Source organism: Candidatus Halocynthiibacter alkanivorans, from assembly GCF_003333265.1.
Classification (GTDB): Bacteria; Pseudomonadota; Alphaproteobacteria; order Rhodobacterales; family Rhodobacteraceae; genus Halocyntiibacter_A; species Halocyntiibacter_A alkanivorans.
On record NZ_QOLB01000060.1, the window covers coordinates 1 to 53,769 of the forward strand.

51 protein-coding genes are annotated in these 53,769 nt (G+C 60.1%); 34 read left to right on the top strand and 17 right to left on the bottom strand.

The genetic code is table 11. From position 1 onward, the window contains the following. Positions 1-165: 165 nt before the first annotated feature. From DWA01_RS05215 to DWA01_RS05255, 9 genes are read left to right on the top strand one after another with little or no spacing between them, the layout of a single operon-like run. The gene (locus tag DWA01_RS05215; protein WP_200832508.1) at positions 166-984 is read left to right on the top strand and encodes a carbohydrate ABC transporter permease; all 819 of its coding nucleotides are present in this window, start codon (positions 166-168) and stop codon (positions 982-984) included. A gap of 1 nt (position 985) precedes the next feature. After that, entirely contained in the window at positions 986-1,834 is an 849-nt protein-coding gene (locus DWA01_RS05220; RefSeq protein WP_114284747.1) for a carbohydrate ABC transporter permease, read from the top strand. Beyond that, on the top strand, positions 1,834-3,906 hold the full coding sequence (locus DWA01_RS05225) for an alpha-galactosidase (protein ID WP_419186984.1): 2,073 nt from the start codon (positions 1,834-1,836) through the stop codon (positions 3,904-3,906). The genes DWA01_RS05220 and DWA01_RS05225 overlap by 1 nt, the downstream gene beginning before the upstream one ends. After that, positions 3,903-5,612 carry an IlvD/Edd family dehydratase gene (locus DWA01_RS05230; RefSeq protein WP_114284751.1) on the top strand — a complete coding sequence of 570 codons (1,710 nt, stop codon included), beginning with the start codon at positions 3,903-3,905 and terminating at the stop codon, positions 5,610-5,612. The genes DWA01_RS05225 and DWA01_RS05230 overlap by 4 nt, the downstream gene beginning before the upstream one ends. Then, positions 5,612-6,379: an SDR family NAD(P)-dependent oxidoreductase gene (locus tag DWA01_RS05235; protein ID WP_114284753.1), complete on the top strand. Its 768-nt coding sequence runs from the start codon at positions 5,612-5,614 to the stop codon at positions 6,377-6,379. Before DWA01_RS05230 ends, DWA01_RS05235 begins: the two co-directional genes overlap by 1 nt. Further along, positions 6,376-7,296 (top strand): 2-dehydro-3-deoxygalactonokinase, encoded by a 921-nt coding sequence (locus DWA01_RS05240; RefSeq protein WP_114284755.1) that lies wholly within the window; start codon positions 6,376-6,378, stop codon positions 7,294-7,296. Before DWA01_RS05235 ends, DWA01_RS05240 begins: the two co-directional genes overlap by 4 nt. After that, the gene (locus DWA01_RS05245; protein WP_114284757.1) at positions 7,293-7,901 is read left to right on the top strand and encodes a 2-dehydro-3-deoxy-6-phosphogalactonate aldolase; all 609 of its coding nucleotides are present in this window, start codon (positions 7,293-7,295) and stop codon (positions 7,899-7,901) included. The genes DWA01_RS05240 and DWA01_RS05245 overlap by 4 nt, the downstream gene beginning before the upstream one ends. Before the next feature lie 14 nt (positions 7,902-7,915). After that, a complete protein-coding gene (locus tag DWA01_RS05250) occupies positions 7,916-9,829 on the top strand; it encodes a beta-galactosidase (protein ID WP_114284759.1) in 1,914 nt (637 codons plus the stop codon). Next, positions 9,829-10,683 (top strand): SMP-30/gluconolactonase/LRE family protein, encoded by an 855-nt coding sequence (locus tag DWA01_RS05255; protein ID WP_114284760.1) that lies wholly within the window; start codon positions 9,829-9,831, stop codon positions 10,681-10,683. The genes DWA01_RS05250 and DWA01_RS05255 overlap by 1 nt, the downstream gene beginning before the upstream one ends. 95 nt (positions 10,684-10,778) lie before the next feature. On the opposite strand, the gene DWA01_RS05260 is transcribed toward DWA01_RS05255, so the two are convergent. Next, positions 10,779-11,348: a TetR/AcrR family transcriptional regulator gene (locus DWA01_RS05260; RefSeq protein ID WP_114284761.1), complete on the bottom strand. Its 570-nt coding sequence runs from the start codon at positions 11,346-11,348 to the stop codon at positions 10,779-10,781. A gap of 223 nt (positions 11,349-11,571) precedes the next feature. On the opposite strand from DWA01_RS05260, the gene DWA01_RS05265 reads away from it, so the two are divergent. From DWA01_RS05265 to DWA01_RS05275, 3 genes are all read left to right on the top strand, one after another. Further along, positions 11,572-12,039 (top strand): nuclear transport factor 2 family protein, encoded by a 468-nt coding sequence (locus DWA01_RS05265; protein WP_114284762.1) that lies wholly within the window; start codon positions 11,572-11,574, stop codon positions 12,037-12,039. A 49-nt stretch (positions 12,040-12,088) separates the two neighbouring features. Continuing rightward, positions 12,089-12,727, top strand: a complete 639-nt coding sequence (locus DWA01_RS05270) for a pyridoxamine 5'-phosphate oxidase family protein (protein WP_114284763.1) — start codon at positions 12,089-12,091, stop codon at positions 12,725-12,727. Positions 12,728-12,808: 81 nt separating this feature from the next. Beyond that, positions 12,809-13,771, top strand: a complete 963-nt coding sequence (locus tag DWA01_RS05275; RefSeq protein WP_114284764.1) for an alpha/beta fold hydrolase — start codon at positions 12,809-12,811, stop codon at positions 13,769-13,771. A gap of 86 nt (positions 13,772-13,857) precedes the next feature. Here the strand turns inward: DWA01_RS05275 and hppD are convergent, their stop codons facing one another. Continuing rightward, on the bottom strand, positions 13,858-14,964 hold the full coding sequence (gene hppD / locus DWA01_RS05280) for a 4-hydroxyphenylpyruvate dioxygenase (RefSeq protein ID WP_114284765.1): 1,107 nt from the start codon (positions 14,962-14,964) through the stop codon (positions 13,858-13,860). A 138-nt stretch (positions 14,965-15,102) separates the two neighbouring features. On the opposite strand from hppD, the gene DWA01_RS05285 reads away from it, so the two are divergent. Further along, on the top strand, positions 15,103-15,561 hold the full coding sequence (locus DWA01_RS05285; RefSeq protein WP_114284766.1) for an Lrp/AsnC family transcriptional regulator: 459 nt from the start codon (positions 15,103-15,105) through the stop codon (positions 15,559-15,561). Positions 15,562-15,580: 19 nt separating this feature from the next. On the opposite strand, the gene DWA01_RS05290 is transcribed toward DWA01_RS05285, so the two are convergent. Further along, a complete protein-coding gene (locus DWA01_RS05290; protein ID WP_114284767.1) occupies positions 15,581-16,291 on the bottom strand; it encodes an ArsR/SmtB family transcription factor in 711 nt (236 codons plus the stop codon). 72 nt (positions 16,292-16,363) lie between these two features. Between DWA01_RS05290 and DWA01_RS05295 the strand changes: the two genes are divergently transcribed. Together DWA01_RS05295 and DWA01_RS05300 are read left to right on the top strand one after the other, a co-directional pair. After that, positions 16,364-16,681 carry an NIPSNAP family protein gene (locus DWA01_RS05295; RefSeq protein ID WP_114284769.1) on the top strand — a complete coding sequence of 106 codons (318 nt, stop codon included), beginning with the start codon at positions 16,364-16,366 and terminating at the stop codon, positions 16,679-16,681. Continuing rightward, positions 16,682-17,029 carry an antibiotic biosynthesis monooxygenase family protein gene (locus tag DWA01_RS05300; RefSeq protein WP_114284771.1) on the top strand — a complete coding sequence of 116 codons (348 nt, stop codon included), beginning with the start codon at positions 16,682-16,684 and terminating at the stop codon, positions 17,027-17,029. An 84-nt stretch (positions 17,030-17,113) separates the two neighbouring features. Here DWA01_RS05300 and DWA01_RS05305 read toward each other — a convergent pair whose 3' ends face one another. Continuing rightward, the gene (locus DWA01_RS05305) at positions 17,114-17,884 is read right to left on the bottom strand and encodes an IclR family transcriptional regulator (RefSeq protein WP_235008428.1); all 771 of its coding nucleotides are present in this window, start codon (positions 17,882-17,884) and stop codon (positions 17,114-17,116) included. A 169-nt stretch (positions 17,885-18,053) separates the two neighbouring features. Here DWA01_RS05305 and DWA01_RS05310 point away from each other — a divergent pair, with 169 nt between their 5' ends. The 7 genes from DWA01_RS05310 to DWA01_RS05340 all read left to right on the top strand — a co-directional run bounded on the left by DWA01_RS05310 (position 18,054) and on the right by DWA01_RS05340 (position 25,005). Then, a complete protein-coding gene (locus tag DWA01_RS05310) occupies positions 18,054-20,195 on the top strand; it encodes a malate synthase G (RefSeq protein WP_114284774.1) in 2,142 nt (713 codons plus the stop codon). Next, complete coding sequence (locus DWA01_RS05315; RefSeq protein ID WP_114284775.1) at positions 20,192-20,614, top strand: GlcG/HbpS family heme-binding protein; 423 nt, start codon at positions 20,192-20,194, stop codon at positions 20,612-20,614. The genes DWA01_RS05310 and DWA01_RS05315 overlap by 4 nt, the downstream gene beginning before the upstream one ends. 27 nt (positions 20,615-20,641) lie before the next feature. Next, the gene (locus tag DWA01_RS05320) at positions 20,642-21,172 is read left to right on the top strand and encodes a gamma carbonic anhydrase family protein (protein ID WP_114284776.1); all 531 of its coding nucleotides are present in this window, start codon (positions 20,642-20,644) and stop codon (positions 21,170-21,172) included. Positions 21,173-21,185: 13 nt separating this feature from the next. Next, positions 21,186-21,509, top strand: coding sequence for a DUF1330 domain-containing protein (locus DWA01_RS05325; RefSeq protein WP_114284777.1), 324 nt, complete (start codon positions 21,186-21,188; stop codon positions 21,507-21,509). A 344-nt stretch (positions 21,510-21,853) separates the two neighbouring features. Further along, a complete protein-coding gene (locus tag DWA01_RS05330) occupies positions 21,854-23,086 on the top strand; it encodes an aromatic ring-hydroxylating oxygenase subunit alpha (protein WP_114284813.1) in 1,233 nt (410 codons plus the stop codon). A gap of 5 nt (positions 23,087-23,091) precedes the next feature. Further along, positions 23,092-24,177, top strand: a complete 1,086-nt coding sequence (locus DWA01_RS05335) for an FAD-binding oxidoreductase (protein ID WP_114284778.1) — start codon at positions 23,092-23,094, stop codon at positions 24,175-24,177. 246 nt (positions 24,178-24,423) lie between these two features. Beyond that, positions 24,424-25,005, top strand: coding sequence for a HupE/UreJ family protein (locus tag DWA01_RS05340; protein ID WP_114284779.1), 582 nt, complete (start codon positions 24,424-24,426; stop codon positions 25,003-25,005). A 378-nt stretch (positions 25,006-25,383) separates the two neighbouring features. Here DWA01_RS05340 and trhO read toward each other — a convergent pair whose 3' ends face one another. Further along, positions 25,384-26,370, bottom strand: a complete 987-nt coding sequence (gene trhO / locus DWA01_RS05345) for an oxygen-dependent tRNA uridine(34) hydroxylase TrhO (RefSeq protein WP_114284780.1) — start codon at positions 26,368-26,370, stop codon at positions 25,384-25,386. A gap of 259 nt (positions 26,371-26,629) precedes the next feature. On the opposite strand from trhO, the gene pncA reads away from it, so the two are divergent. Together pncA and pncB are read left to right on the top strand one after the other, a co-directional pair. Continuing rightward, the gene (pncA, locus tag DWA01_RS05350) at positions 26,630-27,232 is read left to right on the top strand and encodes a bifunctional nicotinamidase/pyrazinamidase (RefSeq protein ID WP_114284781.1); all 603 of its coding nucleotides are present in this window, start codon (positions 26,630-26,632) and stop codon (positions 27,230-27,232) included. Positions 27,233-27,259: 27 nt separating this feature from the next. After that, entirely contained in the window at positions 27,260-28,552 is a 1,293-nt protein-coding gene (gene pncB / locus DWA01_RS05355) for a nicotinate phosphoribosyltransferase (protein WP_114284783.1), read from the top strand. A 278-nt stretch (positions 28,553-28,830) separates the two neighbouring features. Here the strand turns inward: pncB and DWA01_RS05360 are convergent, their stop codons facing one another. Continuing rightward, entirely contained in the window at positions 28,831-29,211 is a 381-nt protein-coding gene (locus DWA01_RS05360; protein ID WP_114284785.1) for a VOC family protein, read from the bottom strand. 303 nt (positions 29,212-29,514) lie between these two features. On the opposite strand from DWA01_RS05360, the gene DWA01_RS05365 reads away from it, so the two are divergent. The 3 genes from DWA01_RS05365 (at position 29,515) to DWA01_RS05375 (ending at position 32,795) form a co-directional block, all read left to right on the top strand. Continuing rightward, the gene (locus tag DWA01_RS05365; RefSeq protein ID WP_114284787.1) at positions 29,515-30,720 is read left to right on the top strand and encodes an ATP-binding protein; all 1,206 of its coding nucleotides are present in this window, start codon (positions 29,515-29,517) and stop codon (positions 30,718-30,720) included. Between the two features lie 323 nt (positions 30,721-31,043). Then, the gene (locus DWA01_RS05370; RefSeq protein WP_114284814.1) at positions 31,044-32,375 is read left to right on the top strand and encodes a DEAD/DEAH box helicase; all 1,332 of its coding nucleotides are present in this window, start codon (positions 31,044-31,046) and stop codon (positions 32,373-32,375) included. A 117-nt stretch (positions 32,376-32,492) separates the two neighbouring features. Then, entirely contained in the window at positions 32,493-32,795 is a 303-nt protein-coding gene (locus tag DWA01_RS05375; RefSeq protein ID WP_114284788.1) for a PAAR domain-containing protein, read from the top strand. Between the two features lie 171 nt (positions 32,796-32,966). Here DWA01_RS05375 and arfB read toward each other — a convergent pair whose 3' ends face one another. The 5 genes from arfB to DWA01_RS05400 all read right to left on the bottom strand — a co-directional run bounded on the left by arfB (position 32,967) and on the right by DWA01_RS05400 (position 37,553). Continuing rightward, a complete protein-coding gene (arfB, locus tag DWA01_RS05380) occupies positions 32,967-33,389 on the bottom strand; it encodes an alternative ribosome rescue aminoacyl-tRNA hydrolase ArfB (RefSeq protein ID WP_114284790.1) in 423 nt (140 codons plus the stop codon). A gap of 474 nt (positions 33,390-33,863) precedes the next feature. After that, on the bottom strand, positions 33,864-34,772 hold the full coding sequence (locus DWA01_RS05385; RefSeq protein ID WP_235008429.1) for an esterase-like activity of phytase family protein: 909 nt from the start codon (positions 34,770-34,772) through the stop codon (positions 33,864-33,866). Continuing rightward, positions 34,745-35,611, bottom strand: coding sequence for a penicillin-insensitive murein endopeptidase (mepA, locus tag DWA01_RS05390; RefSeq protein WP_114284791.1), 867 nt, complete (start codon positions 35,609-35,611; stop codon positions 34,745-34,747). The genes DWA01_RS05385 and mepA overlap by 28 nt, the downstream gene beginning before the upstream one ends. Then, on the bottom strand, positions 35,599-36,948 hold the full coding sequence (locus DWA01_RS05395) for an MFS transporter (protein ID WP_114284793.1): 1,350 nt from the start codon (positions 36,946-36,948) through the stop codon (positions 35,599-35,601). The genes mepA and DWA01_RS05395 overlap by 13 nt, the downstream gene beginning before the upstream one ends. A 68-nt stretch (positions 36,949-37,016) precedes the next feature. Beyond that, entirely contained in the window at positions 37,017-37,553 is a 537-nt protein-coding gene (locus tag DWA01_RS05400; protein WP_114284816.1) for an acyl-CoA thioesterase, read from the bottom strand. Between the two features lie 120 nt (positions 37,554-37,673). Here DWA01_RS05400 and DWA01_RS05405 point away from each other — a divergent pair, with 120 nt between their 5' ends. The 3 genes from DWA01_RS05405 (at position 37,674) to yaaA (ending at position 40,894) form a co-directional block, all read left to right on the top strand. Beyond that, on the top strand, positions 37,674-37,961 hold the full coding sequence (locus tag DWA01_RS05405; RefSeq protein WP_114284795.1) for a YggT family protein: 288 nt from the start codon (positions 37,674-37,676) through the stop codon (positions 37,959-37,961). Between the two features lie 82 nt (positions 37,962-38,043). Further along, entirely contained in the window at positions 38,044-40,092 is a 2,049-nt protein-coding gene (gene recQ / locus DWA01_RS05410; protein ID WP_114284797.1) for a DNA helicase RecQ, read from the top strand. A 31-nt stretch (positions 40,093-40,123) separates the two neighbouring features. Further along, the gene (gene yaaA, locus DWA01_RS05415; RefSeq protein ID WP_114284799.1) at positions 40,124-40,894 is read left to right on the top strand and encodes a peroxide stress protein YaaA; all 771 of its coding nucleotides are present in this window, start codon (positions 40,124-40,126) and stop codon (positions 40,892-40,894) included. On the opposite strand, the gene DWA01_RS05420 is transcribed toward yaaA, so the two are convergent. From DWA01_RS05420 to DWA01_RS23065, 3 genes are all read right to left on the bottom strand, one after another. Beyond that, positions 40,891-43,074 carry an ATP-binding protein gene (locus DWA01_RS05420; protein ID WP_114284800.1) on the bottom strand — a complete coding sequence of 728 codons (2,184 nt, stop codon included), beginning with the start codon at positions 43,072-43,074 and terminating at the stop codon, positions 40,891-40,893. The genes yaaA and DWA01_RS05420 overlap by 4 nt on opposite strands. Positions 43,075-43,365: 291 nt before the next feature. After that, positions 43,366-44,541, bottom strand: a complete 1,176-nt coding sequence (locus DWA01_RS05425; protein ID WP_114284802.1) for an acetyl-CoA C-acyltransferase family protein — start codon at positions 44,539-44,541, stop codon at positions 43,366-43,368. 93 nt (positions 44,542-44,634) lie between these two features. Further along, on the bottom strand, positions 44,635-44,787 hold the full coding sequence (locus DWA01_RS23065) for a hypothetical protein (RefSeq protein ID WP_160115964.1): 153 nt from the start codon (positions 44,785-44,787) through the stop codon (positions 44,635-44,637). Between the two features lie 147 nt (positions 44,788-44,934). Here DWA01_RS23065 and DWA01_RS05430 point away from each other — a divergent pair, with 147 nt between their 5' ends. Beyond that, entirely contained in the window at positions 44,935-46,497 is a 1,563-nt protein-coding gene (locus DWA01_RS05430) for a hypothetical protein (RefSeq protein ID WP_114284804.1), read from the top strand. Here DWA01_RS05430 and DWA01_RS05435 read toward each other — a convergent pair. The 3 genes from DWA01_RS05435 to DWA01_RS05445 form a co-directional block, all read right to left on the bottom strand. Further along, positions 46,481-47,284 carry a metallophosphoesterase family protein gene (locus tag DWA01_RS05435; protein WP_419186983.1) on the bottom strand — a complete coding sequence of 268 codons (804 nt, stop codon included), beginning with the start codon at positions 47,282-47,284 and terminating at the stop codon, positions 46,481-46,483. The two genes, DWA01_RS05430 and DWA01_RS05435, sit on opposite strands and share 17 nt — an antisense overlap. Positions 47,285-47,497: 213 nt before the next feature. Further along, positions 47,498-49,090 (bottom strand): phosphoglycerate dehydrogenase, encoded by a 1,593-nt coding sequence (gene serA / locus DWA01_RS05440; RefSeq protein WP_114284806.1) that lies wholly within the window; start codon positions 49,088-49,090, stop codon positions 47,498-47,500. Between the two features lie 126 nt (positions 49,091-49,216). Further along, positions 49,217-50,359 carry a phosphoserine transaminase gene (locus DWA01_RS05445; RefSeq protein ID WP_114284808.1) on the bottom strand — a complete coding sequence of 381 codons (1,143 nt, stop codon included), beginning with the start codon at positions 50,357-50,359 and terminating at the stop codon, positions 49,217-49,219. 199 nt (positions 50,360-50,558) lie between these two features. Between DWA01_RS05445 and serB the strand changes: the two genes are divergently transcribed. From serB to DWA01_RS05460, 3 genes are all read left to right on the top strand, one after another. Then, positions 50,559-51,419, top strand: coding sequence for a phosphoserine phosphatase SerB (gene serB, locus DWA01_RS05450; protein ID WP_419186985.1), 861 nt, complete (start codon positions 50,559-50,561; stop codon positions 51,417-51,419). Beyond that, positions 51,412-52,170: a TSUP family transporter gene (locus tag DWA01_RS05455; protein WP_114284811.1), complete on the top strand. Its 759-nt coding sequence runs from the start codon at positions 51,412-51,414 to the stop codon at positions 52,168-52,170. The genes serB and DWA01_RS05455 overlap by 8 nt, the downstream gene beginning before the upstream one ends. Positions 52,171-52,392: 222 nt before the next feature. Further along, positions 52,393-53,670, top strand: coding sequence for a glycerate kinase type-2 family protein (locus DWA01_RS05460; protein WP_114284812.1), 1,278 nt, complete (start codon positions 52,393-52,395; stop codon positions 53,668-53,670). Positions 53,671-53,769 lie beyond the last annotated feature (99 nt).

A 53,769-nucleotide genomic window follows, 5' to 3' on the forward strand; every position in this document is an offset into this window, starting at 1 on the left:
CGATGTGTATAATCGACAGCCCCCAAATCCGCCCCCCAAACCGCACCCAAACCTGCCCCAGGGTCTGCCATTCTGTCCGCCCGCACGCGCTCTCCCCTGGCGGCCTGGTGGAAAAAGAACCAGCAGCGCGTCGCTCCCTGGCTGTTTCTGACCCCGGCACTGTTTATGTTTGTGCTCTATGTCATCGCCCCGATTTTTCAGTCGGTCAGCATCAGTTTCTATCAATGGGACGGGCTGGGCGCAAAATCCTGGGTCGGCACCGAAAACTATGTCGAACTGATGGATGACGAGGCCTTTTATACCTCGTTGAAAAACAATCTGATCTGGCTGCTGCTCTATATGCTGGCGATACCGGCGGGTCTGTTTGCGGCGCTGTTTCTGAACCAGACTGTGCGTGGCATCCGCATCTACAAATCGCTGTTCTTCTTTCCCTTTGTGATTTCACAAGTGGTGGTCGGCCTGGTGTTTTCCTGGTTCTATGACCCCACCAACGGGCTGCTGAACATCGCGCTGGGGGCGTTTGGCCTCGATCCGGTGGCGGTGCTGGCGAACGAGGACTGGGTGACCTATGGCATCATCGTCGCCGGGCTCTGGCCGCAGACCGCCTATTGTATGATCCTCTATCTGACCGGGCTGAACGCGGTGGATCCGGAACAGATCGAAGCGGCACGGCTCGACAATGCCCGTGGCGTAAAAATGCTCTGGTACGTGATCCTGCCGCAGCTGAAACCGGCGACCTTCATTGCGATGGTGGTGACGGTGATCGGCGCGCTGCGCAGTTTCGATCTGATCTCGATCATGACCGACGGCGGCCCCTGGGGCTCCAGCCGGGTGCTGGCTTTCTACATGTATGAGCAGGCCTTTTCTGAGTACGGCTTCCGCATGGGTTATGGCGCCGCCATTGCCGTGGTGCTGTTTGCCATCATGATGGTCTACATCTCCGGCTTCCTTTACAAAATGTACCGCGACGAGAAAGGGCACTGAGATGTTTCCAACTCCGATAGAGCGCACCAGCGCACCGACCCAGGCCTTGTATAAAGTTGCATTGCCGGTCTTTCTTATTCTCTGGCTGTTGCCGCTGATCGCGGTGGCGGTGACCTCGGTGCGCTCGGCCGGCGACATCACCTCCGGTAATTACTGGGGCTGGCCGACCTCGTTCAACCTGGTGGAAAACTACACCGCCATCTTTGAAAACACCCCGATCGGCAAATACATTCTGAACTCTTTCCGGGTCACCATTCCCACGGTGATCGGCGCCGTGGCGCTGTCCTGCATGACCGGGTTTGCGCTGGCGGTGTATAAGTTCAAAGGCAATCTCTTGCTGTTCTTCATGTTTGTCGCCGGCAATTTTGTGCCCTTCCAGATCCTGATGGTGCCGGTGCGCGACCTGACGCTGCAACTCGGCATGTACAACACCATCTCCGGGCTGGCGCTGTTCCACATCGCCTTTCAGACCGGATTTTGCACCCTGTTCATGCGCAATTTCATCAAAGCCCTGCCGGTGGAGTTGATTGAAGCCGCCCGGGTCGAAGGGGTCAGCGAGGTCCGCATCTTCTGGTATGTAGTGCTGCCCTTGATGAAGCCGGCGATTGCAGCACTGTCGGTGCTGATCTTCACCTTCATCTGGAACGATTATTTCTGGGCCACCGTGCTGACCCAGGGCGCCGACACCCAGCCAATCACCGCCGGGCTGTATTCGCTGAACGGGCAATGGGTTGCGGCCTGGCACCTGGTCTCCGCCGGCTCCATCGTGGCGGCGATGCCACCGGTGCTGATGTTCTTTGCGATGCAGAAACATTTCATCGCCGGGTTGACGCTCGGAGCAGTGAAGTGATGCAGACCTGGCGGCTGGATACCGCGCGTCAGACCCTGTGCCTTGGCTCGGAAAATGGCGGCGTGCCGTCGGTGATCTACTGGGGTGCGCCGCTGCCTTTGACTGAGGATCTGAGCCAGGTGGCGCTGGCGCATATCCCTGATGTGGCCGCAGGTATGCTGGATGAAACCGCAGCGCTGTCGCTCTGCCCCGAGGCCGCCCGCGGTTTTCCCGGTCAGCCTGGTCTGCAGGCGCGCGATCTGAACGGGGCGCGGCTCCTCCCCCGTTTCACACTTGCGCGCTGCACGCAGAAGAACGGTGAGCTCAGCTTTCAGCTCACGGAAGCGGCGCTGGGACTCGCGCTGGAGCTCGAGCTTCTGGCGGATCCGGACACCCATGTGATCCGCGCCACCACCCGGCTGCACAGCGACACTGCCATTGTGGTGGACTGGCTGGCCGCACCAGTGTTTCCCGCCTCCCAAATGGCGGCTGAGATGGTTGAGTTTTCCGGCCGCTGGTGTGGCGAATTTCAGACCCGGCACCTCCCCTGGGCTCCGGGCGCCCGGCTGCGCGACAACGGCACCGGTCGCAGCGGGCACGAACATTTCCCCGGCCTGATCGTCGCTGACCCGGGCTGCAACAACAGCAGCGGAACCGCCTCCGCTTTTCATTACGGCTGGTCCGGCGGTCACCGCATGCTGGCCGAAGAACTGGCTGATGGCCGCCGTCAGATTCAGTTTGGCCACGCCTCTGGCAGCTACGCGCCGGGCACGGAGTTTGAAACCGCGCCGCTGTATCTGACCCGCTCAGACCAGGGCCTGAACGCGTGCGCCACCGCCTTTCAGCGCCACCTGCGCGACCGCATCTCCCCGCCGGTAAAAACCCCACGCCCGCTGCATTACAACTGTTGGGAATCGGTCTATTTCAACCATAATCTCAAAGAATTAAAAGACATCGCCAGCCGCGCCGCGGCGCTGGGGGCTGAACGTTTTGTGCTGGATGACGGCTGGTTCGGACGCCGCGATGACGACACCACCTCGCTGGGCGACTGGGTGGTGGATCCACGCAAATACCCCGAGGGGCTGACACCGCTGATTGACCATATCAAGGCGCTGGGCATGGGTTTTGGCCTCTGGTTTGAACCCGAAATGGTCAACGAGGATTCTGAGCTGTTCCGGGCCCACCCCGACTGGGTGCTCGGCCCGATGGATCAGCCGCGCGGTCGCCAGCAACTGGTGCTGGACATGTCCCGGTCTGATGTGGTCGATCACCTCTATGGGCAGATCGCAGCGCTGCTGCACGACTACGACATCGAATATATCAAATGGGATCACAACCGGGTGCTGCCCGGCCCCAGTGCGGCGCAGACCAAGGGCACCTATGCTTTGCTGGACCGGTTGCGCGCCGCGTTCCCGGCGGTGGATATCGAAAGCTGCGCCTCCGGTGGTGGCCGCGTAGATTTTGGCATCCTGCAGCGTTGCGGCCGGGTCTGGCTGTCTGACAGCAATGACGCCTTAGAGCGCATGCGCATCCAGCATGAAGCGGCACTGTTCCTGCCCGCCTCTGTCACCGGCAGCCACGTAGGGCCGCGCCGCTGTCACACCTCGGGCCGGGTGATTGATATGGCGACAAGGGCCTGGGTGGCGGCGCAACGCCATATGGGTTTTGAAATGGACCCGCGCGAATTGACCGGGGCCGAAGCCGAAACCCTGAGCCAGGTTGCCAGCTGGTGGAAAACAAACCGCGACTGGATGCAACAGGCCGATATCCTGCGGCTGGACCACGCGGACCCCGCCGTACTGGCAGAGATGCAACTGGCGCAGGACGGTCACCGCTTTGTCGCCTTTGCCGGCCAGCGAGAAACGTCAGACCAGATCCTGCCGCGCCCTTTGCGCCTGACCGGGCTGGAGCCGCTTGCACGGTATGAAATTGAACTGATAAACCGGGGGGACACGCCGGCCCTGTCGCGCGGCACCCCGGCGCTGAAATCCGTACCGCTGACACTCAGCGGCGCCTATCTTATGGATCACGGGCTGACCCTGCCCTGGAACCTTCCGCAAACGATCCGGGTCATCGAAGGACGCCGAACATGACAAAAAACCGCCGCAGCCAGGCCTGGTATGGCAAGGCCGACAAGGACGGGTTTATTCACCGCTCCTGGATGAAAAACCAGGGCTTTCCGGATCACGTGTTTGACGGCCGACCGATCATCGGCATCTGCAACACCTGGTCGGAACTGACGCCTTGTAATTCCGGTCTGCGTGAACTTGCCGAAGGGGTGAAACGCGGTGTTTGGGAGGCTGGCGGTTTCCCGGTGGAATTCCCGGTGATGAGCCTCGGCGAAACCCAGATGAAACCCACCGCGATGCTGTTTCGCAACCTGCTGGCGATGGATGTGGAAGAAAGCATCCGCGCCTACGGCATCGACGGCGTGGTGCTGCTCGGCGGTTGTGACAAAACCACGCCTGGTCAGCTGATGGGCGCGGCGTCGGTCGATCTGCCCGCCATCGTGGTCAGCTCCGGCCCGATGCTGAACGGCAAATGGCAGGGCAAAGACATCGGCTCCGGTACTGACGTGTGGAAATTTTCCGAGGCCGTGCGTGCCGGCGATATGACGCTGCAGGATTTCATGGCGGCGGAGTCCGGCATGAGTCGCTCCAAAGGCGTCTGCATGACCATGGGCACTGCCTCAACTATGGCCTCCATTGTCGAAGCCATGGGCATGAGTCTGCCGACCAACGCGGCGCTGCCGGCGGTGGACGCGCGGCGCATGGCGCTGGCGCATCTGACCGGCAAACGCATCGTTGAAATGGTGGACGAGGACCTGAAACCGTCTGACATCATGACCCGCGCTGCCTTTGAAAACGCCATCCTCGCCAATGCGGCGGTGGGCGGATCCACCAATGCGGTGGTGCATCTTTTGGCGCTGGCGGGCCGGGTTGGGGTCGATCTGACGCTGGAAGACTTCGAACTGGGCAGCGACATTCCGCTGCTGGTCAACTGCATGCCCTCCGGTAAATATCTGATGGAAGACTTCTGTTACGCTGGCGGCATGCCGGTGGTGATGTCGGAGCTGCGCGACCAGTTGCGCCCCGCCACCACGGTGCTGGGCGGCGATATCTCTGTCTACGCGGAGGGCGCAGAATGTTTCAACCGCGACGTGATCCGCGCGCTGAAGGATCCGTTGAAACCGGCGGCCGGGTTGCGGGTGCTCAAGGGCAATCTGGCACCTGACGGGGCCATCATCAAACCTTCAGCCGCCAGCGAACACCTGCTGGAGCACGAGGCCGAAGCCTTTGTCTTTGAAACCATTGAAGACATGAAAGCCCAGATCGACCGCGATGATCTGCCGGTCAGCAAAGACACTATTCTGGTGCTCAAAGGCTGCGGCCCCAAAGGCTATCCCGGCATGCCCGAGGTCGGCAATATGCCAATCCCGGCCAAACTGGTGCGCGAAGGCGTGCGCGATATGGTGCGGGTGTCGGACGCGCGCATGTCGGGCACCGCCTTTGGCACCGTGATCCTGCATGTCAGCCCCGAATCCAATGCTGGCGGTACGCTGGCGCTGGTGCAGACCGGCGACCGGATCAAGGTCTCCGCTAAAAACGGTGTGCTGGAACTGCTTGTTGCGCAAAACGAGTTGGACAAGCGCCGCGCCGCCTGGGTGCCGGAGCCGCCGCATTACACCCGCGGTTATGCCAAACTCTACATCGATCACGTATTGCAGGCCGACAAGGGCGCCGATCTGGATTTTCTGGTCGGCAAAGACACCCGCCTGGTCACAAGGGAGAGCCACTGATGCAAAGCGCAACTTTTCATGACCTGAAGGGCAAGTCCGTATTCATCACCGGCGGCGGCGCCGGCATCGGTGCCGCGCTGACCGAGGGCTTTTTGCAACAGGGCGCCCGGGTGGCGTTTGTGCAGCGCTCAGACGCCAGTGCGTTCTGTGATGAGATGGAGACGAAATACGCCTCCCGCCCGCTGTTTATCCCGTGTGACATCACCGATATCCCGGCGCTGAAAGCGGCGATGCAAACTGCGGCGCGCGATCATGGCCCGCTGCAGGTGCTGGTAAACAATGCCGCCAATGATGCGCGTCACAGCACCCATGAAGTGACCGAAGAATTCTGGGACACCTCGCAGGCCATCAACCTGAAATCCTATTTCTTTGCCTGTCAGCAGGCGCTCTCAGACATGCAGCAAAACCAGGGCGGTAGCATCATCAACTTCTCTTCAATCTCCTATATGATGGGCAATTCCGGATACCCGTCCTACACCACCGCCAATGCTGGCATCACCGGTATGACCCGCAGTCTTGCCCGTGAATTCGGTGCTGAGCGCATCCGGGTCAACGCCATCGCGCCGGGCTGGGTGCTGACCGACAAACAAAAAGATCTCTGGGTCACGCCCCAAGCGCTGGCCGCCCATCTGGAACGCCAGTGCCTGCAGGAACCGCTGTCCCCGGCGGATATCGTCGGCGCGGCGCTGTTTCTCGCCTCAGAGACCAGCCGCGCCATCACCGGCCAGGTGCTGGCGGTGGACGGCGGCGTGGTGGTGTCAGGATGAGCGATTTCAGCACAACCGAATGGATCGCGCTTGACTGGGGCACCAGCCACCTGCGGGCCTGGATTATGGGGGCGGGCGCTCAGGTGCTTGATCGCCGCGAATCTGATGCCGGTATGGGCAGCCTGGCTCCGGATCAGTTTGAAGGTGCATTGCTGGAACTGATCAGTGACTGCCTGCCCGCGGGCCAGGTCACCCCGGTGATCACCTGTGGTATGGCCGGTTCGCGCCAGGGTTGGGCCGAGGCCGCCTATCGCGCGGTGCCTTGTACCCCGCCGGGCGCGGAGCTGATGACACGGGTCAAAACCGCCGACAGCCGCATTCAAGTGCATATCCTGCCTGGGGTGAAGCAGCTTCAGCCGGCCGACGTGATGCGCGGCGAAGAAACCCAGATCGCCGGGTTTCTGGCCCGGGAGCCCAAATTTGACGGCGTGCTCTGCCTGCCTGGCACCCATAGCAAATGGGCGCGGATCAGCGCCGGCGAGATCGTCAGTTTCCAGAGCTACATGACCGGCGAAATGTTTGCCTTGCTCTCCAGGCAATCGGTGCTGCGCCACGGCATGGCCGGGGAGGGCTGGAACGAAGCTGCGTTTACAGCGGCGATCGGTGACGCCATGTCGCGCCCCCAGGCGCTGGCGGCACAGCTGTTTGCCCTGCGCGCCGGCAGCCTGATCGCAGATCTGGACGCGGCCACCGCGCGCGCACGGCTTTCGGGCCTGCTGATCGGTATCGAACTGGCCGCCGCACGGCCCTATTGGCTGGGCCAGGACATCGCGGTGCTGGGCGCAGATGACCTGGCCGAGGCCTATATGCGCGCACTCACCGCCCAGGGCTGCCTGCCACGCAGTGTTGCGGCAGATGAAATGACACTCGCCGGGCTGAGCGCCGCCTGGACCACACTGAACGGGGACACCACATGAGCCGACATATTATTGCTATCCTGCGGGGCGTGACCCCGGCGGACGCTCCGGCCATCACTGAAGCGCTGATTGAGGCTGGCATTACCCGCATAGAAGTGCCGCTGAACTCGCCCGAGCCGCTGGTCAGCATTAAAGCCATGGCGCAGGAGTTTGGCGCCCGGGCGATGATTGGTGCCGGCACCGTGCTGAGCGTCGCCGATGTGGTGCGGGTGAACGAGGCCGGCGGTCAGATGATCGTCTCGCCCGACTGTAACCCCGAGGTGATCAAGGCCAGCAAAGCCGCCGGGCTGATGTCCTATCCCGGGGTGATGACGCCCACGGAATGTTTTACCGCCCTGCGCGCTGGTGCGGACGGGCTGAAAATCTTTCCCGGATCCCTGGTCGGGCCTGCCGGGCTGCAAGCGATGAACGCGGTGCTGCCACCCGCCACAGACGTCTATGCGGTCGGCGGTGTCGGCCCGGATAATTTCGCCGCCTGGCGCGCCGCTGGCGCCCGTGGTTTTGGCATCGGCACTGGGCTCTATCGGCCGGGCTATAGCGTCGCCCAGGTGCGGGAAGCCGCCGCGATGATGGTCGCCGCCTATGATGCAACCCTGAACGGCTGAACGGAGCGCACAAGATGAAACGGACGCTTGGCACCTGTTATTACCCCGAACACTGGCCCCGCGAGATGTGGGAAGCCGACGCAAAAGCGATGGTCGATGCCGGCCTGACCTGGGTGCGTATCGGTGAATTCTCCTGGTCCCGCATTGAAGCCCAACCGGGCAAGTTTAGCTGGGATTGGCTCGATTCTGCGGTCAAAACCCTGGGAGACGCCGGGCTGAAAGTGGTGATGGGCACGCCCACCGCCACACCGCCGCGCTGGATGGTAGATCGCTATCCCGACATGGTGGCGCTGGACGTTGAGGGCAGGCCGCGCGGCTTTGGCTCCCGGCGGCATTATTGCTTCAGCTACGAGCCCTATGCGCTGGAATGCGACCGGATCGTCACCATGATGGCCGAACGCTACGGGGCCAATCCCACAGTGGCCGCCTGGCAGACCGACAACGAATATGGCTGCCACGATACCACCATTTCCTGGTCGCGTGCGGCGCGCGATGCCTTCTGTCTCTGGCTGGCAGAGCGTTACGGCGATATCGATACGCTGAACCAGGCCTGGGGCAATGTGTTCTGGTCGATGGACTACGCCCGATTTGACGATATTGAACTGCCTAACCTGACGGTAACAGAGCCTAACCCGGCCCATGTGCTGGCATTTCGTCGCTTCAGCTCGGATCAGGTGGTGCGATTTAACCGCCGCCAGGTCGATATCATCCGCGCCCATTCTGCAGCGCCGGTGTCGCACAATTACATGGGGCGCATCACCGATTTTGACCATTTTGACGTCGGTGCTGATCTCGATATTGCCACCTGGGACAGCTACCCGCTGGGGTTTCTCGAGGACCGCGTTGGCGCCTCCCCGGCACATCAGAAACGCTTCAGCCGCCAGGGCGATCCCGATTTTCAGGCCTTTCACCATGATCTCTACCGCGCTGTCGGGCGGGGTCGCTGGTGGGTGATGGAACAACAGCCCGGCCCGGTGAACTGGGCGCCTTATAACCCGGCACCGCTGCCCGGCATGGTGCGGCTCTGGAGCTGGGAAGCCTTTGCCCATGGGGCTGAAGCGGTGTGTTATTTCCGCTGGCGCCAGGCGCCGTTTGCCCAGGAACAGATGCATGCCGGGCTGCAGCGTCCCGACGGGGCAGACGCTCAGGGCATGGTCGAGGCACGCCAGGTCGCCGCTGAACTTACCGCCGCGCCCGAGGTCACGCCCGGCGTCGCACCGGTGGCACTGATTTTTGATTATGACGCCGATTTTGCCTGGACGACCCAGCCCCATGGCGCGGGTCTCAGCTATTTTGGCCTGGTGTTTGACCATTACCGCGCGTTGCGGGCGCTGGGCCTGTCGGTGGATATCGTTGCGCCCGACAGCGACGACTTTGCCAACTACCGGCTGATCCTCGCGCCTGGCCTGATGCACATGGATGAGACGTTGAAAAACAAGCTCGCCAACGCGGGCGCCCAGGTGGTGCTGGGACCGCGATCGGGTGCGCGCAACGCTGAAATGGAAATCCCCCGCCCGCTGCCGCCGGCAATGCCAGGGCTGGATGTCACCGTGTCTTATGTGGAAAGCCTGCGCCCCGACACGCCGGTGCCACTGGCGCTGGTTGGTGCATTTCAGGGTTATACAGAGACGATTGATGGCGGTGCTGAGGTGATTGAACGCACCGCCCAGGGCGCTGCGGCAGTGATGCGCCAGGGCAATCTGAGCTATGTCGCCGGTTGGGGCGATGACACCGCGCTTAAGCGCATCCTGGCCCGCGCCTGCGATGACGCCGGCATTCAGACCCGCGTGCTGCCCGATGGGCTGCGTTGCCGCGACACCGGATCCGAGCAGTTCTGGTTCAACTACAATGATGCCCCGGTGCAGTTTGGCGATATCAACCTGCCCGCCGCCGGTGTCCTGCGACTTGATCTGACGGAGGCCAACTGATGGACCTGTTTGATGCGCGCCGTTGCGCGCTGGGCGAAGGTCCGCTCTGGCATCCGGAACGGCAACAACTGTTCTGGTTCGATATCCTGGGCAAACGTCTGTTGTCGCGCGACCACACCGGTGCGCTGGAATGGCAGTTTGACGAATATGTCTCCGCTGCCGGCTGGGTAGATCACGACGCACTGCTGATGGCGTCTGAGACCGGGCTGTATCGCTTTGACATCAACAACGGCGAACGCAGCCTGATCGCGGCGCTGGAGGCCGACAATCCGGCGACCAGGTCCAACGACGGGCGCGTCGACCCCTGGGGCGGTTTCTGGATCGGCACCATGGGCAAACAGGCGGAACCGGGGCAGGGCGCGATCTACCGGTTTTATCAGGGTGAAGTGACCCAGCTCTATGGCGATATCACCATCAGCAATGCGATCTGTTTTGCACCGGACCGGAGTTGTGCCTATTTCACCGATACAGTGACCCGCCGGATTCTGCGCCAGCCACTGAGCCCGGAGCACGGCTGGCCGTCGGGCGTGCCGGAACTGTTTGTCGATCTCACAGGTGAAGGGTTGAACCCCGACGGGGCGGTGGTGGACAGCGCGGGCTGCCTGTGGAACGCGCAATGGGGCGCGTCACGCATCGCGCGTTATGGGCCGGACGGGCGGTTTCTCTCGGCGGTGGACTGCCCGGCCGAACAGGTTAGCTGCCCGGCGTTTGGCGATACCGACCTGCGGACCCTGTTTGCCACCAGCGCCGCCGAAGGGCTGGCGGGCAGCGGCGAAAACACCCATTTGCAGGGCCAGACCTGGCAGGCTGTGCAGCCGGTCGCGGGGCAGCGTGAGCACCAGGTGCGCCTGTGATTCTGCGCCGCGCGCTGCAAGCTGAACACCTTAACCTGAATACGTTGCCCGTCGCTGCGCTCTGAGCGCCCGGCGCCCTATGGCCGCCCCTGCGCTCAGGCCACCGCGCGCGCCGCAGCCAGCAGGATCGCTGCGGCCGCTTTGGCATCGCCGGCAGGATCCGCACTGTCGCCCATCACCGCGGCGGTGATCGCGCCCTCTTTCAACAGCAGCAACTGCCGTGCCAGTGTTTCGGGATCCGGATATCCGGCGGCACGCGCCAGACCGGTCACATAGTCCAGCAGCAAATGTTTATGCGCCGCCGCCTGCTGGTGGATCACATGGTCCGGATGCTGGAACTCGGCGCTGGCTTTGACAAACATGCAGCCGCAAAAACCGTCCTCGCGAAACCATTCGCCAAGCGCGTCAAACATCACCAGCAGCTGATCCTGCGGCGTAGTCGCCAGCGCCGCCACCCGGGCGGTATACCAGCCGCGAAACCGCAGATCCCGCAGCTGCAATGCGGCCAGGATTAGCTCTTCTTTGGTGCGGAAATGTTTGTACATCGAGGTCTTGGATACGCAGGTTTCGCGCACCAGAAGATCCATGCCGGTGGCGTGAAACCCGTTGCGATAAAACACCTCAAGCGCCTTTTCGACCAGCTCGTCTTTTTTGTTCGGGCGCATGACACCTCCTGTTTCTGTACAGATCAGTACATAATACGTCCCGCTGCAATCGGCAAGGGCGTGTCCTATGCGTTTGAAAACACACACAGATGCAAAAACGCACCAAATACCCTGCGGAAATGCACGCTGATATCCGTTGACTAACATTACCGATCGGTACAGTTATGCCCTCAAGATTTACCGATCAGTACAGTTACTGCCGGGACAGCAAAGGAACCACAACATGTCTTCACGTCCGCCCCTTCCGCCCTTTGACCATGACAGCGCCGTGCAAAAAGTCCGCATGGCAGAAAACGCCTGGAACTCGCGCAATCCGGATATCGTCACCCCGGCCTATAGCGCCACCAGCCGCTGGCGCAACCGCGCCTCCTTTGTCACCGGTCATGCGGAAATCCACGCGCTGCTGAGCGCAAAATGGCAGCGCGAGCATGACTATCGGCTGATCAAGGAACTCTGGGCGTTTGCCGGCAGGCGCATCGCGGTGCGCTTTGCCTATGAGTACCACGACGGGGCGCAAAACTGGTTTCGCGCCTATGGCAATGAAAACTGGGAATTTGACACCGACGGCCGCATGGCAGTGCGCCACGCATCGATCAACGACCTGGCGATCACAGAGGGCGAGCGTCTGTTCCACTGGCCCGCCGGCCCGCGGCCCGACGATCATGCCTCGCTCAGCGATTTAGGTCTCTGATCCGGCCCAAAACACCTGTTGCCCGACACGACTCCTGAAAGGAAACCCCATGGCGCTTGCTTTTGCCGATATCGCTTTTACCGACCATGTGCGCGCCCAGCAGGCGCAGATGGGCTCTGAAAAAACCTATGCCCGTTTTCTCTCTGACGACCGCCACGGCGGTGACAGTCTGGGACCGCAGGAGGCCGCGTTCCTGCAAGCGCGTGACGGCGTCTATCTTGCCACCGTCTCTGACACCGGCTGGCCCTATGTGCAGTTTCGCGGCGGCAGCGGTGGCAACCCCGGTTTCATCCATGTGCTGGACGACAAAACCATCGCCTGGGCCGAATATCGCGGCAACCGGCAATATATCAGCACCGGCAATCTGACCGGGACGGACCGGGTGTCGATCATTGCGATGGATTATCCCAACCAGGCCCGGCTCAAACTCTGGGGCCGCGCAAGGATCGTCACCAGTGACGAAGATCCGGCGCTGTTGGCCCGGCTCAGCCCGGAGGCGTCAAACATCGTGGTTGAACGCGCGCTGGTGATCGACATTGAGGCGTTTGACTGGAACTGCCCGCGCCATATTCCCCAGCGATATACCCTGGAGGAACTGGAGCCGGTGCTGGATCAGCTGCGGTCTGAGATCGAGCAACTGAACGCGGAAAACCAGGCGCTGCAAGACCAGCTCGACACCAACAAATAAGTCCCTGATCCACCCCAAACCTCCCATCTGACGCCGCAGCTCTGCTTGCGGCCCCTTCTCCCATGCCACAAGGAACCTGACATGAAACGCACTATTTCGACCACTTTCGCGGCGGCGCTGCTGTCCACAACCCTGTTTCTGGGCGGTACAGAGGCGGCAGAAAATGCCAGCTTTGCCACCCGCTTTGACTCTGAACTTATTGACGGGCTGAACATCGCTTATCGCGAGGCCGGCGACCCGTCCAACCCGGCGGTGCTGCTGCTGCACGGCTTTCCCACCAACTCACACATGTTCCGGGAACTGATCCCGACGCTGGCGGAAGATTATTATGTCATCGCGCCAGATTACCCTGGCTTTGGCGCCTCCGACATGCCCGATGCGGCGGAGTATGACTATTCATTCGCCAATACCGCAGCGCTGATGACTGAATTACTGGACCGCAAGAACATCGGCGACTATTCCGCCTATGTGATGGATTACGGCGCGCCGGTTGGCTATCGCATGTTCGCGGAAAATCCTGAACGCGTGACCGGTTTCATCATTCAGAACGGCAACGCTTATGAAGAGGGTCTGCGCGACTTCTGGGATCCGATCAAAGCCTATTGGGCCGATCCGTCCGCCGCCAATGGCAATGCGCTGCGCGGCTTTTTTGAAATGGGCGCCACCAAATGGCAATATACCGCCGGCGTACAGGACCTCAACAGCGTCAGCCCCGACAGCTACATTCAGGCGCAATATCTGCTGGACCGTCCCGGCAATCAGGACGTGCAGTTGGAGATGTTCCTCGATTACGGCACCAACGTCGCTGAATACCCGAAATGGCAGGCGCTGTTTCGCGAATATCAGCCGCCGGCGCTGTTGATGTGGGGCAAAAACGATCCGATCTTCCCGGCCGAGGGCGCGTATCCCTATAAGGCCGACCTGAAGGATCTGGAATTTCACCTGCTGGACACCGGCCATTTCGCGCTGGAGGAATATGGCGATGAGATCGCCAGCGAAATGAAGGTCTTTCTGGCCCGGATCAACGCCCCGGCCCGCCAGTAATTTGAGCCTGTTTCAGCTCAAAATACAAAGCACCATGAAAAAGGGGCCGGCCCTGACCGGCTGGCCCCTGATTATTCATCCGGTTCTCAGCCGGCTTCGTCGAGCACACCGCGTTTGATCTGGTCTGCTTCGATCGATTCAAACAGGGCGCGGAAATTGCCCTCACCAAAGCCATCATCGCCCTTGCGCTGAATGAACTCAAAAAAGATCGGCCCGATCACGGTTTTGGAGAAAATCTGTAGCAGGATGCGGGTCTCACCGCCGCCAATCACGCCTTCTCCGTCGATCAGAATGCCGTATTTGCGCATCTTATCAAGCGGCTCCTCATGGCCTTTGACCCGGGCTTTTGAAAGTTCATAATAGGCGTCCGGCGGCGACGGCATGAATTTGATCCCGTTGTCGGCAATGGTATCTACCGCAGTATAAATATCATTGGTTGCGACCGCGATATGCTGAATGCCCTCACCGTTATAGCGTTTCAGATATTCGACAATCTGGCCCTTTTCGCCGCGGTCCTCGTTGATCGGGATGCGGATCTTGCCACAAGGCGAGGTCAGGGCGCGGGACAACAGACCAGTGAATTTACCTGCAATGTCAAAGAAACGGATCTCTTTGAAATTGAACGTATCGGCATAGAACCGGTACCAGGTGTCCATATTGCCTTTGATCACGTTGTGGGTCAGGTGATCGAGATAATAGAACCCGGCGCCTTTGGGCTGAGGATCAACCGCATCAATCCAGTCAAATTCCGCCGCATAGGCCGACCCGGTATCGTCATATTTGTCGATGAAATACAGCAGCGAGCCGCCGATGCCGATCACCGCCGGTGCATCCAGCGCTTTGCCGGGGCCGGTGTATTCCTTGGCGCCCAGATCCACCGCCCGTTTCAGGGCATGTTGTGCATCCACCACCCGCCAGCCCATCGCCGGGGCACAGGGGCCGTGTTTTTCGATGAAATCTGAGGCGTGCGACTGCGGTTCCGCATTGAGCAGGTAATTGACCGAGCCCTGACGATAGAGTGTCACCGCTTTGGATTTGTGGGTGGCGACCGGTACAAAGCCCATCTTGCGAAACAGCAGGTCAAGCTCTGCCGGGTCCGGGTGGGCGAATTCAACAAATTCAAACCCGTCGGTGCCGGCGGGGTTATGGTCATCAATGGTGGCCTTGGGGGCATCGTGGGGGAAAGGACCCATCAGAGCGTCTCCTGCTGCAGTAAATGTTTCGTCTGATGACCATTGTGGCGCAGGCAGCGTGCAATGAGCTTGCATTCTACGCATGCAGGGGGCAAAATTCGCACGATCTGTGCATAATGTGACTGTGAGGTGCATGAAATGGAACTGGACAGCTTTGACATCGCGATTCTGCGGGCGTTGCAAGAGGACGCCAGCCTGACCAATGCCGGACTTTCCGCCCTGGTGAACCTGTCTGCCAGCCAGTGTTCCCGCCGTCGTTCCGCGCTGGAAAGCGCCGGGGTGATCCTGGGTTATGGCGCCCGGCTGAACGCACCGGCGCTTGGTTTTGGTCTGCGCGCCATCGTGCGGGTGAATCTGTCGGCCCATTCCGGCCCCACCGACGGCGCATTCGCCACCTTCCTGCGCGACCACGACGCGGTGGCGGCGGCCTGGTCGGTGTCCGGCGACGCCGATTACGTGCTTGATATACATGTGGCCGATCTCGCGGCGTTTGCCGGTTTTATCCACGAGCATCTGCTGCCCCATGAAGAGGTCGCCCAGGTGCGCTCTGAAATCGTGCTGAAAACCGCCAAAGAAGGTGGCCGGCTGCCGCTATAGCAGCGCCTGCCCGTGCCCCTTATTCGTGCGGAAGTTCGGAGCCGGGGTCGGGCACATCAAATGTGGTCGCAAAGGCCTGGTCGCCGGCGGCGCTAAAGCGGATGATGCGGGTTTTCCCATCGCGCCGGGCCCAGCCCAGCTGTTCAAAGCGGCTTAGAAACGCCCGGCCCAGACTGCCGGCCAGATGCGACTGCCGTGCGCTCCAGTCCAGACAGTCGCGACACAGCGGCGCCCGCGCTGCGCTTAAAGTGTCAATATCAATGCCGAACGCGCGCACGAACGCGGCCCCGGACGGCTGCAGCTCAAGCGTGTCACTGTATTGGGCGATAAAACCACGCGCCATCAGGCTCTGATACAGCTGAATCCCCATTTCACCGGCCAGGTGATTGTAACAGACACGCGCCCGGCGCAGCGCCAGGTCTTTTGGACCGGTGCGCGTGCGCAGATGGCCGCTGCCCGCCGCCAGCCCCATCAGCGCCTCAAGCACATGGGCAACCTCATCACTGGCAAGCGAAAAATACTTGTGCCGCCCCTGCTTGCGCGGACGCAACAAACCGCCCTGATCCAGCCGCGCCAGATGCGAGCTTGCGGTCTGCAACGTCACCCCGGCTTCCTGGGCCAGCTCGGTTGCGGTCAGCGCCTTGCCACTCATCAGCGCGGTCAGAATATTGGCGCGCGCCGGATCTCCGATCAGCGCGGCAACTCTTGCGATATCCGGACCTTCTTTCATAGTTCGATGGTGGCCGAAGCATTGCGGCCTGTCAACGGGGTAACACCGGGGCACAAGCAACCAGGAGAGACCATGCTGACCTGCATTATCCGCTACCACATCGACCCGACCAAAAAACAACAGTTCAACACTTATGCGCAGAACTGGGCCACCGCGATCCCGCGCTGTGGTGTTGAACTGACCGGGTATTACGCGCCGCACGAAGGCTCCGCCACCCTGGCGTACGGCATCTACAACGTGGCCAGCCTTGCGGAGTATGAAGCCTACCGGGCGCGGCTTGCTGCGGACCCGCTCGGGCGCGAAAATTTTGACTTTGCGCAGAAAGAGCGATTTATCCTGCGCGAGGACCGCACCTTTCTGAAGCGGATCCCGGATCTGCAGGAGGCATAAATGATTGCGGTGATATTTGAAGTCAGACCGGCCAGCGGCCGCAGCGCGGACTATCTGGCCATCGCGGCTGAATTGCGGCCGCTGCTGGAGCAGGTCGAAGGGTTCATTTCGGTGGAGAGGTTTCAAAGCCTGAGCGACCCGGACAAACTTCTGTCGCTCTCTTTCTTTGAGGATGAGGCCGCGGTGCAGCGCTGGCGCAGTCTTGAGACGCACCGCGCGGCACAATCCAGTGGCCGCGCCGGCATTTTTGACGGCTACCGGATCCGCGTCGCCCATGTGCTGCGGGACTATGGGCTGTCTGAGCGCGACGGAGCGCCCTCCGACAGCCGCAGCGTGCATGACAGCTGAGCGGTTCCTTTTACCGCGTCCCGGATTTACGGGGCGCGGCTTACACGACGCGGGGCTATGGGGCGCGGCTTACACGACGCGGGGCTACGGGGCGCGCCCGCCCAGTTTGGCGGTCAGCTCACGCGCCAGTTCGCATACGATGCCGCCACACTCCGTCACCCGCTCCGGGGTCATGCGTGTCGCCAGCCCCGAGATGGATATCGCAAAGGCGGCCTCGCCCTGGGGTGACCAGACCACGGCGGCGACACAGCGCAGCCCCGGCACATATTCCTCGTCATCCACCGCAAAGCCCCGCATCCGTACCTCGGCAATCTCGTGCTGCACCGCCTCAGGGCTGAACAGCGAGCGCGCGGTGATTTTGCGCAGACCGTAACGCGCGACCAGCCGGTCAATCGCATCGTCACTCCAGCTGGCGATGATCGCCTTGCCCATGCCGGAGCACAGCACCGGAGCACGGCCGCCGGGCGGTGAAATGGCACGGATAATCTCGCGGCTCTCGACCTGGCTCAGTGTCACCACCTCGCCGCCCTCAATTACCCCAAGATTGGCGGTCTCATGGGTGCGGTCGCGCAGCCGGCGCAGAAAGGGCAGGGCGGGGGCGACAAAATGGTGCTGCCGGGTAAAGGCCGAGCCGACCTCAAAGGCGCGCCGCCCCACATGCCAGCGCCCGCTGCCAGCCTCGGCCTGAGCAAAACCGCGCATCTCCAGCGTGGTCAGCAACCGGTGCACTGTCGAGGTTGCCAGCCCGGCCTCGCGCGCCAGATCCGTCAGCTTGACGCCCTCATCATGGGCGGACAGCAATTCCAGCAGCCGCAGCGCCCGGTCAACCGATTGGACCCCCTGATTTTCTGACATCGCCAATGCTCCCTGTCTCACCCCGCACCTGGGGGCGTGCGCCGCGCCTGACGGGGGACCCCCAGGCAGGCGACGACATTCTTGTCCCGTATCGTGGGAAAATACCATGGTATACATTCCACGATACGGAAATTTTAGCTAGTCTCCGCGCAAAGAAAAGGAATCTCCCATGACGGATTATGTCACCCGCGCCGGGCTTGAGGTCGCCGCAGACCTCGCTCAGCTGATTGAAACCCAGGTGCTGGCGGGCACCTCCGTCTCCGCAGACAGCTTCTGGTCCGGATACGCCGGCCTGCTGCGCGACCTGATGCCACAGAACGCCGCCCTGCTGGCCAAACGTGAGACACTTCAGGCGCAGATTGATGCCTGGCACCTGGCCAACCGCTCAAAAGACTGGGATTTCGCCGCCTATGAGGCCTTCCTGCGCGAGATCGGCTATCTGGTTGAAAGCGGGGAAGATTTCGAAATTACCACCGGCAATGTTGACGCCGAACTGGCCACCACCGCAGGTGCTCAGCTGGTTGTGCCGGTGATGAACGCACGGTTCGCGCTCAATGCTGCCAACGCGCGCTGGGGCTCGCTTTATGATGCGCTTTACGGTACCGACGCGCTGCCCGGCACCGCCAAGGGTCCCGGATTTGACGCGGCGCGTGGCGCCCAGGCAGTGGCCTGGAGTGCAGATTTCCTTGACAGCTCCGTGCCTCTCACCGGTGCCAGCCATGCGGACGTAACCGCATACGGCGTCACAAATGGCGTGTTTTTTGCCAAAGTGGCCGACACGTCTCACCTGCTTGCCGACCCGGACACCTTTGCCGGCACGACCGACAGTTCCTTCCTGCTGAAACACAACGGGTTGCACATCGAGCTGCTGATCGATGCCTCCCACCCGGTGGGCGCGATGCATCCGGCCGGTCTGCGTGATGTGGTGCTGGAAAGCGCCCTGACCGCGATCCAGGATTGCGAAGATTCCATCGCCGCTGTGGACGCTGAAGACAAAGTTCTCGCCTATGCCAACTGGCTTGGGCTGATGAAGGGCGACCTGACCGAAACATTTGTAAAGGGTGGCAAAACCCAGACCCGTAAACTGGCCGCTGAACGCGACTTTACCGCGCCCGACGGTTCCACCCTGACCCTGCCGGGCCGCGCGGTGCTTCTGGTGCGCAATGTCGGCCACCTGATGACCACCGATGCGGTGAAAATCGACGGCCAGGACACGCCCGAAGGTATGCTGGACGCTGCCGTCACCACTGCCTGCGCCCTGCATGATCTGGCCAAAACGGACGGCGCCCGCAATTCGCGCAGCGGCTCGGTCTATATCGTGAAACCCAAAATGCACGGGCCGGAAGAGGTCGCATTTGCCGATACGCTTTACGCCCGGGTCGAAGATATCCTTGGCCTTGCGCGCAATACGGTGAAACTCGGGGTGATGGATGAAGAACGCCGCACCTCCGCCAATCTCAGCGAATGTATCCGCGCCGTAAAAGACCGTCTGGTCTTTATCAACACCGGCTTTCTGGATCGCACCGGCGATGAGATCCACACCTCGATGCAGGCCGGCGCGTTCATTCCCAAAGCCGAGATGAAAGACGCCGCCTGGCTGGTGACTTATGAAAACGGCAATGTGGATGCGGGTCTGAACGCCAGCATGCAGCGCCGCGGTCAGATCGGCAAGGGCATGTGGGCCAAACCCGATGATATGGCGGAAATGCTCGGCGCCAAACTGGGCCATCCCAAGTCTGGCGCCAACACCGCATGGGTTCCGTCCCCCGTTGCCGCCGTGCTGCACGCGACCCATTACCACCAGGTCGATGTGTTCGCCGTTCAGGACGATCTCAAATCGCGTCCGGCCGGCACATTGGAATCGCTGCTGACACCGCCGCTGCTGGGTGGCCGCAACCTGTCTGCAGATGAAATCTCCCGCGAGCTGGACAACAACTGCCAGTCGATGCTGGGATATGTGGTGCGCTGGGTCGACCAGGGCATCGGCTGCTCCAAAGTGCCCGACATCAATGATGTGGCGCTGATGGAAGATCGCGCCACCCTGCGGATTTCGGCGCAGTATATGGCCAACTGGCTGCTGCACGGGCTGATCAGTAAAGACCAGGTCGAAGAAGCGCTGAAACGCATGGCGCTGGAAGTCGACCGCCAGAATGCCGGCGATCCCGGTTACACACCGATGGCACCCTCCTATGACGGTCAGGCTTTTGAAGCCGCCCGTGACCTGGTGTTCCTCGGCACCACCCAACCTTCGGGCTATACCGAGCCAGTGCTCCACGCCCGCCGCCGTCTTGCGAAAGGACATGCAGAATGATTTCCGTAACCCGTCTTGATATCCAGGACTCCCGCGCCCTGATTGCCGCCGCCCGTGTCAAAGCCGATGAGATCGGCGTGCCGATGTGCATCGCGATCACCGATGACGCCGGCAACCTGGTGGCCTTTGAGCGCATGGACGGCGGCAAGGTCACTTCGACCACCATCGCCATCGACAAAAGCTACACCGCGTCCGGCGCCAAAAAGGCCACCCATGAATATGGCGAAGCCTCCCAGCCCGGCAAACCGGCTTATGGTATCTCTGCAGCCATCGGCGGCCGGCTGATGGTGGTGGGCGGTGGCCTGCCGGTGATGGTGAACGGCGAATGTGTCGGCGGCATCGGTGTCTCTTCCGGTACTCCGGCTCAGGATCAGGTGGTTGCACAGGCGGGTATCGACGCGTTCCTCGCCAGCCTGTAAGATACGGCAAAATCAAAGGAACGCCCCATGACCCTCTATACGCTCGCTGACCTGACACCGACACTTCCCGCAGATGGCACGCACTGGATTGCACCAGGCGCCCATGTGATCGGGGATGTGGTGCTCGGGCCCAGCGTCAGCGTCTGGTTCGGGGCGGTCCTGCGCGGAGATTCCGCAACATTGACCATCGGTGAAGGCAGCAACATCCAGGATCTGTCGATGGTGCATGCCGACCCCGGGTTTCCCACCACGCTCGGGCGCGATGTCACCATTGGTCACAAAGCGATCGTGCATGGTTGCAGCATAGGTGACAATTCGATGATCGGCATGGGTGCCACGGTGATGAACGGCGCGAAGATCGGCAAAAACTGCCTGATCGGGGCTGGCGCGCTGGTGCCCCAGGGCAAAGAAATCCCCGACCGCTCCATGGTGATGGGCGTGCCGGGCAAAGTGGTGCGCGAGCTCAGTGACGCCGAGATCGCCGGGCTGACAACTTCGGCGCTGCATTACCAGGAAACCAGCGACCGCTACAGAACAGATCTGCGGCCGCTGGACTGAGGCGGTTCACGCCATGAAGTCCGCGCAGCAAGCCTGCCCGCCGCGCTTACCCTACAGGCTGGAAGTGCATCTCTGGGTTAAGCCTGGCAAAATCGCTGAATTTCAGGCATTTGAGGCGCAGGCGTTTGAAATCATGCAGCAGCATGGCGCTCAGCCTCCCCAAGTCCGAAACCCCACCCCTTCCGGCCCGGACACACCTAGTGAAATTCATCTTCTTGAGTTTCCCTCTGAGGCGGCATTTGACGCCTATCGCGACGACCCCCGGCTGCACGCTTTGGCGGCGCTACGTGACAGTTGCATCGCGCGGACCAGAATCATGCTCTCAGATCAAAGCTGACATAACATCAGCCCCAACGGCGCCTCTGCCCGGGCTGCCCCGCAAATCCGTCCTCGCTGTCTTTAGCGTTTAGCTGGCCAAAACCGCTGCACTCCGACACCCGCCGCAAAACCCCAAATTCGCCGCCCTTGGCGCGGAATGAGGGCCCGCATTGATACATCCGCCACCAGTTTTTTGCACAAAGTCATAAACGGCGCTCAAAATGTCGCAATTTTCCTGGTCAGATCGCTGCAGCCAGGCGAAAGATCACGCAAAGACACCACCCAGACCAGGGCGTGACCCGCCCGAAGTCCCCCAGATATAGCAGCAAAATAACGGCTTTGGCCGACCAGGGAGATATTGCCATGCTCAGCGCATCGGAGACACTCACGCGCGTGATGAAACGTCAGCCAGGCCATGGGCTTGAACAGGCGTTTTACACCGATCCCGGCGTGTTTGAGACAGAAATGCAGCAGATCCACTACCGCGAATGGCTGTTTGCTGTCCCGGCCTGCGAAGTGCCTGAGCCCGGCAATTTTGTCACCTACAAGATCGGCCCGTATAATGTGATCATTGTGCGCGGCGCTGACAAAGTGGTGCGCGCCTTTCACAACAGCTGCCGCCACCGTGGTTCCATCGTCTGCAAGGCGGAGCGCGGCAAATCGGCCAAGCTGGTCTGCCCCTATCACCAATGGACCTATGATCTCGACGGCACCCTGCAGTGGGCGCGCGAAATGGGCGATGATTTTGATCCCAAAGCGCATGGGCTGAAATCGGTGCATTGCCGCGATCTCGCTGGGCTGATCTATATCTGCCTTGCCGGTGACGCGCCTGATTTTGACGCCTTTGCCCGCACCGCCCGCCCCTATCTTGCCGCGCACGAGCTGAGCGAGGCCAAAGTCGCCTTTGAAAGCACTATCGTGGAAGAGGGCAACTGGAAACTGGTGTGGGAAAACAACCGCGAATGTTACCACTGTTCCGCAAATCACCCGGCGTTGTGCCGCTCCTTCCCGGATGATCCGTCGGTGGTCGGCAACAAGGGGGCCGACTCCGCCCAGGTGCAGGCCCATGTGAAAAAATGCGAAGCCGCCGGCTTTAAATCAGCGATGACGATTGATGCCAGAGGCCAGCACCGGCTGGCACGCATGCCGCTGAAAGAAGGCGCGGTCAGCTATACCATGGACGGTGGTACCGCCGTCGCCCGCCGCCTTGGTCGCATGCCGTTCGACGACGGCGGCACGCTGATGAAATTCCATTATCCGTCGACCTGGAATCACTTCCTGGCCGATCATTCGCTGGTCTTCCGCATCACACCGATCAGCCCGACGCAAACCGAAGTCACCACCAAATGGCTGGTGCACAAAGACGCGGTGGAAGGGGTGGATTATGATCTCAAACGGCTGACTCAGGTCTGGATGGAAACCAATGATGAGGACCGCATCGTTGTTGAGGACAACCAGCAGGGCATCAATTCCCCCGCCTACACACCGGGCCCCTATTCAACAGTGCAGGAAGACGGCGTGATCCAGTTTGTCGACTGGTACTGCAACCATATGATGCGCCAGCTGACCGGCCGTCACCTGATCGCGGCGGAGTAAAGACGATGGAAATCAATGCACAGCTCAACGCGCTGGAAAAAGACGCCATCTGGGACGACAGCGAATTTCTGGAATGTGTGGCGCTGGTGCCTGAAGCGCCGGACACATCCACCTTTTCCTTCCGCGCGCCCTCGGGCAGTCTGTTCAAATACCGCGCCGGCCAGTTCCTGACCCTGGAATTGCCGGTGCCCGGCGGGCCGCTCTACCGCACCTATACGATATCGTCCTCGCCCTCGCGCCCGGTGGGACTCAGTGTCACCGTCAAAGCCCAACCAGATTCGATCGGCACCCGCTGGATGCTCGACAAGCTTAAACCCGGGGTAAAGATCAAGGCCAGTGGTCCGGCGGGCAGCTTTCATCTGCCGGCAAAACCGGACGACAAATACCTGTTCATCTCGGCGGGCTCCGGGGTGACCCCGATGCTGTCGATGACCAAATACCTCTATGACCGTGGCCTGTCGCCCGACATCACCTTTCTGAACTGCGCCCGGCGCCCGTCAGAAATCATCGCGCGTCGCGAGTTGGAGCATATGGCGACGCGCAGCCCGGGCATCAAACTGAACTTTGTGGTCGAAGAAGATGATCCGTTCCAGGTCTGGACCGGCTATCGCGGCCAGCTGAACCAGATCATGCTGGGTCTGATCAGTCAGGATTACCTGGAGCGCGACGTCTATTGCTGCGGCCCGGACGGGTTCATGCAGGCGGTGCGCGACATGCTCAACGCGCTGGGCTTTGATATGGAACGTTACCACCAGGAAAGCTTCGGCGCCCCGGTGGCGCTCCAGACCGAGGACCCGGGCATCGATGACGTGGTGCCCCAGGATGACACCCCGGCGCGCATCACCTTTGCCGGTGCCGGCATCAGTTCTGATTGTACCCAGACCGACACCGTGCTCTCGGTGGCCAAAGCGGCTGGTCTCAACATTGCTTCGGGCTGTAACTTTGGTCTCTGTGGCACCTGCAAAGTGCGCAAGGTCAAAGGCGAGGTCCATATGGTGCACAACGGCGGCATCATGGACAGCGAGATTGAAGACGGCTTTATCCTCGCCTGCTGTTCCAACCCGATCGGCGAGGTCGAAATCCAGCTCTGACAGGTCGGTGCCAACACGGGCCACTGATACCTTCCTGATCAGACCCCTGATGGCATCGCTGGCGAAGCGTGTGGGTCCCGCTTCGCCAACACCTGCCCGACGCGTGGCCTCCCACCCCGCGCCGCGGCTTTTTTTACCCCTGGCGGCAAAGCTGCCCCTTGACCCGGAACAGGCTTCGCGCGATCAAAGCCGCTCATGGCTGCGATCCAGACCGGAGCGCCCAACGTTGACCAATTGAGGAACGATATGAACCGTACACTTCTGGCCGCTCTGCTGGCCGCCACCGCCACCACCCCTGCATTCGCCCAGTCCGACCTGTCGGCAATGGGCTCGCTGTCCGCTGGCTTTATCCACCCGCTGATGGGCGTAGACCACATCATGGTGATGATCGCTGTGGGCCTCTGGGGCGCCATGGCCGGTGGCCGCGCTGTCTGGGCACTGCCAGTGACTTTTGTGATCGCTATGGTCGCGGGTTTCACCTTCGCGCTGGGCGGCATGGCGCTGCCGATGGTTGAGCCAATGATCCTTGTGTCCGTCATCGTGCTGGGCCTGATGGTGGCCTTCGCAGTGCGCCTGCCGCTGGCCGGTTCCGTGTCGCTGGTGGCGCTGCTGGCGATCTTCCATGGCCACTCCCACGGCACCGAAGTCGGTGGTGCCTCTGTCCTGATGTTCGGTCTTGGTTTTGCCGGCGCCACCGCCATGCTGCACAGCATCGGTGTGGTCTTTGCCTCTGCCCTGACCCGTTTCACCACCATGTCCAGCCGCAACCCCGTGCTGCGCGCCATCGGTGGCCTCGCAGCCCTGGGCGGTATCTTCATGGCGTCCTAAAGCCGCAAACAACTGATACGAAAAAGCCCGGCCGCAAACCTGCGCCGGGCTTTTTTGTGTTTGTTTCTGAGTGCTGGTTCCGCCTCGGCCCAGAATCAATTCGTTTGCAGGAATGTGGTGGCAACAAGCCAACACGCGTTCCGCCGCAGAGGCGGTCCGGCGCGCAGCTGTGGTGCCTGGTCCGGCGGTCACTCTGCGCCGGGTCGCGCCTGTGGTGCTTGCAGCTGGCGCCGTTTGTGGCCGGTGTCACGTGGATTGGGGGCGTGGCAGCCTGTGTCATTCGTAGCCAGTGCTGTGCAGAACCGGTGCCGCGCGGAGCCCGTGTCTTGTTGGGCGCTGTTCTGCGCGACCCTGTGCTGTGTAGGGACTGGCCCGTGCCTAGCCCGCGTCCGGCTGCCCGTTGCGGCTCATCTCAGCGCGCAGCGCTTTTTGCACCGCGGCCTTTTTGCGTGCGGCTTTTAAGTCCCGGCCCAGATGCGCTTCGCCCTTGTCGCGCGACAATTCCACCTGTTTCTGACGCTCGCGAAAGCGCTCTTTGCGGTCCTCGTCATATTCCTCAACGCATTGGTGGCACGACACGCCGTTTTCAAACTCGGCACGTGCCTTGTCTGCCGGCAGGATCGGGCGGCGACAGGCGTGGCACAGGTCATGCGGCCCCTCAACCAGGCCGTGACCGACGGATACGCGGCCGTCAAACACGAAACACTCGCCGTCCCATTTGGATTTTTCTTGCGGCATCTCTTCGAGATATTTCAGAATGCCGCCTTTGAGGTGAAACACCTCCTCAACACCCTGACCCATCAGGAAGTTGGTCGATTTTTCGCACCGGATACCGCCGGTGCAGAACATGGCGATGCGTTTGTTGTGAAAGCGCTCTTTGTTCTTTTCCCACCAGGCGGGGAATTCACCAAAACTCCTGGTCATCGGGTCAATCGCACCGTCAAAGGTGCCGATCGCCACCTCGTAATCATTACGGGTATCAATCACCGCCACATCGGGCGAAGAAATCAGCGCGTTCCACTCTTCGGGATTGCAATACTGCCCCACCGAGGCGCGCGGATCCACGTCCGGCTGCCCCATGGTGACAATCTCCTTCTTCAGCTTGACCTTCATCTTGCCAAAGGGCGCGTCCACCGCATGGCTTTCTTTGTGGTCAAAACCACGACAGCCGGGCAGGGCGTCAATATAGCCAAGCATCGCTTTTATCCCGGCGTCACTGCCAGCAATGGTGCCGTTGATGCCCTCACTGGCCAACAACAAAGAGCCTTTGACGCCGTGCTGTTCAGCAAAGCTCAGCAAAGGCCCCCGCAGGGCAGCAGGGTCAGCGAAACGGGTGAAGTGATAAAGCGCGGAAATTGTATACATGGGCGCGTCATTACGGGGGAAGCACCTTTTTTGCAAGGGAATTTGCTGCGACAAATGAGGTCGTGTGCGGCTGAAAAGATGCAGATCAGAGATATGTTTTACGCCGGAATTACCGGAGCGTTGGCGACGCGCCTGCCCGGATCCTGGCAACGAAACGGCAGCCAGCGGTAAAATCTGCGTGCCACTGCGCACCGCCCCATTGACCATCGCCCCGCCTCTGCTTACCCATTGACCGACGGACCACAGCGGGGCCAGGGATATGACAACAGACGCATTTCTTGTGATCGACGTGCAGAACGACTTTTGCCCGGGTGGCGCGCTGGCGGTGCCCGATGGCGACGCGGTCGTGCCGGGCATCAACGCGCTGATGGCCGCGTTCCCGACCACCATTCTGACCCAGGACTGGCACCCGGCGGATCACGCTTCATTTGCCAGCCAGCACGCGGGCAAATCACCTTATGAGCTGATGCAGCTCAGCTATGGTGCCCAGGTGCTGTGGCCGGACCATTGCGTCCAGGGCCGCAAAGGCGCCGCTTTCCACCCGGACCTCAACCAGAACGGCGCCGACCTGATCCTGCGCAAAGGCTTCCGCCGCACGATTGACAGCTATTCCGCCTTTTTTGAGAACGACCAGGCCACCCCCACCGGGCTCACCGGCTATCTGCAAAGCCGCGGCATCACCCGGCTGACACTCGCCGGCCTTGCCACCGATTTCTGCGTTGCTTATTCTGCACTTGATGCGGCGCGGCTTGGTTTTGAGGTCACCGTGCGGCTGGACCTGTGCCGGGCGATTGATCTTGAGGGCTCGCTGACCAGCCAGTGTAATGCAATGCGCGCCAGGGGCATCAGACTTGAAACATAAGACACATACCACGCCGGAGACCCGCCGATGATCGACATCGCCACCCGCGTCTACAATCACAAATGGAAGATCGATCCGGTGGTGCGTTCACTGATCGACACCGATTTTTACAAACTGCTGATGTGTCAGACGGTGTTTCACAACCGGCCCGATACCCGCGTCACCTTTTCGCTGATCAACCGGTCCAAACATGTGCCGCTGGCGGACCTGATTGACGAGGGCGAGCTGCGCGAACAGTTGGACCATGTGCGCAGCCTGTCCTTGACCCGTGGTGAAAGCACCTGGCTGCGCGGCAATATGTTTTACGGCAAACGCCAGATGTTCAGCCCGGAATTCATGGAGTGGTTTGAGGGCATGCGCCTGCCGCCCTATCAGCTGGAGCGGCGCGGCGATCAGTATGAACTTACCTTTGAAGGCAAATGGCACGAGGTGATGTTGTGGGAAATCCCGGCGCTGGCGGTGCTGATGGAGCTGCGCAGCCGTGCGGTGCTGGCGGATCTCGACCGCTTTGAACTGCAGGTGCTCTATGCGCGCGGCATGACCCGGGTCTGGGAGAAAATTGAACAGCTGCGCCAGGTCCCCGATCTGCGGCTGGCTGATTTTGGCACCAGACGGCGCCATTCTCACCTGTGGCAGGACTGGTGTGTCCAGGCGCTGATGGAAGGGCTGGGCGACCGGTTTGTCGGCACCTCCAACTGCCTGATCGCCAAACGTCGCGAGATCGAGGCCATCGGCACCAATGCCCATGAATTGCCAATGGTTTACGCCGCGCTTGCGCCGGATGACGCGGCGCTGGCCCAGGCCCCCTATGATGTGCTCAGCGACTGGCAGCGGGGCCATGACGGCAACCTGCGCATCATCCTGCCCGACACCTATGGCACCCGCGGTTTTCTTGACAATGCGCCGGACTGGCTGGCGGGCTGGACCGGCATCCGCATTGACAGCGGCGACCCGGCGGAATGGGCTGAGACCGCAATCAAATGGTGGCAGTCGCGCGGCGAAGACCCGGCGAAAAAACTGGTGATCTTTTCTGACGGGCTGGATGTAGCGAAAATAATTGAGCTGCAACAACGCTTTAGCGGTCGGGTGCGCACCTCGTTCGGTTGGGGCACGCTCTTGACCAATGATTTCCGCGATCTGGTGCCCGGCGACCGTCTGGCGCCGTTCTCGCTGGTGTGCAAAGCGGTCTCCGCCAATGGCAGGCCCACCGTCAAACTGTCCGACAACCCCAACAAAGCCATGGGCCCGCAAGATGAAATCACCCGCTACAAACGCGTGTTCGGGGTGGGGGACCAGGAACGGGCTGAGGTGGTGGTCTGAGGTCCTGTGAAGCCGCCGTGCGCAGGCGTGCTTTGCACTTTTTTTACATTGTGACGATGCGCGACACCTGACTTGCATGTGGCAGGTTCTACGGCTCTATACTGCCATTCAATTATAAGTGCATATAACATCTTATAACTACTTATATCCTGCTATATTCCGCAATGGCTGCACATGGACCCGGTCTCATTCCCGGGTTCAAAACTCCTGCGAATGCCGGGTTTTGCACTTGCGTACTATGCAATTGCGTTGCTCGGTACTCTGCGAGTACCGAGCCCTCAGATGTAATTAGAAATCTCGATCAGGTTCTGGTCCGGATCCCGCAAATAAATCGATTCAAGGGGGCCGGTTGCGCCGGTCCGTTCCACCGGGCCTTCTTCAATGCCGATCCCCAGGCCTTTCAGATGTGCGACGACGTCCTCCAGGCTGGTCTCTGCAATAAAACAAAGATCGGCGCTGCCCGGTGTTGGTTTGCTGGCTTTGGGTTCAAACTCCAGGCCCGCCTGGTGCAGGTTGATTTTCTGGCGGCCAAATAACAAAGCCTTCCGCCCCGCGCCAAATTCGCTGACCTCCAGGCCCAGGACCTCACTGTAAAAGGCGCAAGTGGCGTCAATGGAGGCGACGGTTAAAACAATATGGTCGAGGCGGTCAATTTTCATCTGGTATTTCCCCGTGCTGTGGCCGGTTTGGCTTGTGCTGCTTTGTAGCAGGCGCACGGCCCTCTCTCAGCCTGGATTTGCAAGCAGCAATATCAGAGAGTTCCACACAACTGTGCCCGCATTTTGTACCGCAGGTTTCTCCGATGCCAGTGCCTTCGTAATTGAGGCCATCAGTGCCGATCTACCGCCCGCCCGCGTAACTTATAACAATTTCTTCCTGTCTATACTCGTTTTATGTTATAACTCACTATAACCGTCTATAACTACATATATCCTGCTATATTTCTTTGTCACAGGTGCCCGATGGATCCGGTCCGAAACCCTTTTGCCCCAGGCGCCGGCGCCCAGCCGCCGGAACTGGCCGGGCGCGACGATATTCTGGCCAGCGCCTCGGTGGCGCTGCAACGGGTGCTGCAGGGGCGCCATGACCGCTCCCAGATCCTGCTCGGGCTGCGCGGCACCGGCAAGACCGTGCTGCTGAACAAGATCGAATCACTGGCGGAGGACGCCGGCCACCTGACCTCTTTTATTGAAGCGCCGGACGATCAGACCCTGGCGCAGCTGCTCTATCCGCGGCTGCATCAGGTGCTGCGCAAATTGTCGCTGATTGAAGCTGCCCGCGCCCGTACCCACGCGGCATTGGGCGCCCTCAAAAGTTTTGCCGGCACCTTCAAAGTGGCGTTTGGCGATTTTTCCATCGCGGTGGATCCGGCGCCGGGCCTCGCGGACAGCGGCATCCTGGAATATGATCTCGCCGAACTCTTTGTCGTGGTGGGCGAAGCGGCGCGGGCGGCGGGGCGCGGCTGGACGCTGCTGATTGACGAGCTGCAATATCTGCAGCGCGACGAGTTTGCTGCCCTGATTGTCGCCATCCACCGGGTCAATCAGAAACAGCTGCCGGTGATGTTCTTTGGTGCTGGCCTGCCCCAGCTCGCGGCACTGTCAGGCGACGCCAAATCCTATGCGGAGCGGCTGTTTTCTTACCCGCCGGTGGGGCCGCTTGACGTCGGTGCCGCCGCCCGGGCCCTGCGCCAACCGATTGAAGATGAGGGCGAAATCATCACCGACATCGCGCTGACCGAACTGGTCCGCCGCACCCGGGGCTATCCCTATTTTCTTCAGGAATGGGGCTTTCAGGTCTGGAATGTGGCCGAGGGCTCCCGTATCGGCATGCGCGACGTCACCGCCGCTTCAGACGCGGTGCTGCGGCGGCTCGACGAGGGATTCTTCCGGGTGCGGTATGAGCGGCTGACGCCCAAAGAGCGCGACTATGTCATCGCCATGGCACAGCTTGGCACCGGGCCCTACCGCTCCTCCGATGTGGCAGCAAAGCTTGGCGAGCCGGCTTCAAAACTCGGTCCCCGCCGCGCCCGGATCATTTCTAAAGGCATGATCTACAGCCCGCAATATGGCGATATCGATTTCACCGTGCCGATGTTTGATGACTACCTGCGCCGGCTGCTGACTATAAGCCCGGACCCGGCACAGGCCCCCGCCGCGCCCGCTTAACCAACACAGCAGGCCCCGTGCACCGCCCCAACGGCACCGCACGCCACCAGCCGCTGCCACCATCACCCTTGACTTGTGCACCGCTTTGCCTCATTGCACAGCCGGTGATCCGCCATGACCGCGTGAGTCAATGCGCCCCACAGGGCGCCTCCCCCGGCGATCACAAAACCATCAGTTTCCCAATTCACGCAGGGGCTGTCGCTTCGGGCGGCGTGTGGACATCCGGTCCCATGGCGCATCCGGCGGCGAAACCCTGCGACGCTGTCCCGACCTGCGGGCTGGCGTCCCCTATGGCGCCGTTGTGCGCCGCGAAAGGACTGTCCATGTCGGACGACTTTACTTCTCTGGGGCTTGCCCCGCGCCTGATCGAAAAACTGGCAGAACAAGGCATTACCAAACCGACCCCAATTCAGCTTCAGGCCATTCCCGAAGCAATGAAGGGCCGTGACGTGATGGGCCTCGCGCAGACCGGCACCGGCAAAACCGCCGCTTTTGGTCTGCCTCTGCTGCACAAACTGCTGTCTGAGGGTGGCAAACCGTCGCCCAAAACCGTGCGCGCCCTGATCCTGGCCCCGACCCGCGAACTGGCCAAGCAAATCCAGGACAATCTGAAAAACTACTCTGACGGCGGCCATATCAAAGTCGGCATGGTTGTTGGCGGGATCTCGATCAACCCCCAGATTAAACGCCTGGAACGTGGTCTTGACCTGTTGGTCGCCACTCCGGGCCGTCTGATCGACCTGCTGGACCGCAAAGCGGTGCGGCTGGACGAAACCAAATTTCTGGTGCTGGACGAGGCCGATCAGATGCTGGACATGGGCTTTATCCATGCTCTGCGCCAGATCGCGCCGCTGCTGCCACGCAGCCGCCAGACCATGCTGTTTTCCGCCACCATGCCAAAACAAATGGCTGAGCTGTCGAAATCCTATCTCAATGATCCGGTGCGCATCCAGGTTGCCCCTCCCGGCAAACCGGCCGACAAAGTGACTCAGGAAGTCCACTTTATCGCCACCAACTCCAAAACCGACCTGCTGATTGAGTTGCTGGAGAAACACCGTGACGAACGTGCGCTGGTGTTTGGCCGCACCAAACACGGCTCCGAGCGGCTGAAAAAGCATCTTGAGTCCAAAGGTTTTGCCGCTGCTTCGATCCACGGCAACAAAAGCCAGGGTCAGCGCGACCGTGCGATTCAGGCTTTTAAGGACGGCGAAGTCAAAATCCTCGTGGCCACCGATGTGGCCGCCCGCGGCATCGACATTCCCGGCGTGAAACATGTCTATAACTTCGACCTGCCCAATGTCGCGGAAAACTACATCCACCGTATCGGCCGTACCGCGCGTGCGGATGCCGATGGCGCTGCGATTGCGTTTTGTTCGCCCCAGGAGATGGACGAGTTCCGCGCCATTGAAAAGATGCTGAAAATCGCCATTCCGACCGCGTCCGGGTCGCCCTGGCAGAAACATGAAGAAGAAGCCAAGCCCAAGCAGGGTGGCCGTGGTGGTCGTGGTGGCGGCGGTGGCGGAGGCGGTCAGCGCCGCAGCCAGGGCGGCGGTGGTCGTCCCGGTGGTGGTGGCGGCGGCGCCCGGGGCGGCAAACCTGCCAACTCCGCTGGCAAACCCGGCGGCCAGCGTCGTCGCAAACCTGCCCGCGGCTGAATGAGCCAATAACAGATACGGCCCCGGCAGGATCACCCTTGCTGGGGCCGTTTTGCTTTCCGATGACAGCGCCCCCGTTTTGTGCAAGGCTCAGCCTGCGACAACCGGAGGTCTGTTATGGGAATGCCCGCGTCCAGAATCACCGATATGCATGTTTGCCCGATGGTGACGCCGGGGGTGCCGCCGATTCCTCATGTGGGCGGGCCCATTGTGAAACCCGCAACACCAACGGTGCTGATCGGCAGCCTGCCTGCTGCCGGAGTCACCAGCACCTGCGTCTGTGTCGGCCCGCCCGATGTCATTATCAAAGGTTCTGTGACGGTGTTGATCGGCAAAATGCCCGCCGCGCGCATTGGCGACAGCACCGCCCATGGCGGCGCCATCGTCGCCGGCCTGCCCACCGTCCTGATTGGCGGCTGATCGCTGAGCGACCTCGGGCCGCCGTCCCAATGCCGCCGTCCCAATGCCGCCGTCCTCATGCCGCCGTCGCCGAGCCAACGTCTCACCGTTCCCGTGTCATCGTCCCCAGGCCGCCGTCCCATGCCAACGCAGCAATTTGGCGCCGCCACGCAGCGCAGACCGGCCCACCGCTTATTCTTCGCCGGTCACCCTGCCTCGTGCCGCTTTGATGTCGCCGCGTTGTTTCTTGGCAGTGAGGCGCCGGCGCACCGAACCCTTGGTCGGTTTGGTGGCGATGCGGCGTTTGGGGCGGTGGGTGGCTTTCTCGATCAGCTCCACCAGGCGTTCACGCGCGATCTCGCGGTTGCGGGCCTGGCTGCGGGTGTCCTCAACCCTCAGCACGATCGCCCCCTCCAGCGTCCAGCGCCGCCCGGCCAGCCGCTTTAACCGCGTTTTCACCGGCTCCGGCAGGTTGGGGGAATGTGCCGCTTCAAAGCGCAGCTCCACCGCGGTGGACACTTTGTTCACATTCTGCCCGCCTGGCCCGGAGGAGCGGGTAAAGCTTTCGCTCAACTCCCAGTCGGCGATAGAGATCTGATCAGTGACGCGCAGCATGTTCTGCCTTTGTATCCGGGTTTGCACAGGTTGGGGCGGCAAATGTGCAAAATTCATATAAGTTCGCAGCCCTTACCTGTTCATAACCGGCGCGGGCGCAAACAAAAAGGGTTGCTGGAGTACAGCAACCCTTCGAGATCTAAGGAGATGGGGCAATTAGGTACAATGCCCAATCAGGGGTGTCAGTCTGCGGATCTAGCGCAGGTAACAGAGCCTCCTGAATGTCTTGACCTCGCTCTCCATAATTACTCTAGACAATGGCACACCTCCTTTTCTGATAGTTCCTGTAGTTGAAGCCTGCCACATATCTGGTGTTTGTCAAAACAAATTACGCTACCAGTGGGACACGCCTTGTTGCGTTCGCGGCATTTCGCCACCTCCTGAAGCTGGTCAGAGCAGGGTTTCAGGTCTCAACCGGGCACCGGTTAAACAGAGGTGCTGCAGCATTTCTGTCCGCCGCAGCCGCTGGCGGAGCTAGCGCAGGACCCGGTATTCCACAAACTCCGTGCTCTGGAGGAAGTTGAAATTATCATCTGAAATCATGGTGATACGGATGTACCCGGCGCTGTCACGCCAGACATTAATGCCTTCCAGATTGTCATGCACGCTCATGTCGGTCTGCAATATCACATCCTCATTGCCAAAGCCGTCAACGGTCTGATCAAAGCGGCGCACCCTTGAACCAAAGCCAAACAGGCCAAAGGAGCGTTCCAGGATATAGAGTTTGCCGTCCGGCCCAAAATCGGCGCCGACAATCAGAAACTTGCCGGAGCGCGAAATGCCGTATTCCTGGCTCCAGACCCCTTCGAAATAGCGATAGACCGGGAACGGTCTGGTCTTGGTGCCAGAGCGTTCCGGTATAGTATAAAGCGCCCCGTCCGGCCCCAGCGCCAGGGCTTCAAGTGACGAATTCTTTTGCATTTTATCAAAATCCGGGTGGCGCGGCAGCGCGGTGGCACCGGAGAAAGGATCGGGGTAGGACCAGACCCTGTGCTCGCCTTCAAACGACACAAACATGCGCCCGTCCGGGTACATCGCCAGCCCCTCCGAATCGTTGAAATAGCGCGGCATCTTGCCGCCATCTTCGTTTTTCATAGTGTTAAGGGCGACCTGCTCCACCGCGGAAATTCTTTGGTTGCTGCCCTGGCGGATGATACGGCCGGTCACAAAGACCCCCAGGTCAGACACCGCTGCGAACCAGCTGCCGGTCCGGTTCATTTCAAGCCCGGACAAGCCGCCAAAACGCGCGTCGTCCACGTCCCAGCTATAGGTGCCGAGAAATTGCGTTTTCAGCCTGAGTTTGGGTTCGGTCCTGTCAGCAAACGCGGGGCTAACCCACTGAATAACCGCCAAAATCAGCGCGATGAAATAACTTTTGTACATTGAGCAGGAAGATCCGAAAGTATAAGGGGTTGGCGTTTTTGCGGCTTGGGCGCGTTGGGGTCCGGCACTGGCGGAGGCGGCGGGTTCAGAATATTATCAACCCATGTCTGCGCCTCAGCACAGCCATCGCCTGGCGGCGGCGGCGCCTGCTCAACACAGCCGCGCACCCCGTCCGGACAGTTCAGGCGTACATGAAAATGGGCGTAGTGCCCCCACCAGGGCCGGATTTTTCGCAACCAGTCGCGGTTGCCACGGGCCTCGTTGCACATCTGAACTTTGGCACCGGGAAACAAAAATATCCGTGCCACCGCAGGGTCTTGTGCTGCGGCTTTCAGCAATTGCATGTGCTGCGGGCTCCAGCTTTCGTTGGTATAGGCGCCTTTGGCGCGGCGCATGGAAATGGAGGACAGGCTTTCGCGCGTCTCGCGGCTGAGCGTCAGGTCTCTCGCCGGCCGCATCCAGATATCGACATCAAGACCGGTCTGGTGGCTGCGGTGCCCGCCACCCATCGGCCCGCCGCGCGGCTGGGACAAGTCGCCGACATAGATGCCGTTCCAGCCTTTTAAACGCGCCGCTTTCCTGGATAAACGTTCTATGAAATCAATAAGGTCCGGGTGGCCCCAGTTTCGGTTTCGCCCAAGGCGCATCGCCTGCCAGGTCGCTCCGGTTTCCGCCAGTTGCGCCGCACCAGCCAGACATCCTTTGGCATAGCTCCCCCAGGCGGCAGGGCGCTGTGATGAAGCGCCGCTCTGGGCGCTAAACAGCTCTTTCGCCACAGGCTCTGCCACGACAGCAGAGCCCAGCAACAGGTAAAAAACAAAGAACGTTAGCCGGACCATCCTGCCTGTGTATCTCCTTCGGGTTTAACCCATGCTAACAGTACGAACCCAATAACAAAAAGCACGATCAACGGCATAACGCCGATTTGCTGATTGCCGCTTATCAAAGTGGTAAATCCGATCGCCAGAGGCGCCAGAAAACTGGTGGCTTTTCCCGACAGTGCGTAGAGCCCAAACGCTTCCGTCATGCGCTCCGGATGGGCCTGGCGCACCATCATCGTGCGGCTGGCGGATTGGATTACCCCGCCGGCGGCGCCGATCACAACCCCAACAATATAAAAGGAAATATCGGGCAGGCGCGATGTCGCGGTGACCGCGATGCCAAACACGCTTTCGCGCGAAATCATCGTGATCGAGATCGCCACGAGCGTCAGCACTATGATGCAGACTGCGATTACCCGTTTGGGGCCAAAGCGCACATCGGCCTTGCCACCAAGCCAGGCAAACAGCGCGCCGGAAATAATCGCCAGAATGCCAAAAGTCCCGGTATCCACCACACTCCAGTCCAACACGCCCGCGGCATAGATGCCGCCAAACGTATACATGCCGTTCAGCGCGTCCCGGTAGAACATGGAGGAAGCGAGATAGGCAAACAGGGACGGTGTTTTTGGCAGCGATTTCAAAGTTTTGCGCAGGCCTTGCAGAGCGTCACGCACCGCAAGGCCGCGCCGGTGAACCGGTTTGGGGTCACGCACAAACAGGAAAAACGGCACCATGAAAACCGCATACCACACCGCGGTCAGAGGTCCGACAAACCGGGTGCCCTCGCGCATACCGGCGTCAAAGCCAAACAGCGGATCCAGCCCGATGAATGTTTTGCCGGTTGTGGCACTTTCCGCGAAAAACAGCAGCATAATCACCAGCGTCACCAGGCCGCCGACATAGCCAAAAGCCCAGCCGTTGCCGGAAATGCGGCCGATGTCTTCACGGGGCCCCAGATCGGGCAGCATGGAATTGGTAAAAATGGTGGCAAACTCCATCCCAATCATTCCAAGCATGAAAAACGCCAGTATCAGGTAAAGGTTGAAACTGCCCGGCGCCGCCCACCACAGGGCGAAAGAACCCACCACATACATCAGCGAAAACAACCAGATCCAGCGCAGCCGGTTGCCGGCGCTGTCGGCCATCGCACCCAGAACCGGTGCACAGATCGCAATGATCACGCCAGCAATGCCGATGCCAAACGCCCAGGCCGTTTGTGCTTTTGCGCCGTCATCAAGTAACTCTTTGACATAAGGGGCAAAAATAAACGTGATCAGCAATGTGTTATAAGGCTGGCTGGCCCAGTCGAAAAAGAACCAGCCCCAGATGCGCTTGCGCGCGGATATGTCCGCCATTACGACCCCCGCAATATTATTGCCTGGATAGAACAAGCATTGCCGGGAATGCGCAACCATTTTGGCGGCTAAGCGCTGCCAGGCGGCCAGGGGCGTGTGGCATCCGCATCAATCCAGCGCTGCACCCAGTCGGGCAAGTCCGGTGATTGTTGCGGGATATTCAGCTCCGCCGCCATCAGCGCCGGGCTGACAATACCGTCTTTGCCGGTGATCGCAGAGCGGAACAGTGCGTGATTCGCACAGGTGCCGTCTTTTTTCCACATGCTCTGTTCAAGATAGACAAACCGGTCATCCCACCCCAGCATGCGGCTGCGCATTTCAATCCGTTCCATCATCCTGATCCGTTTGCGATAGCGCACAGACACCCCGGCAATGGTCAGCCCCCAGCGGTTTTTGCGCAGGGCGGGCACGATCCCTGCACGCTGTGCCAGAGGAATTCGCCCAAGATCATAAAGCGTTAACGTGCGACCGTTATTTAACTCATACCAAAGATCAAGATCCCAGGGCAGGCAGGTGTGATAAGACACATGGGTGTCCAGCGGGGCGAGCGGCGGCATTCTGCGGGTTTTCCACAGGCCGTAAAACATGCGAATAAATGGATACATGCTGTCAAATTGCCGCATGGCAGCGCAAGGTCAAGACGAAACGTAACGGCACCTCCGGCCTTGTCACAGTGACGCAGGGCGCTTAGGTGGGGAGCAACAAATTCAGCCAAGGGTCAAACGATGGTCTCAATTCTTCAAATCCTTCTGCTCGTTCTCAACCTGGTCTATTATATCCTGATCGCTCATATCATCATGAGCTGGTTGATTAATTTCCAGGTGCTCAACGTCCGCCAGCCGCTGGTATCGCAAATCTGGTACGGGCTGGAACGGCTGCTGCACCCGATTTACAGCCGTATCCGTGGTTTTCTGCCGCAGACCGGAGGGCTGGATCTGGCGCCGCTGGTGGCGCTTCTCGCGCTGATTGCGATCCGGATTGTGATCATCAACAACATTCAATCGTTTTACTGATCTGGAGCCGGGACGGGGCTTGCCCCTGTCCCGCCGCTGTGGGATTGTCAGCAGCAACGCAACATTCAGACCCACAGGCCCGATGCCCCCGGCACATGCGCTCCTTTCCTCTGTCTTCGGATTCGACAACTTCCGCCCCGGGCAGGAGGAAATCGTCGACGCCGTGACCGATGGTCAGAATGTTTTGGCGATCATGCCCACGGGTGGTGGGAAATCTCTTTGTTTTCAATTGCCAGCGCTGGCGCGCGACGGTGTGACCGTAGTGATTTCGCCGCTGATTGCGCTGATGCGGGATCAGGTGCGCGGGTTGCGGGAAGCCGGTGTAGAGGCTGGGGCGCTGACCTCGGGCAACACGGATGAAGAGACTGAAGAGGTTTTTGCCGCGCTGCGCGAAAATCGTCTGAAACTGCTGTACATGGCGCCGGAACGGCTGGCCTCGGGCGGCACGCTGAACTTGCTGCGCCGCGCCAACACCCGGTTGATTGCGGTGGATGAGGCTCATTGTGTATCTCAGTGGGGCCATGATTTCCGCCCGGACTATCTGCGCATCGGTGCGCTTCGTCAGGCGCTGGACGTGCCGCTTGCCGCTTTTACCGCCACCGCAGATGAAGAGACCCGCACTGAAATTGTCGCCCGGCTGTTTGACGGTGCGACGCCCACGACCTTTCTCGGCGGGTTTGACCGGCCCAATATTCATCTGGCATTTGCAGTAAAAGATGGTCCCCGTCGGCAGGTCCTCGACTTTGCATCCGCCCGACGCGGCCAGTCCGGCATCGTCTATTGTGGCACCCGCGCCAAAACCGAAACCCTGGCCCGGGCGCTGGGCGAAGCCGGCCATCCAGCCTGTTATTACCACGGCGGCATGGATCCTCAGGACCGGCGCGAAGTGGAACGCCGTTTCCAGCAGGAAGACGGGCTTGTGGTGGTCGCAACCGTGGCTTTTGGCATGGGGGTCGATAAACCAGATATCCGCTGGGTGGCGCATGCTGACCTGCCAAAATCGATCGAAAGTTATTATCAGGAAATCGGTCGTTCGGGGCGCGACGGGGCGCCGGCAGAAACACTGACTCTGTTTGGGTCGGACGATATCCGCTATCGCCGCAGCCAGATTGACGAAAGCCCGGCCCCCCTGGAACGCCGTGCGGCAGACCACGCCAGGTTAAACGCTTTGCTGGGGTTGGCCGAGGCGCAGCTGTGCCGCCGCCAAAACCTGCTCGGCTATTTCGGCGAAGAGACAACCCCTTGTGGTAATTGTGATTTATGCGACACGCCGCCGGAACTGTTTGACGGTACCGAAGCGGTGCGCAAGGCACTTTCTGCCATCCTGCGCACCAATGAGTATTTTGGCTCCGGCCATCTGATCGATATTCTGCTTGGCAATGATACCGAAAAAATGCGCCAGCGCGGTCATGAAAGCCTGCCCACTTTTGGGGTGGGGCGCGATTTTGACCGTCGCCAGTGGCAGGCGATCTTCCGTCAGATGATGGGGCTTGATCTGATACGCCCGAACCCGGAGCGTCACGGTGCTTTGTTCATGACCGACCCGGCGCGTCCGATCCTGCGGGGGGAAGACAGCGTCACCCTGCGCCGCGACACGATCAAACGTGCCAAACGTGGATCGACCGTGGTGCGCAGTCTGGTCAGCGAAGAAGATGCGCCGCTTTTGTCCGCGCTGAAGGCCAAACGACGCGCGCTGGCCGAATCCGCCAAGGTGCCGGCCTATGTGATTTTTAACGATAAAACGCTGATCGAGATGGCGGAAACGCGCCCCGGTGATCTGGATGAAATGGCGCGTATCGGTGGTGTCGGCGCCAAGAAGCTTGAGCGATACGGCGCGATGTTTCTTGAAGTGATCACCGGTGAGGCAACGCCGGCGCTGCATCCGTTGCGGCGCAAACTGGCCGGACGGGACGCGGGCACGTTATTTGACGCTCTGCTGGAGGCGCAGTCGCGTCTGACTCGCGGGGAATGCGGCACGTTAAAACCGATGACGGTCACCTCGGCACATCTGGCCAAAGTCGCGGCGCAGCGCCCCGGCGATCTTGATGCGGTGAACCGTATTCTGGGAGAGCGTCAGTCCGAGCGGTTTGGCACCGCATTTCTGGAAATATTGTCTGGCGATCTGAACTGATGCGCCCCGAATTCTGTCAAACGGAGCTGCTATGCTGATCGTTGTTTCCCCGGCTAAAAAACTGAATATGGATCCGGTTGCGGCGCCGTTCACCCTGCCGAAATTGCAGGATGAGGCCAATGAGCTGGCGGTTGTTGCGCGAAAACTGAGTGCTTTGAAGCTGAGAAAGCTGATGGGGATCAGTGATTCTCTGGCGCAGCTGAACAAAGACAGGTTCGCGAAGTTCGAAGACCTGTCGACGCCGGAGAACGCCAAACAGGCGGCGCTGATCTTTGCCGGCGATACCTACACCGGCCTCGATGCAACAAGCCTTGAACCAGACGAAATGGATTATGCCCAGGATCACCTGCGCATCCTGTCGGGACTTTATGGCCTGCTGCGACCTCGTGATCTGATTCAGCCTTACCGGCTGGAAATGGGCAGCCGGCTGAAAACGAAACGTGGAAAGTCTCTCTATGAATTCTGGGGCGACCGGGTGGCCGAGGAGCTGAACCAGGCCGCCAGGGGCTGCGGCAGCGATACCGTAGTCAACTGTGCCTCGGTTGAATATTTCACTGCTGCCGACCGGCCGGCACTGGCGCCGCGTGTCATCACGCCGGTGTTTATGGAAGACAAACCCGCCGGGCCAAAGATCGTCAGTTTTTTTGCCAAACAGGCGCGCGGCGCGATGGCCCGCTTCCTGATTACCCGCCGTATAACGGATCCTGAGGGCATTTTGGATTTTGATGCCGGCGGGTACTGCTACAGGCCGGATATGTCCTCTGCGACACGCCCAGTGTTTCTGCGCGCGGACGTCAGCTAGGCTCCGGCGGCAAGCACTGTTTCTTCAGCAGTTACCGGCAGGCATTCTTCGGGCCGGCTTAATTCTATGCGCTCAATAATAGCGGCTTTATTCAGGGGTTTGGTCATATAGTGATCCAGCCCGGCGGCCAGAATATCATGGTCGTCCCCCGCCATGGCATGTGCTGTCAGCGCGACGATCGGCGTGTGTAAATCTGTCGATTCTTCGATTTTCCGGATTGCACGGGTGGCTTCCTTGCCATCGACTTCGGGCATCGATATGTCCATGAAAATCAGGTCGGGTTGGAAGGATTCATACATATCAATGGCTTCCTGGCCGTTGTGGGCCAGACGTAGATCGATGTCGAGGTTCTTGACCATTTTGGTGAAGATCAACCGGTTGGTCTTGTTGTCTTCCGCGCCCAGGACTCGCATCTTGCGCAATGCCGGCAGTGCGACAGGTTTGGGTTTTCTGACAACCGGAGAGGGCTCCATATGCGCCAGCGCCGCCACCAGGCTGCGCCGCAGCAGCGGTTTGCGCAATATCTTAGTTCCTGCCGGCATTTGCGCGCGGATGGCGTCCGGCCCGGTGGCAATGAAAATAACCGGTACGTTTCCGCAACATTCGAACAGAGAGTCGACCAGGGCGTTCAGATCCGTGTCCGGCAGGCTGTAATCCACCAGAATAACATCTGGTTCAATGCAATTCGCCGTCAGTTCAGCTGGATCAGCGAAGCGGGTAACACCAAGGCCGAGTGCGGTCAGTTGCTTTTCAAGAATGGCGCCATTGGCATCCTGATGGTCCAGAACAACCGCCGATTTCAGGTTCGCAGGCAATGCGGTGGCGGCGGCGTCACTTTCTTCGCTCTCAGACACTGGCATGGTCACATGGAAGCCAAAACAAGAGCCGATGCCTTCTTCTGAATCGACCCAGATATCGCCTCCCATCAGGTGCACCAGCCGTTTGGTGATCGCCAGGCCGAGCCCGGTGCCCTCAAATTTGCGGTTTTGCTCGTTTTCGACCTGATTGAATTCTCCGAACACGTGTTCGACCATGTTGGGTGCGATGCCAATGCCGGTGTCTTCGACCAGAAGATGCACCCGCTGACACCCGTCCTCGGCAGGCAGACCCACGACGCGGATCAGCACATGGCCTTTACTGGTGAATTTCACCGCATTGCCAATCAGGTTGGTCAGCACCTGGCGGATGCGCCCGGGATCGCCGACGTACTGTGTCGGCATGAACATGTCGTAGTCGATAATCAGCTGAATGTTTTTTTGGTGTGCGGCAGGCTGCAACAGGATCAGAACGTCATGGATGCACTGTTCCATATCAAAGGGTTTCGGGTGGATGGTCAGTTTTTCTGCTTCGATCTTGGAATAATCCAACACATCATTGATCAGCAGTAAAAGCGCTTCACCGGAAGATTTAATTGTATCCACATAGAGCCGCTGTTCCTGGTTCAGCCCGGTGTCATTCAACAGCTCCGCCATGCCGACAACACCGTTCATCGGCGTGCGGATTTCATGACTCATATTGGCAAGAAATGCGGATTTTGCCCGGTTGGCCGATTCCGCCTTTTCGCGCGCCTCGGTCAGTTCGGTCTCGTAGCGGATGGTGTCGGTGATATCCAGCGCCAGGGTAACCGTGTCGCCATCTGGTGCACGCCGGTCGTTAATCTTGACAAACCGCCCGTTCCAAAGTTTCAGGGTCACCGGTTCAGACAGATCGCCGCGCCATCTGTTCTGCATCGTTTCAATCCAGCCGGATGCGCCGGTCTCACCAATGTCCACGATACCTTCTTCGACAAGAATATGCAGCATTTCGCCATATGATATGCCAGGTTTGACACATTCCAATTCGTCAAAAATCTTCAGATACGCGGTGTTGGCGGCCACTAGCCGGTCGTCATTGTTGTAAACGGCGAACCCGTCATTAATGGTTTCAACCGATTCCCACAAACGGCGTTCGGCGGTATTGGCCGCGACATTGGCCCGCTCCAGCGCACTCAACGCCTGGATGTTCTGGCCTTTGAGGGTTTTGGTTTCTTCGCGTTTGACGATAATTTCATCCGACAGCACCCGCGCGTGCAGCGATAGTTTTTTGTTGGCGGCAAAAAGTTCGGCCTGTTTCAACTCAAGCAGTCGCTCCGCCGCAAGCCTGGCGCGTCGTTCCTGTGAAAGAGCGTCTGTGAGGCTCATTAATTATCTCCAAATCGCGCGGATCTTTTTGATACGGGTGTCCGTCACAGAATTGCAGTAACAAAGTGAACAGGTTCTTAAATACGCCGCCCTGCAGCCTTGATTCATTGCCTGATGGTCCGATCCGTGGCCGCATAGTCGCATACCAATTAGTTCCGCGGTTAATTCACTGAACAATTATGAGAAAGGCAGGCATTGGGAGCAGACAAAGCTACATCTCAGGTGCAGCTTTGCCGTTGTTAATGTCCGGGATATGAGACCCGTGCCGCGAATGGCCCGGATCTGTCTCAATCAGATGCGTTCAATCGCCAGTGCGATGCCCTGGCCGCCACCGATACACATGGTGATCAGACCGCGTTTGCCTCCGGTGCGTTCCAGTTCATACATCGCCTTGATAGTAATGATTGCGCCGCTCGCACCTACCGGGTGACCCAGCGCGATTGCGCCACCATTCGGGTTTACCTTTGCCGGGTCCAGCCCCAGTTCCTTTGACACAGCAAGCGCCTGAGCCGCAAAAGCTTCATTTGATTCGATCACATCGAAATCAGCGACCGTCAGTCCGGTTTTTTCCAACAGATTACGTACGGCAGGGACCGGCCCGATACCCATCACTTCGGGGCGGACTCCGGCGTGGCCATAGCCAAGGATGCGGAATTTCGGCGTCAGCCCGGCGGCTTCTGCCGCATCCGCGCGGGCCAGCACCAGGGCAGCCGCACCATCATTGATGCCGGAGGCATTACCTGCGGTGACGGTGCCGTCTTTTTTGAAGGCAGGGCGTAATCCGGCGAGCGCCTCGGCACTGGTTGCCTTGGGATGTTCGTCGGTCTCAAATACCACGGTTTTGCGCCGCGATGTAATTTCGACCGGGATGATTTCGTTTTTGAAATGACCCGCCTCAATCGCTTGGGCGGCACGGGCTTGGCTCCCGGCGGCAAAGGCATCCTGGTCTTCCCGGGACAATTCGTGCTCACTGGCGACGTTTTCTGCAGTAATGCCCATATGGCCGGTGCCAAACGGACAGTTCAATGCGCCAAGCATCATATCCTGTGCCGCGATATCCCCCATCTTCTGCCCCCAGCGCGCGGCAGGCATAATATAGGGGGCGCGGCTCATCGATTCGGCGCCACCGGCAAGACCAAATTCCGCGTCACCAAGTGCAAGGGATTGAATGGTAGAGACAATCGCCTGAACACCGGAGCCGCACAACCGGTTCACATTCATCGCGGGTGTCCCGTTCGGTATGCCGGCCTCAATCGCGGCAACGCGGCTGAGATACATATCGCGGGGTTCGGTATTGATCACGTGCCCAAAGGCCACTGTGCCAATCTGTTCCGCGGCAACGCCGGAGCGCTCCATGGCGGCCCTGGACACCAGTGTGGCCAGATCTATCGGCGAAACCGATGCAAGCGCGCCACCAAAAGTACCAATGGCGGTGCGGGCGCCGCCGAGAATTACAATATCAGTCATTTGACCATTCCTCCTGAATTGGAGGAACCCTGGACTTTGCGGGCGCAGAAATCACCTGAAACGTGGCGTTATTCTGCACCCGGATTCAATGTTTCAGAACATTGATGTATGTCGCGGCAGGTTCAGCATCTCGCGGATCAGCCGGACCAGTCCGGATTCATCAGCGTCAAAATCCCTTGAAACATATGCGCCGCTGCTGCGTTCAAAAATTAGATTTCTGTTTTTATTCTGCGTCTGATTGTTCATCACGCACTCCCCTCAGGCCCCCACCTGAGACCTCAGATTGATAATCTGGTCTTATCAACGCGTTAACGGGGGAATCTACTTCGGTGAAATTTGAATAAACTGCCGCTACGACTTGCCCGGTTGCACGCTGCGTGGCACGGTTCAGGGATGGAAACACTGAGTGATTATTCCCCGCTGAGTGAGGCTGAAAAACGCTTTATTGACGGCGCCGGAGACAGCGCGCGTCTGACGTTCGGTGATGGTGATATTCCGGACCAGATCGCGCCGGGCACCCGTATCCGCGCCGCGCTTATCCGCTTTGTTTTATTAGGAAAAGACCCGAAAATCATTTTGCACGACAAAGGGATCCGGCTGCGCGGGGCTGTGATTACCGGGAGGCTGGATTTGCAGGGCTGTGACTGCCGACGCGACATATCTCTGACCCGCTGCCGTATTGAGGAACCTCTGTCCCTGGTCAACGCGAGCCTGCGTGGTCTCCATATCAGTGGTTGCCTGATGAAAGGCCTTATGGCGGATAACGCCAGCTTTTCCGGCGCGTTGTATCTGCGGTCGGGAACTGTGATTGACGGCGAAATCAGCCTTGCTGGCGCCCGGATCGGTGGCGATTTGCAGATCTGCGATGCTGAGATCCACAGCGGGGTGTCGGACGCGGTCTTTGCGCCATCTCTGCGGGTTCAGGGATCGGTTTTTCTGGGCAACTACCCCTATTCACAGCGCGTTACCACTCTGATCAGTGAGGGGATGTTGTTCTTTGCATCTGCCCGCGTCGCGCATGATTTTTTCGTCACGAATACGGCGATTTCACTGCCCGCCGAGGCGCAGCCCGCTGCTTTCTTTGGCGCCACTGAAGAGCATGGCAACAATATCGCGCTCTCGCTGGGGCGCGCGGTGATCGGCGGCATTTTATACATGCAGGCCAATCAGATAGGGCGGGGAATTGTAAACCTGGCGGGCGCTGAAGTGGCGCGGTTGACCGATGAACCGGCGGGTCCTGGTGCTGTCTATCCGATCCGGCTGGACGGGTTTCGCTATGGCGATTTTTCACGCCATGCCGAGACCTCTCTGGCGGCGCGGCTGGAGTGGCTGGCACGCCGGCCGGCTGAAACACCGTTTACCGCGCAGCCCTATGAACAGCTGGCTTATGTGTTGAGGCGGCTTGGCCATCGCGATGATGCGCAGACCGTCCTGATGCGCAAAGAACAAGTCTTGCGACATGAAAACCGCCTGTTGCAGAAAAATCCGCTTTTGCGCGCGGTGTCGTGGAGTGTGGATGCAGGTTTGCGGCTGACGGTTGGGTATGGCTACCGGCCCGGGCGGGCGGTGTTTCTGGCTCTGGTGTTGGTAGTGGCGTTGGGGGCGTTTTTTCAACGTGCCTGGGAGGCGGGGGATATGACGCCCAATGCGGCGCCGATTCTGATCTCTGGCCCCTGGATCGAAGCAACGGTGCAACGATCTGAAAACCCCGCGGAATTCTGGTCTCAACCCGGGCAAGCCGGCCAGGACTGGGAAACATTCAACGCCTGGGCCTATGCCGCGGATTTGTTCATTCCGATCGTGTCGCTGGGCCAGGAAGCCGCCTGGGCGCCTTCTACGTCGCGCTCACCTTTGGGGCGGACCGGCTGGTGGTTGCGCTGGTTTGCAAAGACGGTGGGCTGGATCGTCACCGCATTGGCGGCGGCGGCGATCACTGGCATCATCCGGCGCGACTAACACGCACATAGGCATCCGGGACCGGCAGACTTGTGGGTATTTCTGCGTGTTCAATGGGTACGCGTCCCGCATCCGTCAGGACAAACACCTGATCGCCGTCAAAAACTGCGGCTGTCATGGGTTCGCCGTAGCCAGCCGCTGAATCCAGGTCAACCCGGTTGCCATAATGCAGTGGCCGAAAAAGAGCCGTGTGGCCGTGCACCACGAGCGGGCCAAAACTGCCGCGGTGGGTGAGAAAACCCGCGCGGATCCAGATCAGGTCATCTTCTGATTGCTGCTCCAGCGCGACGCCGGGGCGGATGCCGGCATGGACAAACAGCAGGCCTTCGTGTTGGTGCGTCAGGGGCAGAGAGCGCATGAACGCCAGATGTGCGGCCGGGACCGCGGCCTGAGCGGCGATCTGAATCGCGTTCATATCCCCGTCTTCTGAGGCGCTAACGCCATAAGATTCAAGCGTTTTAACGCCGCCGATGCGTCGGTCAAAATAGCCGATACCTGACGAGATCCTGGTGTCGGTGTCGACGCCCGTTTCGACAAAACGCTGAAACATCCGGTCGTGATTGCCACGCAGAACAATCCAGTCCTGGCCCTGGTCAATGCCCTCCATCAGGTATTCAATAACACCGCGGGAGTCAGGGCCGCGATCCACCAGGTCACCGAGATGAACCACAGTCGCTTTGATGCCCGTGGCGGCAATATCGCGGTTGATGCGGTCGTGGGCCGCTTTCAGCATGTCGAGTTGGCCGTGAATGTCACCTATGGCGTAGATCTGCATCAGTTTTCCCATTCCACATCTCTTTCAGCAGCTTAGACATGGGGGCAGCCTGCCCTGGTGTCAACGCGCGTGCGGCGCAGTTTGTGACGCTTCAGCGCGAATTTTGAGGCCGGGAACTGGCTGCGTAAACGGTCGTCAGCAGGCTGTAAGTGTACAAAAAGCGGTCGGTGCTGACAGGCTTCTCGTCGATGGTGGCTCCGGGAAAATTCCCCGGAGCCTTTGATCTTATACCGAAAATTCCAGCGGTGCGACGATCTGGAACAGGCCGGTGTCGCGAAGTTCTGCAAGAACTTTAGCATCGGGCTGCTCGTCAATATAAAGCAGCGCAATCGCGTCGGCGCCCTGATCAGCGCGGCCAAGGGTAAAGTTGGCGATATTGACGTTATTGGCCGCCAGGATCGAGCCGAGTTTACCGATGATGCCAGGCACGTCCTTGTTGGACGTATACAACATGTGCGCGCCGATTTCGGCGTCGATGTTGATGCCTTTGATCTGGATGAACCGAGGTTTTCCATCGGAAAATACCGTGCCAGCGATCGAGCGTTCGCGTTTGTCGGTTTTCACCGTCAGTTTGATATAGGCGTCAAACACGCCGGATTTGTCCTGGGTGGTTTTGGAAATGGCGATGCCGCGTTCTTTGGCGATCACCGAAGCAGACACCATGTTTACCGCTGGGTTGGTGGCTTTCATCAGACCGGCAACAGCGGCACATTCCAACGCGGCGAGGTTCATTTTCGACACCGCGCCGTCATATACCACGTTGATTTCTTTGATGACTTCGCCGGTCATCTGGCCAACAAAAGCACCAAGATGTTCTGCCAGGTGAATCCATGGTCCCATGACTTTGGCTTCTTCAGCGGTGACAGAGGGCATGTTCAGCGCGTTGGACACCGCACCGGTCAGCAGGTAGTCGGACATCTGTTCGGCCACTTGCAGCGCCACGTTTTCCTGAGCTTCCGATGTGGCTGCGCCCAGGTGCGGGGTGCAGACCACGTTGGGCAGGTTGAAAAGCGGATTTTCTTTTGCAGGTTCAACGGCAAAGACGTCAAAGGCTGCGCCGGCGATGTGACCTGATTTCAGCAACTCCGCCAGCGCTTCTTCGTCCACCAGACCCCCACGGGCACAGTTGATGATGCGCACACCAGGCTTGGTTTTGGCGAGGTTTTCGCGGCTGAGGATGTTGCGGGTCTTCTCGGTGAACGGCACGTGAAGCGTAATGAAATCAGCGCGTTGCAGCAGTTCATCCAGCTCGACTTTGGTGACGCCCATTTTGTCGGCGCGCTCTGGTGACAGGAACGGGTCATAGGCGATGACCTTCATTTTCAGGCCAAGAGCGCGATCACAAACGATGCCACCGATATTGCCGGCACCGATGACGCCGAGCGTTTTATTGGTCAGTTCCACGCCCATGAACTTGGACTTTTCCCATTTGCCGGCATGGGTGGAGGCGCTGGCTTCGGGGATCTGACGTGCCACAGAAAACATCATCGCAATCGCATGTTCTGCGGTGGTGATCATGTTGCCGAACGGCGTGTTCATTACGATCACGCCTTTCTTGGAAGCGTTTGGAATATCTACATTATCGACGCCAATACCAGCGCGCGCGACGACTTTGAGATTGTCAGCAGCTGCGAGAATTTTTTCGGTCACTTTGGTGGCGGAGCGGATTGCAAGACCGTCATACTGGCCGATAACCGCCAGCAGTGCGTCTTTGTCTTTGCCCAGATTGGGCTCAAAATCGACCTCAATACCGCGGTCGCGGAAGATCTGAACGGCGGTTTCGCTGAGTTTGTCGGAGACGAGAACTTTGGGTGCCATGGTTAGGGCTTCCTTCATCGGTGCGAACTTATGTGAATTTTGCACAAAACGCCGGGTGGGTTGTGCAAACGCATGAACATTGGGGGAACGGCTGCCAGTCCGGGGTCAGAACGGCAGCCGAAAAAATTACTGCGCGGCGAGTTCCGCGTGAAATGCCCAGTCCAGCCAGGGCAGCATGGCGGTGATGTCAGAGGTCTCGACTGTGCCACCGCACCAGATGCGCAGACCGGCGGGTGCGTCACGGTAGGCGCCAATGTCGAGCGCCACGTTTTCCGCATCGAGCCGTTTGGCCACGGCCTTGGCGAAAGCGGCGCCGTCTTTGATCCGCTCGTCGGTAAACTTGAGGCAGACCGAGGTGTTGGAGCGCGTCGCCGGATCATTGGCAAGGAATTCGATCCAGTCGTTGGCCGCGACAAAGTCTGCCACCGCGCCGGCATTGGCGTCGGCACGTGCGATCATGCCTTTGAGACCGCCGACCGATTTGGCCCAGTCCAGCGCCAGCAGGTAGTCTTCCACTGCCAGCATCGAGGGGGTGTTGATGGTCTCACCCTTAAAGATGCCTTCGATCAGTTTGCCACCTTTGGTGAGGCGGAAGATTTTGGGCAGCGGCCAGGCCGGGGTGTAGCTTTCCAGCCGTTCCACAGCGCGGGGCGACAGGATCAGCATGCCATGGGCCGCTTCACCGCCGAGCACTTTCTGCCAGGAGAAGGTGGTGACGTCGAGCTTGTCCCAGGGCAGGTCCTGGGCGAAGGCCGCCGAGGTCGCATCACAGATGGTCAGCCCGTCGCGGTCTGCAGGGATCACGTCGCCAGAGGCAACACGCACACCCGAGGTGGTGCCGTTCCAGGTAAAGACAACGTCTTTGTCAAAATCGACCTCAGTCAGGTCGACGATGTCGCCATAGCCGGCGATGCGGGTGGTGGCGTCCAGCTTCAGCTGTTTCACCACATCGGTGACCCAGCCGGCGCCGAAACTTTCCCAGGCCAGCATTTCCACCGGGCGGGCGCCGAGCAGCGACCACATGGCCATTTCAACTGCGCCGGTGTCAGACGCAGGAACAATGCCGATACGGTAGTCGGCCGGAATGCCGAGAATGTCGCGGGTGTTGTCGATGGCGGCTTTGAGTTTGGCTTTGCCGGGGGCAGCGCGGTGGCTGCGGCCCAGTGGCGCGTCGGCCAGGCGGGCCAGGTCAAAGACCGGCGGTTTGGCGCAAGGGCCGGACGAAAAACGCGGATTGGCCGGCCGCGTGGCCGGAGTAGATAGTGCCATTTCTGGTATCCTCACAGATATATGCCCTTCGTTGGGGAAGGGTGTCCCACCGACGGGGATAAGAGGCTTGAGATGCTGGTGCAAGATGAAAAATGGCGCTATAGCGCCGGTTGAGTAGACAAAAACGACGGTTCTGGTTCCGATCGGAAACAGCGCCGGCCTGAACGGACTGGAGATGCCTGTGTATAGTGTAACGCTGATGGCTGCCCCTGCGGCGCGAAATCTTGATGGTGCAATGGTCGATTCGCTGCGCAATGCCTGGGGCGGCGGGGACGCGCTCTGGCTGGCGGCGGATCAGGCGGCGGAGTTTGTGCTGGAGCGGCGGCCGGAGAACTTCTGGCAGGTCTGGGCCGATCTGCAGGCGCTGGGGCTGGACCTGGTGCTGCAAGAGAGTGCCGGGCGGCGCAAGCAGATGCTGCTGGCGGATATGGACAGCACCATGATCCAGCAGGAATGTATTGACGAGCTGGCGGATGAGGCCGGGATCGGGGCGCGGGTCAAAGAGATCACCGCGCGCGCTATGAACGGGGAACTTGATTTTGACGGGGCGTTGCGCGAACGCGTTGGTCTGCTGGCGGGGCTGGATGCCGCGGTGATCAAACAGGTGCTGGACACGCGCATCACCCTGATGCCGGGGGGCGCTGCATTGCTGGCGACGATGAAGCAGGATGGGGCCTATGCGGCGCTGGTCTCCGGCGGATTTACTGCCTTTACCGCCCATGTTGCCGGCGTGCTGGGCTTTGACGAAAACCGGGCCAATACTTTGATCGTAGAAGGTGGCAAGCTGAGCGGGGAGGTGGGCATGCCCATTCTCGGGCGTCAGGCCAAAGTGGATGCGCTGGAGGAGATCACCGCGCGTCTGGGACTTACTGAGGCTGAGGTGATGGCGGTCGGGGATGGCGCCAATGATCTTGGCATGCTGGGCCGCGCCGGCGCCGGGGTGGCGCTGCATGCCAAACCGTCGGTGGCGGCGCAATGTGACATCCGAATCAACCATGGTGATCTGACATCTTTGCTGTATATCCAGGGCTACAGCAGGGATGAATTTGTGAATGTTTGAAGTTGGATACGAGCTTTTAGCTCTTTTGATGGTTGCTGGGTTTGTTGCCGGTTTTGTTGATGCGATTGCGGGCGGCAGCGGGCTGATCGGGGTGCCGGTGCTGCTTTTGGCCGGGGCGTCACCGATTGAGGCGCTCTCCACCAATAAAATCCAGAGCGTGTTTGGCGCCGCCACTGCGGCCTGGGGCTACAGCCGTTCCGGTCTGGTGGATCTGCGGCGCCAGGGACGCGCAGCGGTGCTGGCATTTTTTGCCTCGGTGGTCGGGGCCTTGCTGGTCTCGGTGATGCCTGTGGCGTTTATCCGGCTGATGCTGCCGCTGGTGCTGGTGGCGATTGCGCTGTTTTTCATGCTGAAAAAGGGGCTGGATGACAGTGACCGCCATGCGCGGTTCACCCCAATGATGTTTACCCTGACGATGGTGCCGCTGGTCGGGCTTTATGACGGGTTGTTGGGGCCGGGCACGGGTTCGTTTTTCATGATCGCTTTTGTCAGCCTCGCCGGCTACGGGGTGCTAAAGGCGACGGCGCATACCAAGCTTTTAAACCTGGCCTCCAACCTGGGAGCGATTGTGGCGTTTTCCGTGGTAGCGACACCCTGGTGGTTTACCGGGCTGGCGATGGGGGCGGCGCAGATCGCCGGCGCGCGTCTGGGCACCCGTCTGGCGGTGCGTATTGGTGCCAGGGTGATCAAACCGCTGCTGGTGCTGACCACCAGCGTTTTGGCGGCAAAACTTATGATGGACTGGTTTTGAAATCTGGAGCGGGACCAGTGTCCGGGGACGGCGGTGGAGGTGCCAGCGCCTGGGTTTCGCGCATGGGCACTGCTCTGCGGTGCCTGCCGGTGCTGAAAAATGTAGCGCAATGTCGGAAAGAGCTGCCGCCAGGCAGCGGCATCCCAATATGCGCTGGTCCTCAGACATCATCCTGTGTCTGATGCGTCGTGTTAAAAGACAAGAGAAACGGAAACGGCTGATATGGGCAAAGATCTGAAATCTGAAACGGCGTTTTTGCGCAAGTTATTTGATGTGGCTGTGGCTGCGGCGGATCCGGCGGTGACCATCCCGGCAGCTTTGCCGGAAAAACCCGCAGGTCGTGTTGTGGTGGTCGGGGCCGGCAAGGCTTCGGCGCGCATGGCCGAAGTGGTGGAACAGGTCTGGGGCCCGTGTGAAGGGCTGGTGCTGACCCGGTATGGTTATGCGCGGCCCACCCAAGGTATTGAGATTGTGGAAGCGTCCCATCCGGTGGCGGATGCGGCGGGGCAGGCGGCGACCACGCGGCTGCTGGCTTTGCTTGAAAGCCTGGGGCCGGATGATTTTGTGCTCTGCCTGATCTCGGGCGGTGGCTCGGCGCTGCTGTGTGCGCCGGCCGGGGAGATGACACTTGAAGACAAACAGGCGGTGCACCGGGTGTTGCTGGAAAGTGGCGCGCCGATTGCGCAGATGAATGTGGTGCGCAAGCATATGTCACGGGTGAAAGGCGGCCAGCTGGGGGCGGCAAGTCACCCGGCAAAGATGCTGTGTCTGATGATATCCGATGTGCCCGGCGATGATCCTGCCGATATCGCGTCTGGTGCGACGGTGGGCGAGCGCTCGACCCCGGCGGATGCGCTGGAGATTGTCGCGCGGTATGGCATGGAACTGCCTGCGGTGGCGATGGATGTGCTGAAGGGCGCGTCTTCGGTGGTGGCACCAGGGGATGCGCGCCTGTCGAAGATCGACAACCGGATCATTTCGGCGCCGTCTCAGTCGCTTGAGGCGGCCAGAAAGCTGGCCGGGTCCCGCGGGCTGCGGGTGCAGATCCTGGGCGATGCGATTGAGGGCGAAGCCCGGGACGAGGGCGCGCGCCAGGCGGCTCTGGCGCTGGAGGTCCAGCGCGGATTGAAAGCGGGCGAGGCGCCGGTATTGCTACTGTCTGGCGGCGAATGCACCGTGTCGGGCTGGGGCGGCGGTATTGGCGGACCCAATGCGGAATTCGCGCTGGCGGTGGCGATGGCGTTGCAGGGCCAGCCGGGTATTTCGCTGATTGCCTGCGACACCGACGGGGTGGATGGCGCGGCTGAAGTTGCCGGCGCGGTGGTGACGGAGCAGACGTTGGCGCGGGCCGGCGCGCTGGGCATTGACGCGGCCGATGTGATGATGCGCAGTGACAGTCATACGTTTTTTGCCGCGTTGGAGGATCAGGTGGTGACCGGGCCGACGCTGACAAATGTGAATGATTTCAGGGCGATTCTGATCAAGCCTTTGGCGGGTTAAAGCCACTGAACATTTTTGAGCTGTGTAGTGCAGCCATCGTTTGTGCCTGAGGGTAAGAAAGGAGCAAAGGGTGATTTCGCTACTCAAAACCTACAATCG

Coding starts and splice junctions, on each gene's coding strand:
- DWA01_RS05215 (WP_200832508.1), top strand. CDS start 166: ATGTTTGTGCTCTATGTCATCGCCCCGATTTTTCAGTCGGTCAGCATC.
- DWA01_RS05220 (WP_114284747.1), top strand. CDS start 986: ATGTTTCCAACTCCGATAGAGCGCACCAGCGCACCGACCCAGGCCTTG.
- DWA01_RS05225 (WP_419186984.1), top strand. CDS start 1,834: ATGCAGACCTGGCGGCTGGATACCGCGCGTCAGACCCTGTGCCTTGGC.
- DWA01_RS05230 (WP_114284751.1), top strand. CDS start 3,903: ATGACAAAAAACCGCCGCAGCCAGGCCTGGTATGGCAAGGCCGACAAG.
- DWA01_RS05235 (WP_114284753.1), top strand. CDS start 5,612: ATGCAAAGCGCAACTTTTCATGACCTGAAGGGCAAGTCCGTATTCATC.
- DWA01_RS05240 (WP_114284755.1), top strand. CDS start 6,376: ATGAGCGATTTCAGCACAACCGAATGGATCGCGCTTGACTGGGGCACC.
- DWA01_RS05245 (WP_114284757.1), top strand. CDS start 7,293: ATGAGCCGACATATTATTGCTATCCTGCGGGGCGTGACCCCGGCGGAC.
- DWA01_RS05250 (WP_114284759.1), top strand. CDS start 7,916: ATGAAACGGACGCTTGGCACCTGTTATTACCCCGAACACTGGCCCCGC.
- DWA01_RS05255 (WP_114284760.1), top strand. CDS start 9,829: ATGGACCTGTTTGATGCGCGCCGTTGCGCGCTGGGCGAAGGTCCGCTC.
- DWA01_RS05260 (WP_114284761.1), bottom strand. CDS start 11,348: ATGCGCCCGAACAAAAAAGACGAGCTGGTCGAAAAGGCGCTTGAGGTG.
- DWA01_RS05265 (WP_114284762.1), top strand. CDS start 11,572: ATGTCTTCACGTCCGCCCCTTCCGCCCTTTGACCATGACAGCGCCGTG.
- DWA01_RS05270 (WP_114284763.1), top strand. CDS start 12,089: ATGGCGCTTGCTTTTGCCGATATCGCTTTTACCGACCATGTGCGCGCC.
- DWA01_RS05275 (WP_114284764.1), top strand. CDS start 12,809: ATGAAACGCACTATTTCGACCACTTTCGCGGCGGCGCTGCTGTCCACA.
- hppD (WP_114284765.1), bottom strand. CDS start 14,964: ATGGGTCCTTTCCCCCACGATGCCCCCAAGGCCACCATTGATGACCAT.
- DWA01_RS05285 (WP_114284766.1), top strand. CDS start 15,103: ATGGAACTGGACAGCTTTGACATCGCGATTCTGCGGGCGTTGCAAGAG.
- DWA01_RS05290 (WP_114284767.1), bottom strand. CDS start 16,291: ATGAAAGAAGGTCCGGATATCGCAAGAGTTGCCGCGCTGATCGGAGAT.
- DWA01_RS05295 (WP_114284769.1), top strand. CDS start 16,364: ATGCTGACCTGCATTATCCGCTACCACATCGACCCGACCAAAAAACAA.
- DWA01_RS05300 (WP_114284771.1), top strand. CDS start 16,682: ATGATTGCGGTGATATTTGAAGTCAGACCGGCCAGCGGCCGCAGCGCG.
- DWA01_RS05305 (WP_235008428.1), bottom strand. CDS start 17,884: ATGTCAGAAAATCAGGGGGTCCAATCGGTTGACCGGGCGCTGCGGCTG.
- DWA01_RS05310 (WP_114284774.1), top strand. CDS start 18,054: ATGACGGATTATGTCACCCGCGCCGGGCTTGAGGTCGCCGCAGACCTC.
- DWA01_RS05315 (WP_114284775.1), top strand. CDS start 20,192: ATGATTTCCGTAACCCGTCTTGATATCCAGGACTCCCGCGCCCTGATT.
- DWA01_RS05320 (WP_114284776.1), top strand. CDS start 20,642: ATGACCCTCTATACGCTCGCTGACCTGACACCGACACTTCCCGCAGAT.
- DWA01_RS05325 (WP_114284777.1), top strand. CDS start 21,186: ATGAAGTCCGCGCAGCAAGCCTGCCCGCCGCGCTTACCCTACAGGCTG.
- DWA01_RS05330 (WP_114284813.1), top strand. CDS start 21,854: ATGCTCAGCGCATCGGAGACACTCACGCGCGTGATGAAACGTCAGCCA.
- DWA01_RS05335 (WP_114284778.1), top strand. CDS start 23,092: ATGGAAATCAATGCACAGCTCAACGCGCTGGAAAAAGACGCCATCTGG.
- DWA01_RS05340 (WP_114284779.1), top strand. CDS start 24,424: ATGAACCGTACACTTCTGGCCGCTCTGCTGGCCGCCACCGCCACCACC.
- trhO (WP_114284780.1), bottom strand. CDS start 26,370: ATGTATACAATTTCCGCGCTTTATCACTTCACCCGTTTCGCTGACCCT.
- pncA (WP_114284781.1), top strand. CDS start 26,630: ATGACAACAGACGCATTTCTTGTGATCGACGTGCAGAACGACTTTTGC.
- pncB (WP_114284783.1), top strand. CDS start 27,260: ATGATCGACATCGCCACCCGCGTCTACAATCACAAATGGAAGATCGAT.
- DWA01_RS05360 (WP_114284785.1), bottom strand. CDS start 29,211: ATGAAAATTGACCGCCTCGACCATATTGTTTTAACCGTCGCCTCCATT.
- DWA01_RS05365 (WP_114284787.1), top strand. CDS start 29,515: ATGGATCCGGTCCGAAACCCTTTTGCCCCAGGCGCCGGCGCCCAGCCG.
- DWA01_RS05370 (WP_114284814.1), top strand. CDS start 31,044: ATGTCGGACGACTTTACTTCTCTGGGGCTTGCCCCGCGCCTGATCGAA.
- DWA01_RS05375 (WP_114284788.1), top strand. CDS start 32,493: ATGGGAATGCCCGCGTCCAGAATCACCGATATGCATGTTTGCCCGATG.
- arfB (WP_114284790.1), bottom strand. CDS start 33,389: ATGCTGCGCGTCACTGATCAGATCTCTATCGCCGACTGGGAGTTGAGC.
- DWA01_RS05385 (WP_235008429.1), bottom strand. CDS start 34,772: ATGTACAAAAGTTATTTCATCGCGCTGATTTTGGCGGTTATTCAGTGG.
- mepA (WP_114284791.1), bottom strand. CDS start 35,611: ATGGTCCGGCTAACGTTCTTTGTTTTTTACCTGTTGCTGGGCTCTGCT.
- DWA01_RS05395 (WP_114284793.1), bottom strand. CDS start 36,948: ATGGCGGACATATCCGCGCGCAAGCGCATCTGGGGCTGGTTCTTTTTC.
- DWA01_RS05400 (WP_114284816.1), bottom strand. CDS start 37,553: ATGTATCCATTTATTCGCATGTTTTACGGCCTGTGGAAAACCCGCAGA.
- DWA01_RS05405 (WP_114284795.1), top strand. CDS start 37,674: ATGGTCTCAATTCTTCAAATCCTTCTGCTCGTTCTCAACCTGGTCTAT.
- recQ (WP_114284797.1), top strand. CDS start 38,044: ATGCCCCCGGCACATGCGCTCCTTTCCTCTGTCTTCGGATTCGACAAC.
- yaaA (WP_114284799.1), top strand. CDS start 40,124: ATGCTGATCGTTGTTTCCCCGGCTAAAAAACTGAATATGGATCCGGTT.
- DWA01_RS05420 (WP_114284800.1), bottom strand. CDS start 43,074: ATGAGCCTCACAGACGCTCTTTCACAGGAACGACGCGCCAGGCTTGCG.
- DWA01_RS05425 (WP_114284802.1), bottom strand. CDS start 44,541: ATGACTGATATTGTAATTCTCGGCGGCGCCCGCACCGCCATTGGTACT.
- DWA01_RS23065 (WP_160115964.1), bottom strand. CDS start 44,787: ATGAACAATCAGACGCAGAATAAAAACAGAAATCTAATTTTTGAACGC.
- DWA01_RS05430 (WP_114284804.1), top strand. CDS start 44,935: ATGGAAACACTGAGTGATTATTCCCCGCTGAGTGAGGCTGAAAAACGC.
- DWA01_RS05435 (WP_419186983.1), bottom strand. CDS start 47,284: ATGGGAAAACTGATGCAGATCTACGCCATAGGTGACATTCACGGCCAA.
- serA (WP_114284806.1), bottom strand. CDS start 49,090: ATGGCACCCAAAGTTCTCGTCTCCGACAAACTCAGCGAAACCGCCGTT.
- DWA01_RS05445 (WP_114284808.1), bottom strand. CDS start 50,359: ATGGCACTATCTACTCCGGCCACGCGGCCGGCCAATCCGCGTTTTTCG.
- serB (WP_419186985.1), top strand. CDS start 50,559: ATGGCTGCCCCTGCGGCGCGAAATCTTGATGGTGCAATGGTCGATTCG.
- DWA01_RS05455 (WP_114284811.1), top strand. CDS start 51,412: ATGTTTGAAGTTGGATACGAGCTTTTAGCTCTTTTGATGGTTGCTGGG.
- DWA01_RS05460 (WP_114284812.1), top strand. CDS start 52,393: ATGGGCAAAGATCTGAAATCTGAAACGGCGTTTTTGCGCAAGTTATTT.